Source organism: Aromatoleum sp. (assembly GCF_035254505.1).
GTDB lineage: Bacteria > Pseudomonadota > Gammaproteobacteria > Burkholderiales > Rhodocyclaceae > Aromatoleum.
The window spans coordinates 1-56,315 of the sequence record NZ_DATFAO010000095.1; the positions used below are offsets into that span (position 1 = coordinate 1).

Genomic DNA, 56,315 nt, shown 5'->3' on the forward strand with positions numbered 1-56,315 from the left:
AAGCGCATGGAAAAAGAACTTAGATCCGAGCCCCGCGAACAGATCGCGCTGCCGCTGAGCGGTGCGAACGGTGTCGGGGGGGCAACCGTGAACATCAGCGCCACGGGTTTGTTCTTCGAGATTTGCAGCGAAGAGCAGCTCGGCAGCGAGGTAGACGTCACGGTGGAACTCGACGTCGGGGGCCGCGCGTTCGCGCTGAAGTGTCATGGCCAGGTCGTTCGTGTTGAACGGCATGCGAATCGAATCGGGCTGGCAATAAAAATGCAGGACTCGCAACTCGAATCGGCGTCGTAAGACGTCAAAGAACGCAGGAACAACCGGGGCTCGTTTTCGAGCCCATCAAGGGAGGAAATAAAAATGGCTACCAGCTCCGTGTCTTACACGAACACCCCTCAGGCCACCGACGACGTCTACGGATTCCAGGAAGACAGCCTCGACCCGACCGGTTCGATCTTTCTGGATGTCATGTCGAACGACCTCGGCGGAAAAGCCAAGACGCTGTATTCCGTCGAAGACAGTGACAGTGCACTGAAAGACCTGCTCAGCACCGATGTCGGCAAGTCCATGGTCAGCGCTTGGGAAACCACCGCGGACGGCAATCAGATCCGCATCAACTGCGGCAAGATCGAATTCAAGTTCGCCGACGACTTCAACGTCAATTCCGTTGCCGCAGACGAAACCTATTCCGACTCCTTCGTCTACGCGATTCGGCTCGCCAACGGCACCCTCAGCTACGCGACCGTGACGGTGAACATCGCGGGGGCCAACGACGGGCCCGCGCTCACGGGCACGCAGGCGACACTCATCGACGGCTCCGAAGACACGGCCTACACCGTCAGTGCCGCCGACCTGCTCGCCGGCTTCAGCGACGTCGACGGCGACACGCTCGCCGTCTCGGGCCTCACTGCCGATTACGGCACTGTCAGCGCCAACGCCGACGGCAGCTTCACGATCACCCCGGCGGCCGACTACAACGGCACGCTGAAGCTTACCTACGAGGTCGTCGACGGCAACGGTGGCAGCGTCGCTGCCACGCAGAGCTTCACGCTCGCGGCGGTCAACGATGCGCCCACCGGCACGGCCACCGCCGCACTTGCCAGCGGCACCGAGGACACTGCCTACACCGTCAGCGCTGCCCAACTGCTCGAAGGCTTCAGCGACGTCGATGTCGCCAGTAACGGCCAGGTGCTGAGCGTCTCGGGCCTCTCCGCGAGCGACGGCAGCGTCACCGACAACGGCGACGGCACCTACACCGTCACGCCGAGCGCCAACTTCAACGGCACGATGACGCTGAGCTACAGCGTCATCGACGGCGAGGGCGGTAGCGCCGACGCCACTCAAAGCTATACCGTGGCCGCGGTCAACGATGCGCCCACCGGCACGGCCACCGCCGCACTTGCCGGTGGCACCGAGGACACTGCCTACACCGTCAGCGCCGCCCAGCTGCTCGAAGGCTTCAGCGACGTCGATGTCGCCAGTAACGGCCAGGTGCTGAGCGTCTCGGGCCTCTCCGCCAGCGACGGCAGCGTCACCGACAACGGCGACGGCACCTACACCGTCACGCCGAGCGCCAACTTCAACGGCACGATGACGCTGAGCTACAGCGTCATCGACGGCGAGGGCGGCAGCGCCGACGCCACCCAAAGCTATACCGTGGCCGCGGTCAACGACGCGCCCACCGGCAGCGCGACTGCCGTACTCGACGCCGGCACCGAGGACACCGCCTACACCGTCAGCGCCGCTCAGCTGCTCCAGGGCTTCAGCGACGCCGATGTCGCCAGCAACGGCCAGGTGCTGAGCGTCTCGGGCCTCTCCGCCAGCGACGGCAGCGTCACCGACAACGGCGACGGCACCTACACCGTCACGCCGAGCGCCAACTTCAACGGCACGATGACGTTGAACTACAGGGTCATCGACGGCGAGGGCGGCAGCGCCGACGCCACCCAAAGCTATACCGTGGCCGCGGTCAACGACGCGCCCACCGGCAGCGCGACTGCCGTGCTCGACGCCGGCACCGAGGACACTGCCTACACCGTCTCCGCCGCTCAGCTGCTTCAGGGCTTCAGCGACGTCGATGGAGACACGCTTGCCGTGTCCGGCCTCACCGCCGACCATGGCGCCGTCGCCGCCAACTCCGACGGTAGCTTCACGATCACCCCCGCCGCCGACTACAACGGCCTGCTGAAACTGAGCTACATCGTCGTCGATGGCCACGGCGGCAGCATCGCCGCCGCCCAGAGCACCACGCTTGCTGCGGTAGATGATGGCGTCGCTGCAACCGATCTCAAGCTCGTTGTCGAATCGGCGCCTACCGGTAACAGCCTACCGGGAGCCAGCAGCCCTATCGGACACTTCGCCTACACAGATCCTGATGGTGGCTCCGCCGCTCACACATTCACACTGAGCGGCGTCAATGCCAGCGCTTTCACCCTGTCCTCAAGCGGCTCCCTTAGCGCTGGCGCTAGCGGTCTTGCAGCCTCGACAACCTATACCTTCGGGGTCACGGTCGCCCAAGCCGGGCAGCAGGACTATTCCGAGGACTTCACGATCATTACCGGCAGCAATGGCGGGGAAACGCTGGTGGCGACGGCTGGGGACGCTGCTTACTATGCCGGCGGGAACAGCGACACAATTCTAGCGGGCGCCGGCGATGACATCGTATTCGGCCAAAATAGCAACGACTCCATCCATGGAGGTGAAGGCAATGACGTGCTTTATGGGAACCTCGGAAACGACTTCTTCGTCTTCGACACGGCCCTGAATGCATCGACCAACGTTGATGCCCTCAAGGATTTCACTCACGCCATCGACAAGATCCAGCTCGACGACACCGTTTTCAGCGGCGGACAAGGGTTCGGCGCCAACGTTCTGTACGACGCATCAACCGGCACGCTGTCATATGATGCCAACGGAGGTAGTCATACCGACGCAGTGCAATTCGCGACCGTCGCGATCGGGACCACTATCGACCAGAACGATTTCCAGTTCATCTGAAATCTGCTTCTGAAGCACGAAGCAAAACAAAAGCCCAGCGGTGACGCTGGGCTTTTTTCTTCCCCCTGCAGCCCGATTAGCGAAAGCCTCAGCTCACCCCCAGATGCTTGTGCAACACTTCCGGCTGCGCCCGCAACTCCTCACTCGTCGCCTCGCACGCAACCTTGCCCTTCACCAAAATCACATTCCGATCCGAAATCGACGTCACCGCCGCATGATTCTTATCGATGACGATCGTCGCAATACCGGTCGCCCGGATCTGTCTGACGATGTACCAAATCTCCTTCGCGATCAGCGGCGCCAAGCCCTCGGTCGCCTCGTCGAGAATCAGCAGATCCGGGTTCGTCATCAGTGCGCGCCCGATCGTGAGCATCTGCTGCTCGCCACCGGATAGCTGGCCGCCTCCATTCGTCAGCCGCTCGCCCAGCCGCGGGAAGGTGTCGAGCACGCGCTCGTAGGTCCAGTCGCGCCGACCATCGACGCCGGGCTTCGCCGCCATGATCAGGTTCTCGCGCACCGACAGGTTCGGGAAGATGCCGCGCCCCTCCGGCACGTAGGCGATGCCCTTGCGCGCGACGAGGTAGGGTGCGGCGCCGGTCATCGTCTTGCCGCGCACGACGACGCGGCCGTGCCTGGGGCGGACGTGACCGAGCAGGCTGCGGATCAGCGTGGTCTTGCCCATGCCGTTGCGGCCCATCAGGCCGAGCGTCTCGCCGCGGCGCACGGAGAAGTCGATGCCGTGCAGGATGTGGCTGCTGCCGTAGAAGGTATGCAGCCCTTCGGCTTCCAGAAGCACTTCACTCATCATCGCCCTCCCCCGCGCCCAAATAGGCTTCCTGCACCGCGATGCTTTCGCGGATCTGCTCCGGCGGACCGCTTTCGAGTACCTGTCCGGTCACCATCACGGTGATCACGTCGGCAACCGCGAACACCGCATCCATGTCGTGCTCGACGAGCAGGATCGCGTGATCCGGCGCAAGCTTCTTCAGCAGCGCGACCATCGCCTGCGATTCCTCCGGGCCCATGCCGGCGAGCGGTTCGTCCAGCAGCAACACTGAGGGCGCGGTCGCGAGCACCATCGCGATCTCGAGCTGACGCTGCTCGCCGTGGCTCAGCGTGCCGGCGACGACGTCGCGCCGTTCGGCGAGCCCCGCTTGCTGCAGCGCCCGGTCCGCCGTGTCGCGCAGGTCCACGTACGACACGGCCTTCGACAGGATTCGCAGTGCCCGTGGCGCACGCGACTGCGCGGCGAGGCGGCAGTTCTCGAACACGGTGAAGCCCGGGAAGATGTTGGTCCGCTGGTAGCTGCGGCCGATGCCGGCACGCGAGCGCTTGTCGGGACTCCAGCCGGAAATATCCTGGCCACGGTACTCGATCTGCCCTTCGGAAGGCGGCAGGTCGCCGGAAAGCAGGTTGATGAGCGTCGACTTGCCGGCCCCGTTCGGACCAAGCACGGCATGTAGCTTGCCGCGATGCAGATCGAGCGAGACGTCCTTGTTGGCGAAGAGTCCGCCGAAACGGCGCGACAGGCCGCGTGCCGATAGTACGAGATCCGCCGATTCAGCCATTCTGGTTCCCTCCGCCGATCAACAGACCCTTCAGGCGGCGCGGCAAGCTGGACAACCCGCCGGGCAGCGCCATCACCACCGTGACGATCACCGCGCCCATCAGGAATTGCCAGTGCTTGGTCACCGCCGAGAACACTTCCTGCAGCACGACGAAGGCAAACGCACCGATCGCCGCGCCATTGAGCGTCCCGAGGCCCCCGAGGATCACCATCAGCAAGACGTTGCCGGACTGGTGCCAGGACATGATCTCAGGCGTCACGAAGCCGAACTGGCAGGCCGACAGGAATCCGGCCAGCCCCGCCAGCCCGCCCGCGGTGACGAAGCCCGCGAGCTTGTAGAGGAACACCGGAAAACCCAGCGACAACATGCGGTGCTCGTTGCTCTTGATGCCCGCCAGCGCATGCCCCAGCGGCGAGCGCAGCAGCACGCGCAGGAACACGTAGCAGACGACGAGCGCCGCGAGCACGACGTAGTAGAAGTGCATCGGCGAACCGAGATCGAGCAGCAGCGTCTCGCCGATCCGCAGTTCCGGCTTCACGTTGAGGAACACCCCGTCCGAGCCGCCGCCGAGCGGCGAATCGTGGAAGACGAAGTAGATCATCTGCGCGAAGGCGAGCGTCACCATGATGAAGTAGATGCCCTTCGTCCTCAGTACGAAGAGCCCCACGACGAAGGCGACCGCGGCGCCGGTGAGCACCGCAGCAGGCAGCACCAGCCACAGGCTCGCCGGATCGTACTTCGGCGACAGCAGCACGACGCTGTAGGCGGCAACACCGAAGAAGGCGGCGTGCCCGAAGCTCACGAGCCCAGTGAAGCCGACGAGCAGGTCCAGGCTCATCGCGAAGATCGTCATGATCATGATCTTCGCAAGCAACTCGTTGTAGTAGCTCGAGCCGAACACCGGGAACAGCGCCAGCACGAGCAGAATCAGCGGAAGGTAGTTCCGCGCTTTCTTTGCAGCAGCAGGTGTAATGCGGGGCATCGTCAGATCCTCCGGAAGATGCCTTCGGGCCGCCATAGCAGCACCGCAGCCATCAGCACATAGACGGAAAGGCCCGCGTAGTCGGGCACGATCACCTTGCCGAAAGTGTCCGCGAGTCCGATCAGGATGGCGGCGACGAGCGCGCCCCACACCGATCCGACGCCGCCGATCACGACGACGACGAAGCAGATGATCAGCACCTGGTTGCCCATCCCCGGATAGACCGAGGACACCGGCGCCGCGAGCATTCCTGCGAAAGCCGCGAGCGTGACGCCGAGGCCGAACACGATGCGATAGATCAGATCGATGTTGATGCCTAGCGCCTGCACCATCTCGCGGTTGGAACTCCCCGCGCGGATCATCATGCCGAGCCGCGTGAAGCGGATCAGCCAGTACATCAGCAGCGCCAGCGCGATGCACACGCCGGAGATGAAGAGCCGATACACGGGATAGCTCAGCGTGTCGTTGAGCGGGATCGACGCCGACAGCAGCTCGGGGATGCCGACGCCGTGCACCTCGTCGCCGACGATCATGCTGCGGACTTCCTCGAACATCAGGATCAGGCCGTAGGTCAGCAGCACCTGGTCGAGATGGTCACGCTTGTAGAGCCTGCTGAAGAGCGCCCATTCGAGCAGGAAGCCGATCAGCGCGCTCAACGCCACGCCGAGTACGACGGCGATCAAGAGGTTATCGGTGAGCGCGGTCAGCGAGAACGCCATGTAGGCGCCCATCATGTAGAAGCTACCGTGCGCGAGGTTGATGATGCCCATGATGCCGAAGATCAGCGTCAGTCCGCTTGCGACGAGAAACAACAGCAAGCCGTACTGCAGCGCGTTCAGCAGCTGGATCAGGAATGTTTCCATGGCGATGTCCTTGGAGCGCAGGCGCGCCCCGGTGCGAGTGCAGCCGCGGACGACGCGCGCGAACGCACGCGCCGCTACCGCGCCGTGTAGGGTGCCGACGGGGCCGGACCCGCGTGAACGCGCCCACCCCCTGTGTAATGGACGCGGCGAACGCGCCCCGCCGTTTCCCTGACCCTTACATTCGGCAGCCGCGCGCCGGATCTGCGAGTGCCTTCGCAGCGACAGTCACCACTTTGTTCTGCTTCGCCTCGACCTTTCTCAGGTAGATGTCCTGCACCGGGTTGTGGGCCTTCGACAAGGTGAAACGCCCGCGCGGGCTGTCGATCGTCGCCGATTCCATGGCCTTGACGAGTTCGCCGCGCTTGCCCACATCGCCCCCTACCGCCGCCAGACCCGCCGCGAACAGCTGCGCTGCGTCATAGCCTTGCACCGCGTACACGTCGGGCTGGCTCTTGAAGGCCATCGCATACGCGGTGCGGAAGGCCTTGTCCTTCGCGATATCCAGCCCGTCCGCGTAATGCAGCGTCGTCATGATGCCGTCGGCCGACTCCCCTTGAGCCTCGAGCGTGCCGTCGGTGAGGAAGCCCGAGCCGTACAGCGGAATGCTCTTCTTCAATCCCGCCGCGTCATAGTCCTTCACGAACTTGACCGCCCCGCCGCCTGCGAAGAACACGAACACGGCATCGGGCTTCAGCGCGGCGATTTCGGTGAGATAAGGCTGGAACTCGACGTTCGGGAAGGGCAAATACATCTCCTTCACGACCTTGCCCCCTGCCTTCTCGAAGGCCTCCTTGAAGCCCGCGACCGACTGTTCGCCGAAGGCGTACTTCCAGCTCAAGGTGACGACGTTCTTGTGCTTGCGATCCGCCATCACCTGCCCCATCGCGTAGGCGGGCTGCCACGCGGAGAAAGACGTGCGAAAGATGTTCGGCGCACAGAGCGGTCCCGTGATCTCATCTGCGCCGGCGTTCGGCACGATCAGCAAGGTATTGTTTTCACGGGCGACGCGCGTCATGGCGAGCGCGACGCCGGAGTGGACGGTGCCGATCAGGAGGTCGACATTGTCGCGCTTGACGAGCTTGTTCGCGTTTTCCGGCGCCTTGGCCGGATCGGACTCGTCGTCCACGGTGAAATACTCGATCTCCCGTCCGCCCAGCTTGCCCCCCGCCTGATCGACGGCAAGCTTGAAGCCGTTGGTGATGGCGGTCCCCAACGAGGCATAAGTCCCCGTGTAAGGCAGCATCAGCCCGACGCGGATCTTCTTCGCGGACTGCGCGAAGAGCGGCGCCGAAGGCAGGGCAAGACCTCCAACAAGGCCCGCGCTGGACAGCAGGAAATCACGGCGATTGAAACCTTGCTTCATCTTCACTCCTCCAGTGAACGGCCGCTTGTGCGGCTCTGGTTCTGGTTGTGCTACGGGTTCTACGCCATCGACAAGGACCTCAGTTTGAATCGCTGGATCTTGCCGGTCGCCGTCTTCGGCAACTCGTCGACGAATTCGAGCCAGCGCGGGTACTTGTACGGCGCGAGCTTCGATTTCACATGCAGCTTCAATTCCGCCGCGAGGCTTTCCGACGGCCCCTGGCCCGGCTTGAGCACGACGAAAGCGAGCGGCTTGATCAGTCCGTCGTCATCGGCCTTGCCCACCACCGCGGCCTCGAGCACGGCCGGATGAGTAATCAACGCCGACTCGACCTCGATCGGTGAGACATAGATGCCGCCGACCTTGAGCATGTCGTCGTTGCGGCCGGCATAAACGTAGTTGCCCTCCGCGTCCTGCGTATACTTGTCGCCGCTGCGCGTCCACTGTCCGACGAAGGTCTCGCGACTCTTCGGACGGTTGTTCCAGTACAGGGCTGCGCTCGTCGGCCCGCGCACCTGCAGCTCGCCCGGCTCGCCCGGCGCAACTTCCTCGCCGTCGTCACCGATCAGGCGCAGTTCGTAGCCCGGCACCGGCTTGCCACTCGTGCCGTAATGCACCTCGCCAGCGCGGTTAGACAGGAAGATATGCAGCATCTCGGTTGATCCGAGCCCGTCGAGGATCTCAACGCCGAAATGCTCGGTCCAGCGCTTACCCACCTCTGCCGGCAAGGCCTCGCCTGCCGAGGCACAGCGACGGATGGAGAGCTCCTCGCGCGCTGGCAGCTCCGGACTCGCCAGCATCGAAGCGTATAGCGTCGGCACACCGCAGTAGATGGTCGGCTGATGCTCGCGCAGCACGCGGAAGACCGCCTGCGGCGTCGGACGCTCGGCCATCAGCACCGCGGTCGCACCGACCGAGAACGGAAAGGTCAAACCGTTGCCCAGTCCATACGCGAAGAAGAGCTTTGCCGCGGAGAACACCACATCGTCCTCGCGTACGCCGAGAATCGGCTGCGCGTAGAGTTCAGCCGTGGTGATCAGGCTCGAATGCAGATGCACGGTCCCTTTCGGTGCGCCGGTCGAGCCCGAGGAGTACAGCCAGAAGCACGGATCGTCCGCACAGGTCGGCGCAGGCTCGAAAGGCGGACGCGGCGACGCGACGAGCTCGGCGAAGTCGAGGTGGCCGCCGCGGGTCCCCGCGTCACCGCCCGACACGACGACATTCTTGACGAATGGGCTCCCCTCGATGCCAGCCGCGAACGCGGGCAACAACGCCGACGATATGATCAGCGCCCGCGCGCGACTGTCGCGCAGCATGTACGCATAGTCGGACGCCGTGAGCAGCGTATTGACGGGAATCGGCACAACGCCGGCCTTGATGCAGCCGAGGAATGCGGTCGGGAAATCGACCGTATCGAGCAGGCACAGCAGCACCCGCTCCTCCATCCGGATGCCGAGTTCGCCAAGCGCATGAGCGAAGCGATCGACGCGTTCCGCAAGCTGCGCATAGGTGTAGCTGCCCGACTGGTCGATCACCGCCGTCTTGCCACCCCGCCCCGCGCGCAGGTTGCGCTCCATCAGGTCATACGCCGCGTTGTATTCGCGCGGGATGGTGATTCGCGGAGGACTGACACTTTGATCCGCTACGCTGAGTTCTGCCATTTTCTCCTCCCTCTACCTATGGTTCTATCTGGCGCGGCGCTGCGGAAATATCAGTGGATCGTCATCCCGCCATCGGCCGCCAGTACCTGCCCCGTGACGTAGCTCGACGCGTCCGACGCGAAGAACACGAACACCGGCGTGATCTCCTCGGGCTCCGCCCAGCGTCCGAGCGGAATGCGGTCGAGGTATTTCTCCTTGAAGCGATCATCGGTGCGGATCGTCTCGGTCATCGGCGTCGCCGCCCCTGGCGCGATCGCGTTCGCCGTGATGTTGTAGCGCGCGAGCTCCTTGGCGGTGCTCTTCGTCATCCCGAGGATGCCGGCCTTGGCCGCGCTGTAATTGATCTGCCCGATCGTGCCCAGCACGCCGGCAGTGGAAGTCACATAGATGATGCGGCCGTACTGGCGCTCGATCATCCCGCCGACCACGGCCTGCACGCAGTTGAATGCGCCGGTCAGATGGACCGCGAGCACCTGTTGCCATTGGTCGGACGTCATCTTGTTGAGCATCGCCGTGCGCGTGATGCCGGCGTTATTGACGAGGATGTCGATGCGTCCCCATTCGGCATTGACCTTCGCGGCCATCGCGTCGACCTGAGCGCGATCCGCGACGTTGCACGCCACACCGATCGCCTGCCCGCCGGCCTCGACGATCTGCCCGGCCACGCGGTCCGCGGTCGCCTGGTCCAGATCGATCACCGCAACCTTCGCTCCCTCGCGCGCGTAGGCCTTCGCAACCGCTGCGCCGATGCCCTGCCCTGCCCCGGTTACGACTGCAACCTTGTCCTTCAACTGCATGTCAGTCCCCTTCTGCTGCATGGCGGCCATTGCGCCGCCGCTGAACTGCAAATTGCCCCCTCTTCAGAAAAGGCCGGGGTGGGAGGAAAACGGCCAACGCCGCATCCGCCACCCCGGGAAGGGAGAGACTTTATGAAACTGAATGCACCGCGGCGTCAGGCCTTCGGCTTGCCCAGCACTTGCTCGGCGAAGTTCTCGTCGAACATCGCGCCTTCAGCGATCAGCTGGCGATACTTGATGAAGTCGATGACGTCCTTGCCCGTCTGCTTCTTGCTGTCGAACGCCGTGAAGCCCAGGTAAGCCTCGTGGTTCATGTTCGCGGCCAGCCAGTGACGGTTGGCGACCTTGAGCTGGTCCCAGAAGAACTTCTTCTTGCCGCGGATGCCTTCGATCGTCTTGACGAGGCAGTGCGGGAACAGGTTGGTGAATTTCCACACCAGCGCATTGACCGCTTCGTCGAGCTTCGAGAAGTCGGTCGTGCATTGGGCGATGAGCTCCTTCGCGGCCTTGACCTGCTCCGGGGAGACCGGCTCGCCATACACCAGCTCGCCGTCATCGACGTAGGCATCGGTGCGCACCAGCGGGTTGCGGACCCACTGGCCGTCCTTCTTCAGCACCGGGACGACCTTCGTGACCAGGTTCTTCGCCTTCATCTTGTACGCGCTCCACGGCTCGCACGAGATGCAGTTGTACATCGCGTCTTCCATGTTCAGCATCCACGGCAGGAAGTCCGTCGAGCCGCCATCCGGCGCGCTGCCGTGCTTCGGGCCGGCCTGGCCGAACACCGCCATGTCCGACGTGATCGTCAGGTCCGTCGCCATGCCGATTTCCTGGCCGCCGCCGACGCGCATGCCATTCACGCGGCAGATCACCGGCTTCTTGCAGCCCAGGATGCCATCGACCATGGCATTGAACAGGTCCATGTACTCGCCGTACTCGTTCGGGCGCTTCGAGTAGTACGCGGCGTATTCTGAAGTGTTGCCGCCGGTGCAGAAGGCCTTGTCGCCGACTGCGGTGAAGACCGCCGCGACGACCGAGCGGTCCGACGACGCCCGCTGGAAGCCGGCGATCACGGCCTTCACCATCTCGGTGGTGTAGGAGTTGTACTGCGTCGGGTTGTTCAGGGTGATCCATGCCGAGTACAGACCGGGAACCTGATTCCCCTGCGGGTCGGTCACCGGGCGCTTCTCGAAGATCACCGAAGGCGCTTCGGTTCCGAAATGCTCTTCTCCGAGCAGGGCGTGATCCTTGATGCCGTTATCGCGGCGCAGCCAGTCGAGTGCCATGAGATGTCTCCTGTATCTTCTAATGAGAGGTGCTTAATCAGAAATCCGGCGTCAGGATGACGCGGCGCTTGAGTTTTCCGTGGTGCGCCTCGTCGAACACCTGTTCGATCTGGCTCATCGGGCGCGTTTCGACGAAAGGCCCGAGCTTGATGCGGCCATCCAGGCACATGTCGCGCACGGCCGCATAGCGGTCCGGCGGGCAGCCCCAGGTGCCGATGATCTCGGCATCGAAGGCCATCAGCTTCGACAGCATGTAGCTCGTCTCAGCCGTGCCGTAGCCGACGATCACGAGCTTGCCGGTGAAGGACAACAGCGACAGCGCCAGCTCCTGGCCGGGCTTGCTCCCCGTAACCTCGAAGATCTTCCAGCCGTAGTTCGACGGCAGGCCGCGCTCCTTGCAGAAGCCCTTGAAGAGCTCCTTGACGTCCTTCGCGCTCTTGTCCTTCGGGTTGATGACGAAGTCAGCCCCGAAGTCCTGCATCATCACGAGCTTTTCCTCGTTGATGTCGATGCCGATCACCGCCTTCGCGCCCATGCCCTTCGCGGTCTGCACCATGAAGCTGCCGACCCCGCCCGCGGCGCCGATGACGATCACCAGATCGTCCTTCTTCAGGTCGGCACGCACCGCGGCCTGGTAAGGCGTCGTCACCGCATCGGCGACCACCGCGAGGTGCTCCAGCGGCGTGCTGCCGCGATTCTCGACCACGCACAGATACTTCGACTGCGCGACGATGTGGCTCGAGTAGCCGCCGTAGATGCCCATCGAATTGCCCGGCATCTTCTGCGAAAGACAGCGGTTGCCGCGGCCGGTCTTGCACAGCTCGCACTCCCCGCAGGGGATGACGGCCGGCACGATCACTTCCTTACCGATCATCGACGCTTCGCCGCCGATCACGACCCCGGAGATCTCATGTCCCAGCGACAGCGGGGGCTTCTGAACCGTCGGCACGCCCATGTAGAAATACGACAGGTCGGTATGGCAGACGCCGCAGCCGGCGATCTTCACCACGACGTCGCCCGGTTGCAGCTCGGGCATCGGAACGCGGGTCTTCTGCAACTTGCCCGGCTCGGTCATTTGCCAGGTATCGATGAATTCAGGAATCACGCTTCGTCTCCCACTGTTCTATTAATTCGCACAACAACAAGGTCATTTTCCGCACGATTCACGAGAAGCCGCGCGGCAGCTCCCGTCGAGGCGTGTTTCGTGCCGAGGCGTCCGCTTGCGCCAACGAGGCGCGGAACACGCCTCGGCGGGAGCGGGCCACCGCCACGGGCCTCAAATCAACTGTTCCGCCAAACCGGCTTCCGCTTCTCCAGAAAGGCAGCCAGCCCCTCCTTCGCGTCATCGGTATTCATCAGTTCCTTCAGGTAGATGTTCTCCGCGGTATCGAGCGCAGCCCCAAACGGCTTGTCCGCCACCGCACGAATCGTCTTCCGAGTACTCGCCAGCGCCGCACGGCTCAGCCCCAGGAACGGAGCAACAAACCCCTGCACATCTGCCGCAAAGGTCTCCTTCGCAAACACCCGATTCACCAACCCGATCGCCTTCGCCTCGTCCGCACCGATGTTCTCGCCACCGAGCAGCAGCTCCAGCGCACGAGCCGGCGGCACCAGCCGCGGCAACAACACCGCCGCGATCGGCGGAAACACCGCCAACTTAATCTCCGGCTGACCGAACTTCGCATTCGCCGCCGCAACGAGCATGTCGCACGCGATTGCCACTTCCATCCCGCCCCCCAACGCCACGCCATTCACCGCGGCCAGCGTCGGAATCTGCAGCTGCTGCATGCGCCGGAAGATCCCGTGGAACACCTCGATCATCCGATCGACCTTGTCCGGCGTGTGATCCGCCACCTCGACCCCAGCCGAAAAGGCCTTCTCACCCGCGCCGGTGATCATCAGCAGCTTCACGCTGTTGTCCGCAAGACACTGATCCAGCGCGACGTTCATCTCCTCCATCGTCGGGATGTCGAGGACGTTGAACGGCGGGCGGTTGATCGTCAGCGTCGCCAGGCCGTCGGCCACGCCGTAAGTGATGAACTGGAATTGCGCACTACTCATCTCGTATCTCCCCTCGTTCTCGTTCGCTCAGCGCGTTTTCGGCTACTTCAGCTTTCGTTCTTCATCTGCAACCGGTACGGACACACCGCGTCGCAGTCCGCACAGCACACTTCGCCGTCGCAGCGGATATGCCACAGGTCCGCGCCGCAGTTCGTGCACCGGCACTTCGCCTCGGGTTTCACGGCCGGGCGGATCTCCTCGGCCGACCAGAAATCGATCACCTGTCCCATGTCAGCCTCCGATCAGAACAAGTCGTCGAGTTCGTCCGACCCGCCGCCCGGCATCTTCCCGAACTGCTGCAGGTAGGCCTGGATCATCTGACTCTCACGCGAGGTGAAGAGAGCCGCTTCCTCGAACACGAAGTTCGTCGCGTCACCGCCGCGTTCGAGCTGCTCCATCAACCCGGCGCGCAGGTTCTCCACACCCTTGATCATCAGCACGTTCTTGTCCCCGTCGAGGAGCTGGAACACACCCGACTCGGTCGGCACCGCCGCGATCGTCGCCTCGTCGAACTTCAGCGAGGACTCTGGCGGCAGCACCGCTTCGGCGATCTTCGGCGCGAGGTTGCACTTGAAGCAGCGTGCCGCCTCCGCCCGTGCCGTCGCGTCATCGAAGCCCAGCTCAACCTCGTCCCAGCCCGTGCGCTGCTCGGGCGCCAGCATGATCGGGTGGAACTTGCGAATCTTATTGAAGCCTTCCTTGCGGCCGATGTAGGGGCTGGTCTCCCAGCCGTCACGCAACAGCACTTCAGAGATGTCGCCGTCGCCACCGAGCACGATATCCATCGCCGAAGCCGCCACACGTCCCTGAGCGACCGACTCGATCAGCGTCGAAGGTCCGAGCACACAGTCGCCGCCCGCATAGACCTTGGGCCGGCTCGTCAGCATCGAATCCTCGCGCACCGTGATGCGCCCCTTTCGATCCGTTTCGACCCCGAAGCCTTCGAAACGGCTCGGGAACTGGCCGATCGCGGCAATCACCAGATCCACGCCCTCGACGACTTCCTCGCCCGTCTCGACCGGCTTGCGGCGACCCGAAGCATCCGCCTCGCCCAACGCCATCTTCGCGTAGGTGATCTGCAGCCGATAACCATTGGTGCCCGGCTCGATCTTCTTTGGCGCGAGCAGGTAGCGGATATTCACGCCCTCCTCCACACAGCCTTCGAATTCCTCCAGGCGTGCCGGCATCTCCTCGCGAGTGCGGCGATACACCATGTCGACCTCGGCCCCGAAACGGCGCGAACTGCGCGCGTTGTCGGTTGCGACGTTGCCGCCGCCGATCACCGCGACCTTCTTGCCGGTCTGGATGCCCTCGGGCGCATTCACGAGGCCCATCGTCACAGCCTTTAAGTAGGTCGGACTGTCGACCACGCCCGGCAGGTCGTCACCAGGGATGCCAAGCCTGTCGCCACCCTGAGCGCCGATACCGACAAACACCGCACCGTAGCCGTCACTGAAGAGCGTATCGACGCTTTCCACTTTGGCGCCGTAGCGGAACTCGACGCCGAGAGCGGACACTTCCGCGACCTCGTTGTCGATCACTTCCGCCGGTACGCGGTAGGACGGAATACCGTAGCGCGCCATGCCACCCGCGGCCGGCTGCGCGTCGAAGATGGTCACCCCGTGGCCCTGCTTCGCGAGGTAGTACGCCACCGTCAGACCTGCGGGACCCGCGCCGATCACCGCCGCCTTCTTGCCGGTCGCGGGCAGCTTCTTCGCATGCTCGCGCCACAGGCCGGTGTCGTTATCCGCGGCGATGCGCTTCAGATTGCGGATCGACAGCGGATCATCGAGATCCTTGCGGCGGCAGGCCGATTCGCACATCGCGAAACAGGCGCGACCGAGGATGCCGGGGAACGGCAGCTTCTCGCGCACCACCGCGATCGCCTCACCATACTTGCCTTCGGCGGCGAGCTGCACGTAGCGCGGCACGTCGATGCCCGCCGGACATGCGTTCTTGCATGGCACCATCGACTCCTCGCGCTTGGCGGGGTCGAGCGTGCGGTCCATCAGCGCGCCAGTCGGACATACGGTCACACAGGCCTGACAGAAGGTACAGCCCGATTCGATGAGCGTCGGCGCAATCGTACCGACATATGTCCGCTTGCCCTGCGGCGTCTCGACTTCCTTCACCTCCAGACAGCCCACGCCACGCACGTCATTACAGGCGACGAGACAGCGGCGGCAGTCGATGCAGAGGTTGTAGTCGCGATCGAAGAAGGGCTCGTTCTTGATGATCGGGAGCTGAACGGGCTTGTACGGCGGCGTCGTGTTCGGGATGCCGATGTAATCGGAGATCTTGCGCAGCTCACAGGACGAGAAGATCGTGCAGCAGCGCGTCTCCTGCGGGTTGCCGTAGGAACACTGCGAGCGCGAACAGCCGTCGCGCTGCGGACAGGTCAGACAGACATGCGGATGCGGGCCGAGGACCTTTGCGAGGTTGGCCTGGCGCACTTCCTGGATCGCGGCGGATTTCGTCGTCACCGTCATGCCAGCCGTGACGGGGGTCGAACAGGCCTTCACGGCCCCGTCGATGCCATCGATCTCGACCATGCACAGGTTGCAGCCGCCATCTCCCGCGCCGCGCTGGCCGGCAGGAGGAAGGTCAGGGTGCGCGCACAGCGCCGGAATATAAAGGCCCGCGGCCGTCGCGGCGTTGAGTACCGAAGCTCCCGCGGGTGCTTCGACCTCGACCCCGTCGATCGTCAGCGTCACCGGCGCCCCGAACTCGGCCAATCCGGCCGGTTTCGCGGCCTTCCACCACCTGATTTCCGATGTCTGTACGGCTTCCATGTCTCTCTCGTCCCTTTCTTATGCTCTCTGCCCGAAACCCACGGGGCTGCGCCTCAAGCGGCCTGCGCAAGCTGCCCGTAGCCCGGGTAATAGCTTCCCCGGCAAGCTCCGGCGCGCACCGCCGCGATGAAACTCGCCATGTCCGTCACCGGCTGAGAAAACCAGGTCGCACACCGCCCGACCGCAGCCGTCTTGTGGCAATCGCTGCCGCCCAGCGCGGGCAATCGCATGTGCTGCGCGGCAGAGATCGCAAGTTCGTTATCGCTGTCAATATTCCCGCCGTTGTGTGTTTCCACCGCGGCGATCCCGCTGAGGTCCAGCAAGCCGTGCAGCAGGCTCGCCACGCCGACCTCGCGGAACGGATGGGCCGGCACGCAGATTCCGCCAATACTGTTGATGTGCTCGATGACGTCATTCATCGGGAGGTAGTTGTCGCGCCCCCAGATGTTCCAGCCGTCGTCCTCGACGCCATACGCCAGCATGTGTCCCCGGTCGGTCGCGATCTCCACCCCCCGCAGCACCAGCAGCCCCTCATCGCGCCCTACCTGCTCCACGGGGAACGAGGCTTCATAGGAGTAATGCTCGGTGATGCACACCCCGTCGAGCCCCAGCGCCTTCGCGCGACGGACGAGGTCCACCGGCTCCAGCCAGTTGTCGTAGGAGTGCTTGGTATGGCAATGGCAATCGATCCACATGGGACGGACTCCGCGCGCCGGTTGATCAGGCAACCGTGAATTCGAGATTGATGCGCTTGGACGGCGAGAAGCGCTGGCGGGAGAAGAATTTCTCCAGCGCGAAGTCGTCCCAGTTCACCAGCGTGTACACCTTTTTCACGCCCGCGGCCTTCATGTTCATCATGAACTGGTCGAGCAGTTCGCTCGCGATGCCACGGTTCTGAAAGCGCGGATCGACCCCGATCGTGTCGATCGTCGCGGTCGATTCGGGAATGCCGAACTCGCCGAAATACACGTCGCCCATCACGAAGCCGGCCACCTTGCCGTCGATCTCACAGACGAGCGACGAATTGATGTTGTGCTTCGGGTTCAGGATCCCTTCCAGCTTGCGCTCGTAGTAGTCGCGACGGTCCTGCTTCGAACCCGCGGCATCGATCTCGACGATCGCGTTCAGGTCATTCTTGTTCAGCACCCGCATTACGCGCTTCTGATCCGCCATTTGTCATTCTCCTGTGATGTCTTCTGTCCGGCGCAGCACCCGACGCGCGCACCGGATGCCATTCGATTCAGAACAACTCGTCGTCCTTCTGCACGACGGCCGCACGCCGCGTATAGACCGTGCCGATCACCTTCCCCATCTCCTGGTCGGCGTCGAGGCAACTCGTACAGCCGTCGCCCTCGGTCTTGTAGCTCTCGACGTGCACCTCGAAACCCATGCCGCGATACGCCTCGGCGATTTCCGACAGGCGCGGCTCACCGATCGTCGTCAGACGCTTCCAGCCATCGCGGAGCAGCCGATCCTCGACGTCCTCTTCGCGTGAAGTTGCGCCCGCGAGCTTGATCGGAATCATCTTCTTCGCACCCATCGCCGAATCCTTCGTCGTTGCGTATTGCATGGCGGGTCTCCTACCAGGAATGCTTGATCGCGCCCGGAGTACAGGCGCTCGTACAGGGCAGGCTCGTGTAACCGGCCGCCGGCTTGCACCCGGCACAGTCGTATGCGAGCGCACGTGTGCATTCCTTCTTCACCCACGCCACCTCGTCGTCGTAGTCGTCGGTGATGATTTCGAACATGTTCTTCGGACACGCCGTCAGACAGGCGCGCTCCGCAGCACAGTCAATGCACTTGTCCGTGTCGATGCTGATGTAGTACTCGCCGGAACCATCCTTGTAGCCGTAGTTCGCGATCATCTCGGTGCTCCTTGGTTTGCGTCCGGAGCCGGGAAGCAGCGCTCATCGCCACTCCCGGCAACCGGTTCCGGATCAGGCCGCCTTCGCGCCCTGCTTCTGCATCAGCGTGTAGCCGAAGAGCGCGGCGCCCAGCGCGCCGGCGATCTGGCTGTCGATCTTGGTATCGACGGCCTTAATGCCGAGCAGACGCTCGATCCGCTTCACGACGCCGGGGTTCTTCGCGATACCGCCGGTGATGAAGAAACCCTCTTCCACACCGATCCGCTCCAGCAGGCTCACGACGCGCTCGGCCATCGCCTGGCAATACGCCGCGATCACCTTGTTCTTCGTGTAGCCGGCCTTCAGCAGGCCCAGCGCCTCGGACTTCGCGAACACCACGCAGATCGACGACACCGCTTCCGGCTCGACATCGACGTCGAAGGAGCGCGGGCCTAGTTCGGCGATCGGGATCTGCATCAGGTCGGAGATGACTTCCATGCCGCGCCCGGTACCGGCCGCGCACTTGTCGTTCATCAGGAAGTTCGTGACCTTGCCCTTCTCGTCGCAGTGGATGGCCTTGCAATCCTGGCCGCCCATGTCGAGGATGGTGCGCACCTTCGAGCCGCCCATGTAGTTCGCGCCGCGAGCGTGGCATGCGATCTCGGTAATCGCCTTGTGGGCGAAGGGCACGTTCACCCGGCCGTAACCGGTGCCGACGACATAGTGAATGTCCTCGAGCTTCATGCCGATCTTGTCCATGATGCCCTGCAGCGCATTCTTGGCCGAATCCGGCGAGTTGTTGCCGGTGCGCATGCTGTTGTAGCCGTACAGCTCGCCATCACAGACCAGTACCGCCTGCGACGACACCGAGCCGACGTCGATGCCGCAGGTGATGATCTTCGCGTCCTTCCAGTTCTTGGTCTCGTCGAACCAGGTGTTTTCCTGCCAGCGCCAGAATTCCTTCTTCTCGGGGGTGGCGGTAGCGGCAGCAACTTCTGCATTCATTTGATCGCTCCTTTATCCGTATTGGTCGCTTGTCGGCTCAGTGCACACGCTCGGCGGCGATCAGCGCGCAACCCAGCGCGCTGACGTACTCCGGCAGTTCGGGCAGCAGCACCTCATCGACGTCCATCGCGTTCTTCAGCGACGCGACGAAGCCCGGGTTGTGACCCATGCCGCCGATCAGCACCACGTTGCCCTCGATGCCGACGCGCCGCACCATCGCGCACACCCGGCTCGCCACCGCGTCCAACACCGCCTTCGCGATGTCTTCCTTCGGCGTCGCGGAGTGGATCAGCGACACCACTTCGGATTCCGCGAACACAGTACATTGCGCGTTCATCGGGATGCTCTTGTCCGACTTCAGGCTCGCCTCGCCGAACTCCTTCAGCGACAGCTGCAGCGCGCGGCTCATCGCCTCAGCGAAGGAACCCGCCCCTGCAGCGCATTTCTCGTTGCCGGCGAAGTCGATCGCCTTGCCCGCAGCATCGGTCTTGATGCCGCGGCCTTCCTCGGCACCCACGTCGACCACCGTGCGAGCCTGCGGATACATGAACACCGCGCCCTTCGCACCGGCCGTCATTTCGGTCACGCCCTCGGTCGCGAAAGCGACCTGCGTGCGTCCGGCGCCAGTCGCGAACACCGCCTTGACCTGATCACGCGTCACGCCGGCTGCCGTGAGCGTCTCATCGAAGGCCTTGTCGGCCGCCTGATCGGCATCCAGATCCCCCGGCATCATCAGATGCGTCTTCCTCACCGAGTACTGCTTGCCCGGCACGCCTTCCACAGTCACCTCTTCCAGCAGCACCACCTTCACGCTGCGGGAGCCCATATCGATTCCAGCGGTAAACATTTTTCGTCTCCTCCTGATCAAGCTGCCTGACGGCGCAGACCCAGCTGCTCCATGAACGCGTCGACCCGTGCCTGTGTGCGGACCTCGTCGAATTCGCGCTCGTCGCCCATGTTTCCTTCGTACGTCATCACGGGCACGCCGGCCTTGGCGATGCCCAGGCGGTTTTCCATGATCCCCAGCGACAGCCCTTCGCAACCGCGGTTCAAGTGCAGCATCACGCCATCGACGCCCCACTCTTTGACGATGCGCAGCATCATCTCGGTCTTCAGGCGCGGGTCGTAGAAGTGCTGCCACTGCGGCTTCGACAGATTCCAATCGGCATACAGGCGGACTGCGGTATCGCGGTCGTTGATCTCGATACCCTTGTCCCACGGCAGCGTGCGGCCGCCCCACGAACCGTCCGGCTTGTCTTCCCAGATGCCTTCCAGCGCAAAGGTGTAGAGCGAACCGATCGACACCGCACCGTAGGTCTCGAGATAACGGAAGATCTTCAGGAAGGACCAGGGCGGCTGCGTGTCGGACATCATGCGAACCGTCTCATTGGGCACGGCGGCGATGCCGCGCGCCACACGATCCTTCACTTCCTCGTACAGCTCGTCCATGAAGTCCGCGCACCATTGCGACGACTTCTGCAGCGTGCAGAGCACGTACAGCGAATACATCGTCTTCTCGTCCAGCGGCGCCGGCTTGGCCTTGTTCAGCGCGCAGATGTCCGCCCAACGCGAGGTCGAACGCATCTCGTTCTTCACCGCCTTGATGAACAGCTCGTCGTCGAACTTGCGGCCACTCGCCTTCTCGACGAACTCGATACCGTCGTGCAGCTGATTCGCCACGTAGTCGAGGCGTGCATCCGTCATGTCCTTGTACGGGCCGACGCCGACGTCCAGATAGAACTGCGGAACCTGCTCTTCCTTGGCGACGTGCTGATACCACTTCGAGTGCGAGCAGCAGATCTGCGTCTGGAAGATGAAGTCGGGCTTCGGAAACTCGCCGCCGAACAGGTACTTGTTCAGATGCATGCCGCCCCAGTAGATCCGCATGTAGGAGCACAGGTCGCGGGCGAAGCCGTAGGCTTCCGCGGCGTCCATGCATTCCTTGGCGAACTTGCGGTCATGCGACACAGCAGCCGCGTACGGCTCGCCGGTCAGTGAATACACGTCGTCACCCAAGCCGGCGGGGATCGCGTCCAGCGCCCAGGCGGAGCCGGACCAGCGGATGCCGCCCTTCTCTTTCGCACGGGCGTAGTTCATGTAGTACTGCTCGCGAAGCTCCTTCGCCTTCTTCCAGAGCTTCAGCTGCTCGGTCGGATACAGATTTGCCATGGCGTTTATCCCTCTTTCCCGTCAGTTCAGAACAGCTCTTCTTCGGTCAGCGTCTCGAGGAATGCCTCGATACGGATCCGGAAGGGGCCGATCGGATTGGTGATGTCGAATTCCAGGAACAGCGTCGGAATCCCGTTGGTCTCGAGATGACGCTTCAGATCCGGGTAATCGCCCTCGTGCGGGTCGCAGAATTTCTGCTGCAGGAAGATCGCGCCCTGAACGCCGTAGTCCTTCGCCAGGCCGAGCACATGATCGAAGCGGGTGTGGTTCGGGTAGTCCTTGGTCGGACAGGCCGGCCGGTCGCAGTAGCGCTCGGCGATCGCCTTGACGACGTCGGCTTCAGGCTTCGATGCGTTCCAGAAGTACCGGGTACCGGAGCACTGGTCGTCGACCACGATCGTTGCGCCGACCGACTCCACCATCGCCATGAATGCGACGTCGTCGTTCTCAGAACCGATCGTCATGAAGCGGATGCCTTCCGGACGATTCAGGTTGCGGGTCTTGACCGCGGCCAGCACCTTCTTCAGCTGCTCGTTGTGCTCGCGCTTATCGACGAACTGAGCCGTGATCGACGCATACAGGGCTTCGACGCCGGTCACCTGCGGGTTGCTCTGCTTGCGCAGGTCGAACAGTTCGCGCAGCAGGCGGCGGTTTTCGTCGACAATTTCCAGCGCTTCCCGCAAGCGCGCATCGGTCAGTTCGCGGCCAGTCAGCGTCTGCAAGAACACGCGGAAGGACTGCACTTCCTCGTAATGTGCCTTGCGTGCATGGGGCGACTGCACGTCGTTGGGCATCGGCACGTAGTAGTCCCACTTCACGGTCGGGACATGCATGCGCCACGAGTTGAACGTCTGACGATACTGGATGCACGACTGGGTCAGCGTCACGCCGTCGGCGTAATCGAAGCGGCCCAGCAGGCCTTGCGCCAGCGAGTCGCGGCAGAACGGACAGAACATGCCGAAGATGTGCGGCTCGGTCACGTTTTGCGGCTCATGCGCTCCGAGGACGCGCACCGGCAACATCCCGGCGGCGATCAGCAGCTCCTCCGGCGTGTAAGTACACATCGTAGCCACCACCTGGCCACCGGTCCGCGCCTTCCAGTCCCGTGCATAATCGTGGCGCTTCTCGTACCAGGTCTTGAACTGGTCGAACAAACCATCGCTCATCGAACTATCTCCTCTGATGTATCGGCAGAAGCAATCCTGCGTCTGCGACTTACTGCATTATTTTTCCGTTAATGCATGATTACGCATACTACGCACCGGAGTGCAGTCGATGTTGACCTACGTCAACTGTCCTGCACATCAAAGTGCAATTTGGTGCACTTTTAAGGAGCCAAAGCCAGTTCTCGGGCGAACCCGCGCCACGCAAGTGCAATTTTGTGCACTGCGCAACGGAAACCGATGATCACGGAAAAAAAGAAAACCCCGCAGAAGCGGGGTTCGGGGGGAGCGGCCGCGGCTAGAGCCGCCGCGAAAGACCGAATATTCGGTCGGACGACCGTTTGTTCAGCGCGCGATGGCTTCGAGCACCTCGGAGAAGCTCTCGTCCAGCGACTTGCCGGACGTATCGACAATCGCGTCGGCCTTGCCGTACATCGCCGACCGGCCCGCGAGGATGCGCTTCAAATCCTCCATCGCCTCCTGATTGCCCTTCATCGGCCGGTAATCGCCCTGGGCCATCACCCGCGCCATATGCTCCTCGGGCGACGCACGCAGCCAGATGGTAAAGCACGAGGACAGCAGCAGATCGAAGGTCGCCGGCTCTGACACGATGCTTCCGCCGGCCACTAGCACGAAGGCCTCATGCTGCTCGGCCACCGCCTCCAGCGCCCGGCGCTCATACCGGCGATACGCCGACTGCCCGTACAGCGAAAAAATCTCCGACAGCTCCGCCCCCGCCTCCTGCTCGATCACCTTCGCGAGCTCCAGGAAGGGGACGCCCCGCTGCTCCGCGAGCATCGTGCCCAATGTCGTCTTGCCCGCACCACGCAGGCCGATGAACGCTACGCGTTGCCGTCGTGCATCGCGTGCCGACGATTCGAGCTCTCCCTGCAACACGCGCCGCGCCCATTCATGCGTCTTGGGGGGAAACCTGCTCAAATATTGGACGAGCAGCGTCAGCTCGGGCGACTGCTCCGGCTCTTCACGCACGATATCCACGAGTGGGAACCCCAGGCCCTCCGCGATCTGCCGCAGCAGAATGATGGAAATGTTCCCGTGTCCGGTCTCGAGCTGGGCCAGGTAACGCTCGGACACCCCGGATTGTTGCGCCAGCATCTTCCGCGTCATGCCGCGTCGCGCACGCAATTCACGGATCCGCTCGCCCAGCATCAACAGGTAGTTGTTTTCCTCGAGCGACAGATCCGGCCGTTTCAGCCGGGCAGTATTCTCGTCATGCGACATCTCGCCCCCTTATTCCAACGGCGCTTGTTTGATGCACTATAGTGCTAAACCCTGAGTGCGAACGCAAGATTTTAGACGGTCCCACGACCACTGAAATATCGTCATGCCTTTGCGGGCGACACTTCCGCGCAGCAAAACATACGCATGGCATAATGCGAATTTTTCAGCTAGCCATGCCACCTTCGTTCCGATGCTCTGCCACGCTGACGTTCGCTCTGCTGAGCCTCGGTCCCGCCCAGGCGGCGACCGACATCTACCGCTGCGGAAGCGAGGCCGCTCCGACCTATCAGGCGACGCAATGTCCACAGTCGGGCGCGAAGCTCGCACTGCCAACGGCGGAGCCTGCGGAAGCCGACCGCAAACTCTCCGAACTTACGCGCCAGCGCGAACGCGACTTCGTTCGGCAAACAGATGCGGAACGGGCTAAGCGGACACAAATGGCGGAACGCGAACGTGCTGAACGCACGCTCGCGGAGCAACGCCACGCTGCACGTTGCAGCCGCTACGTACGCCAGGCCGACAGGCTCGAAGACGAAAGCGGGATGTTTCGCCGCGCGACACGCCGCAAACGCGTCAAGGATGTCCGGGCAAGGGAACTCCGCGACCAATACTTCACCGAGTGCCTCGCAACCCGGTGATTGGCTGCGCGACCTGCACGCGCGTCCGACTACTAGCGCGAGGTCTTCTCCTCGGCGATACGCCAGTCGCTCCCCTCGGGAACCAGCACCAGGATCTTGTGATCGAGCGACTTGAAACTGTCGCTACGGTAATCCTGCTTGAACTGCGCAACCGCGTGCGCGCCGTCGACCTTCACCTGCAGGTCGGAGACCGTGACCTGGATCGAGTGTGCAGCTCCCAGTCGGGCGCGACGCTGCCCCCGCCACGCATCAACGCTTGACCCGTCGGCCGGACGGAAGCTGGCGGCGTAGTGACCGATATACGCCTCTGCGTCACGCGCTGACCAAGCGGCCAACCACGAATCGAGCGCAGAGCGCACCGCATCTTCCTTGGGCGCAGCACCCTGCGTCGACGCTCCCGCATTTCCCTGAGCCGGCGCCGTCACCGCCGGCGCGATCGCGACCGCCGCCACCGGCTTGTCCTCCACTGCGACGACGCGGACGGGATCGACCGGCACCGCGGCGACAGCCCCGCGAATAGGAATCGGCCCGGTCGCCTCCGCCTCGTCAAGCAACACGGCGAGCGGAATGCGGCTCAGCCGCAATGGATCGATATCGTGACGTGCAAAGTGAAGAAGTTCGCCCAGCGGCGTGCGCCCGGCTGCGTTACGCACTCGCGCGTCGACCCCGACGTTGATCAGCGCGCGTGCAATCGCGCTCTCCTCCGCCGACCGCGGCCGCGTACCCAGCAGGTGCAGCGGCGTGTTGCCTTGCGAATCGACCGCATCCCCGCGTGCGCCGGCCGCCAGCATCAGCCCGACGATCTCGGCGTTCCCCAGCTGTACTGCGTGATGCAGGGCTGTGCGGCCCTTGAACCGCGGCCGAGAGTCGGTCACCGACACGTCGGCGCCTTCGGCAAGACGGGCGCGGACGCGAAAGACGTCGCCGCACGCTGCCGCTGCGATCAAGGACCGGGGCAACTCCGCCGACTGAGGGCAGCTCACCCGCGGAGTCGGATGAAGATCCGGCTGGTACTTTTCTTCGAACGCGGGAAAACCGACGGCCGACAAGGCCGTGCCGCACACGCCCGCCAAGACCAGCCCGGCGAGCCCCCTGACAGCGCCGATTCCGGCGCGCCGCGAGAAAAGAATGGCTTGCATTTCGTTACCAATGACGTGAGGAGGGGATTTTATCAGCTTCCCCCACCGCCATTGCATCCCGACATCTACGGAGGATCTGCGGACTTTTCCCACTGTTCGCCGGAGATGCGACTCTGTGTCGCAGCATCCGTAAAAAATGACACGAAAATTCTCAGCCCCAACTTGCAACGACAGCACAGATATCTATATTGCATTAGTGCTGCAGCGCAATCAGCGACTGTGGCGACGCGGGCGCTCGATCTAGGTTAGCGGGCGCACCGAGGGCATGCAGAGCATTGCTTGCTCGGAAAAGGGACACGGAGTTCGATGTCATGCGGAAACCCCTTCTGATCGCGCAATTCGCGCTGGCGTCGCTCCTGATGGACCTCTCGTCCCCCATTCCAATCGCAGGCGCAGCCGGCGAGAACCCGATACAGAGCGCATCCTTCGCGGAAACAGTGGCTTGGACGTGCTGGACAGCCCGGAGCCGCATCTTGTGTGAACTCGACGCCGCGGCGGGGTCGGATTCCACCTCCGCCGCCGCCGACGAGTCCTCGGATTTCCAGCCTCCTCGACCTGCAGCGCCGGCCGTCGGTCGTGTCAGGAGTTATCAACTCCCTCCGATTGCGAGGCAGCTTCGAGATCATCCGGAGCAGCTTGCCGGGCATCGGATTTCGATCCCGGCCTTCGGCGAGCCGCGCAATCAACTCGCTGCCGAGGAACTGGCAACCTCGGTCATCTGTTCGACTCGCGTGGACTGCCGCGTCACCTTCCTGCGGTCGCTGGCCGAGACCGTCCTGTACCAGGACCTGCGTGGAGACCCCGCTCTACGCTGACTAAGCAGTCAGAGGTAGCGCCCGACGCGCTGCAGCACCCGCTCGCGGCCCATCACTTCCAGCACCGCGTCGATGGCCGGGGTTTGGGCGACGCCGAGCACCGCGACGCGCAGCGGAATCGCCACCTGGGGCATCTTGAGAGCATGCTCGGCCATGGTGTCCTTGATCGCCTGGTTCAACGAGACCTTGTCCCAGTTGGCGGAAGCAAGGCGATTCTTCAGGCTCGCCAAAGCCGCGCGCGCGGCCTCGGTCAGGTGCTGAGCGAGGAGTTCGGGCGCAGGATGGATCTCGACGCAGAAGAGCTCAGCCGCGTCGGCCAACTCATTCAGATTCGACACACGTTCCTTGTAGAGACCGACCACCGCCTCGAGCACCGGGCCCGCTTCCGGATCGACACCACGCAATGCGAGGCGATGCGCGACGTCGGCCGCGAGCCGGACGTTGTCGGTCTGCTTGATGTAATGGGCGTTCAGCCAGTTCAGCTTTTCGGTATTGAACTGGGCCGCGGACGGCGTGATGTGATCCAGATCGAACCACTCGACGAATTGCTCGCGCGAGAAGATCTCGTCGTCTCCGTGGCTCCAGCCGAGGCGAGCCAGATAATTGATCACGGCCTCCGGCAGATAGCCGTCGTCGGCATACTGCATCACGCTCACCGCGCCGTGGCGCTTCGAAAGCTTGGTGCCGTCGTCGCCCAGGATCATCGACAGGTGTGCATACACCGGCACCTCGCCCCCCAACGCCTTCAGGATATTGATCTGGCGCGGCGTGTTGTTGACATGGTCGTCGCCGCGGATCACGTGGGTGATTCGCATGTCCATGTCGTCGACGACGACGCAGAAGTTGTAGGTCGGCGTGCCGTCCGGGCGCGCGATGATCAAGTCATCGAGCTCCGTATTCGCGAACTCGACCCTTCCCTTCACGAGATCGTCCCACGCGACGACACCGTCCTGCGGATTGCGGAAACGCACGACCGGCTTCACGCCTTCAGGCGGCGTCGGAAGGCTCTTGCCTGTCTCCGGACGCCAGCGGCCGTCATAACGCGGCTTCTCGCCCCGTGCGCGCTGCTCCTCGCGGATCCGATCCAGCTCCTCCGGGGAGGTATAGCAGTAGTAGGCCGTTCCGGCGGCCAGCATCTCCTGCACGACCTCCTTGTACCGGTCCATCCGCCTCATCTGGTAGAACGGGCCTTCGTCGGCTTCCAGCCCAAGCCAGTTCATGCCGTCGATGATCGCCTGCACCGCCTCGGGCGTCGAACGCGCGACGTCGGTGTCCTCGATGCGCAGGACGAAAGTACCGGCGTGGCGCCGCGCAAAGGCCCACGAGAAAAGGGCGGTACGTGCGCCGCCAATGTGCAGGAAACCGGTGGGACTCGGTGCGAATCGGGTACGAACAGTGGAAGCCATCGAAATATCGACTCAGAAGCGTTTTGGAAGACGCGGATTCTACGCCATCGTAGCGAATGCCCCCACCTCGGGCCGAGGCGGGACATTGACGGATCCGCGACAAAAAGCAAAAAGCCCTGAAACCGAAGCTTCAGGGCTCTTACTCTGGTGGGCGGTACTGGGATCGAACCAGTGACCCCTGCCGTGTGAAGGCAGTGCTCTACCGCTGAGCTAACCGCCCGGAAATCCGTGCGTCTTCGCCTATGACTGGTGGGCGGTACTGGGATCGAACCAGTGACCCCTGCCGTGTGAAGGCAGTGCTCTACCGCTGAGCTAACCGCCCAGTTTGGCGAAGAGGCGCGATTGTAGTGGGAGGCCCATTCATACGTCAAGCGTCGGTTGCGTCGACAACATACCGGGTCCTCCAAATCCGCCAGAAAGTTCCTTTCCGATCGTCGAACGGCGATCTAGTCTTTGAATCAGGCCTTCACCAACGTCTCGGACCGGCATACCGGCGCCATCCCGGACAGCGTGCGATCCGCATGAACATCGGCTCCGTTACATCGGCGGCAACCGCTTCGTTGATCCCGACCTCGACCGGGAATGGACGCACAGCTACGCCTGCAACCGGCTCGCCGACCTCTGCTCACCAGTTGAGTCCCGATGACCAGCGCGTACTGGCGCAACTTCAGCAAACCGATCGCGACGTTCGCGCTCACGAGATGAGCCACCTCGCAGCCGGGGCCGGTCTCGTTCGGGGCGGCCCCAGCTATACTTATCAGCGCGGGCCGGACGGACAGCTCTATGCGGTCGGTGGCGAGGTCTCCATCGACACCTCGCCGGGCCGCACGCCCGAAGAAACGATCCGGCGCGCGCAACAGATCCGCGCGGCCGCCCTCGCCCCCGCAGACCCTTCGGCACAGGACCGGCAAGTCGCAGCCGCGGCGAGCCGTATGGAGCTCGAGGCACACATCCAGGCCGCACAGGACACTCGACCGAATGACACCGCGACCGTGGGTCAGGCGGCGGGACGCGAACTCAGCTTGCGGCGAACGCTCGAACCACAGCGCGTCGGCGGCTTGATAGATACCTACGCGTAGCGGAAGAAAGCCGCCCTCAGGCAGGCTCGGGCAGCGGATCGGGGTCGTGGCTGAAGTAGCGCCAGACGCCGCGACCCGCAAATTTCGCCTGGTACATTGCGAGATCCGCTCGATGCAGCAAGGTCTCCATGTCGTCGCCATGCTCGGGGAACAGGGCAACGCCAATGCTCGCCGACAGCGCTAACGGCAGGTCGTCCATCGCCCTCGCCTTCTTGAACTCTCCGGACAGACGAAGCAGCAGGGCCTCCACCGTCCGCTCGTCGGCATGCTCGACCAGCACGGCAAACTCGTCGCCCGCGATGCGTGCGGCGGTATCGCTTTCACGCACATTGTCCAAGAGGATGCTGGCCGTCCGTTTCAGCATCCTGTCGCCTGCCTCGTGCCCGTAGGTATCGTTCACTGCCTTGAATCGATCGAGGTCGATAAAGAGTAACGCCAGCCGGGTACGGTGCCGCCGGGCATTGGCCAGCGCATGATGAAACCGGTCGAGGAACAGCGTGCGGTTAGCGATGCCGGTGAGGGCGTCGTGATGGGCCAGATAGCGGTAGTGCCCATGGCTGGCCCGCAGCTCTTCCTCGATGAGCAGCCGCTGGTCGATTTCCTCTCTGAGCCGACGCGTATGGTCGCGCTCCGCGCTCAGCGCCGCACGATAGGAGCGGAAGACCGTAACCGAGAAGATGGCAAGGAGACCGACCAGCAGCGATGCAACGCCGAGGTTGATCTTTCCGACACGCCGGTCGAACTCGATCCGGCGCTCGGTGATGTCGTAATAAACCTCGAAAGCACCGGCGAAGCGCTCCCCCACCATCACCGGGACATAGGTTTCGACGACATCGCGCGCTTCGCGCTCGCCGTCCACGGTCAACTCTTCATGGTCGACGATGTGCGAAAAGATCGAGCCCTGGGCGACGACATCGCGAAAGTGTTCGCCCGTGTTCTTCGCGCCGACGCCTCGCCCGTTACTCGAGTACAGGAGCACGCCATCGCGATCGAATATCTTGAACGTGAGCACGCCCAGCGCCTGCCGTACCCTTTCGATCGAATTGCTCCGTCGCTCGTCCAGTGGCACCCACTGGGCACCTTCGCCCAGCACCAGATGCTGTAGCACCTTGGCGGCTCGTAGCGCATCGAGTTCGGACTCCTCGACGAGCATGCGTACCAGAGACGGATAGGCGTAGATGTAGAAGTGAGCCCCGAGCGCCAGGATGATCACGAGGGCCAGAACGACCACCGACCGCAGTTCGGCAACCCGGCGCCCAGCACCTCCCAGGCCTGCACGCAGTCTTGCGGCGAGGTATTCGAGCTGACTCATTCCGCGTATTCCGCATCAACCGGACGGAGCGCTGTTCGCAACAACCCTCTCCTTTAATCCACCGACATTTCGTCGAAAGTTGAATATGGAAAGTCCAATGATTTTTTAGTTTACCATTTTTAAAAAAATTTAAAAGTCATAATCCGACCCGTATTCGCTACCCCGCCTGCAACAGCTCTCCCACGGCGCACGACAAACGTGCAAGAATCGCCGGCCGGCGTCCCTCGATGGACACGGCGTCATAACAAAGGAGACATTCGATGGGCGTGGTTTTCACCAAGACCCCGCAGGGGCTGGCGGAGATGACAAACCGCAGCGGGGAACTCTCGCCGCGAATACGGCGCGTCCTGATCCTGATCGATGGCCGGCGCACGGTCGACGATCTGCGCGACCTCGTCTCGGCCGACGACCTGACGCACACGCTCGGCACGCTCGAGGAGCTTGCCCTGATCGAGGTGAAGGGGATCCGGCAGGACAACAAACCCGATCAGGCAGTCCCCGCCGGACCCATGCCGTCCATCACAGCATTCCGCGAGCTCCCGCAGACTCCCGACCCGCGCGACCTGGAGAAGGCGCGCAACTTCATGATCAATACGCTGAAGTCGTTCTGCAGCCTTTACGGTCCCATCTCGCTGATGAGCCAGATCAATTCGGCGGCAACCCACGAAGAGCTGCGCGTCCATTTCCCGGGCTGGTACCGCATGATCGTCGACAGCCGCTCGGGAAGACGGCGCGCCGAAGAACTGAGGAACGACCTCCTACAGGTCCTTTGACCTGACTGGACGAAGGCGCTTCAGGCGACCCAGTCGGAAGGCAGCGCGGCAATCTCGGGCTTGGGAAGCCCGACCAATCCGATCCACATCGGAAGTTCCACCAAGGCGTCGTTCGCGAGCGAACGCGTCTCTTCGGGTGAAAGGTCGAGAATGGCGGCACGCAGATACACCGTCGCAACGCTTTCGACGTCCGCGTTGCCGCTCAGACAGACCTCCGCCAAGCGGGTAGCAAGCTGCAGCGCGCAGGCGAGACGGTAGGACCGCGAGTCGGGCTGGAAGCCGCCGCCTTCCGGGTCCCGCTGCCAATACACGACGTCGGCGAGCGCCGTCGGGATGCCCCAGTCGACGAGCAGCACGGCGGAGAGCTCGTGCCGATCGAAACCGAAAGCCTGCTGCTCGACCTCTTCCACCGGCCCGTCGGACTGGGCTGCACGGTCGAGTGCAAGGTCATAGCGACCGGGGGCTGCGGTCGCGAACGCCAGCATACCGATATCGCTAAGCAGGCCGAGCGTGAAGGCTTCGGATGCGGGGAGATCGCCGCAATGACGGGCCAGCGCCTCCATGACTGAAGCGTTGAGCAGCGACGAAGTCCAGAACGCGTTGTAGTTGAATCGCTTGGAGACCACTTTCGGCCGGTTCGCCACGAGCGACAACGCGACAGCATGTGCGCGCACGATGTTCATCCCCAGCCGGACGACGGACTGACGCAGATCGAGCGGTCGCTCGGTTCTACCGAAGCGGGCGGCCGATGCGGCGCGCAGGACGAAACCGGACAAAGCCGGATCGGAACGGATCACACGCACGACCGCGTCGATGTTGACGTTGGGATCGCGCGCCAGCTCGATGAGCTGCAAGGCTGCGCCACGGGGGCTTGGCAGCTCGTCCGCCGCCAGCAGGAAATCACGGATGTTGCCGACGACCTGTCCACGATCGCGCGGGCTTGCAGTGGTGCTCATGCTTCGTTCCTTGAAGTCCGGTTCAACCCCGCAGCTCGTCGAGCACATCGTCGACGACACGGTCCAGCAGCGGTTCCTGATCGGCGGTGCGCGCCTCGCCGCTTGCGAAGCGGCGCTTCAGTTCATCGCGCGTCAATGCCAGCGCACGCACGCCCTGACGATTGGCGAAGAGGTACATCGTCCGGGCAGGACTGATCCACGTCAGGCGCATGCGCCGGATGTCGCCCGATTCATCCTTGAGTTCGACCCAACTGCCACGGCTCAGAAGATCGAGCTCGAGCAGCTCGGGCGTGGGTTCCTCATCGGGCGGACGGAAAGTCGACGCGCGCCCGGTCGGCCTCGGCGCCGCCGTCGCTGCGCCGGTCGTCGCGGCCGGCCCTGCCGGAGCCGCTTTCATCGCCGCGGCGTGACACTGCACGAGCTCCGCAAAGAACGCCTTCTGCGCGGCCTCGTCCATCGAGACGCGCTGCATGCCGGCCTTCACGTTGTGCAGAATGCCGGGCAGGCGCTTGACCAGCAATTGACGCGACTCCGGGCCCTGCATCGGCAAGACGCTCCACACGAGCTCGTCGAGCGTCGCCATGGCTTCGCGCCAACGCTCTCCTTCCTTTGCCGGCTCGCTGCCGCCTGCAGCTTCGAGCGACGCGGCGGCGAGTACCTTGATCCACGTCCCTTCGATGAAGCTGCGAACGACCTGCGGAATCGCTTCGTTCGCGAGCAGTCCGGCGACGCTGTCGCGGGCAACCTGGCGGGCGAGTTCCTGACGTTCGCGCTCCTTGAGCCGGTCGGTCAGCGTCGCGGCGCGGGCGTCGGCATTGCGCTCCTGGTCCACGAGGTAGGTTTCGAACTGCTGGAGGCAGCTCGCGAAGACTTCGGCGTCCTCGGAAAATTCGTTCTGGATACGGACGACGATCGCTTCGGCGGTGCGGTACAGCGTACTGTCGGGTTCGAGGGGACCGTCCCACGTCACGCCAGCCTGCGCCAGCGCGTTGATCAGGCGCCGCGCAGGATGACTTCGGTTGGCGAAGAAGCCGTGATCCATCATCGCGAGCTTGAGCACCGGGATCTGGAGCCGGCCGATCAAGCCCTTCATCGCGTCGGGAATGCGCGAATCGTCGAAGATATAGTCAAACAGCGTCGCAACGACGTCGATGATGATGCCGTCCAGCGTTCCGACGTGTTTGCCGAGTCCGGCTTCGACCAGACGCGTGATCACGTTGCCCGACGCGGCGGCCTCGGGTTCGATCGAGAACGTCTGTCCGCCCAGCCCCAGGTCGGGCTGGCCCCGCTGCAGACCGCTGAGCAATTGCATGAGGTCGGCGGCGCCGGTGCGGCGCTTCCAGTCCGGCAGCTCGGCGGCCGCGCGGGCCGAAAACAGCTGCTTGACGATGTCGGTCGCATCGTCCTCCTGACCGGGGCCGCCATTGCGGCGCGCGGCGATTCGCTGGACAGCTTTTCCGCGCTTGGCGCGGGCACGTACGTTCGGCATCACTTTACGGGAAACAAGCAGGGCATTGACGTCGTGGTAGACCGTGGATATGTCGCTGGCGAGCCTTGAGACGAGCATTTCGAGCACCGCGGCGCGCAGCTCGCCGCCGGCATCCTGCGACCAGCAGATGCTCTTGAGCGTCTCGCAAATCGCCATAGGGCCGATCGGGTTGTCCGTGTGGTCGATGTCGTTCTCGCCCAACATGAATGCAACGCGGGTCTGCAGGTCATGGCTTTCGGCCTCGCAATTGCGCTCCAGGCGCGCGGACAGGTTTCGGACCATCAGCGACTCGTCGATGACCGATTCTTCGACGAGGCTGAGTTCGGGCAGGAAGCCGTTGTGCTTTTGATAGAAGTCGCTGGCCGGACTGGATGCGCCAGCGCGCTCCTGGAATTGCTTGTCGAAGCCGGTACTGAACGCCCGGTCGAGGTCCGCCCCGACGCGGCGGATGAGGACCTGCAATTCGATCAGGCGTTGCGACTCGTCGCCCGAGGAGGCGTCGCCGCGTCGTCCCTGCAGTTCGGTGTCCACCTCACCAACCGCACGCGCCAAGGCCTCGCGCACGCGCTGACTGACAAAATCGCGGCATTCGAGCAGCACCCCCTTGTGCGGGCGGAACGGCTCGGACGGCTCCGGATTTCGCGATGTCTGTTCGATTGTCACGTAGTGCTCCGCATCGGTTGCGAGCTGCTTCGTTGTTTTACCCGTAGCGGCATTCCCGTCAATCCTTGCCTATGCAGTGTGACACAAAGCGCCATGCCGCGTGTCGCCCCGGTCAAATTCCGTCAAGGCCAGCCGACAGCCGGCATTACAGCGGGTACGAAAGGTCGTGGACCGGATCGGCAACGGTATGATGTACGAAATACGCTCCCCCTGAAAACCGGTTGTCGCACCATGGCCCGCATCCGCATCGATCTTCCCGAACATCTTCCCTTTTCCACCGAGCTTCCAATCCATTCGAGCCACATCAATGATGCTGGGCACCTCGACAATGCACAGATGCTGGCACTCGTCTCCGAAGCCCGCCAGCGCTTCTTCAAGGCGCTCGGCTACACGCAGACCAACGTGGAAGGCGTCGGCACCGTCGTCGCGGATGCCGCAATCCAGTACCTCTCGGAAGCCTTCGAAGGCGAAACACTGGTCTTCGACATGGCCGCTTCCGACTTCAACAAATACGGCTGCGACCTCGTCTACCGCGTGCGCGACAAGCTGAGCGGACGTGACGTTGCACGCGGCAAGGTCGGCATCGTGTTCTTCGATTACGGTCAGCGAAAAGTTACGGCCGCCCCACCTGCCTTTATCGGTAAGCTGGCGGCGACCTGAAGTCCTTTTCCGTAAGCTGATATTGCGGACGTTCAGGCGGGATCGAGACGCAGGATGCGTCCGTGGGTCTCGTCCAGCAAGTAGAGCTTCCCGTCCGGCCCCTGTCTGACATCGCGAATCCTGCTGTTCAACGCCCCCAACAAACGCTCTTCGCGGACCACCCGGTTGTCCTTCAGCTCGAGGCGCACGAGCGTCTGCGCCTTCAGGGCGCCGACGAACAGGTTCCCCTTCCACTTCGGGAAGACATCCGCCGTGTAGAAGGCCATGCCGGACGGCGCGATCGACGGCACCCAGTAGTGCACAGGCGGCTCGACGTCGGGCCGCTCGGTGCCTTCGCCGATGCGGGCGCCCGTACCGTATTCGCGACCGTAGGTGATCACCGGCCAGCCGTAGTTTCGCCCGGCTTTGTCGACGTTCACCTCGTCTCCACCTTGAGGGCCGTGCTCGTGCGTCCACAGCTCTCCGGTCTGCGGATGCAGCGCGGCTCCCTGCATGTTGCGATGGCCATAGGACCAGATCTCAGGTGCAGCGCCGGGACGTTTGACGAAGGGGTTGTCGGGCGGAACGCTGCCGTCGGGGCGAATGCGCACGACCTTTCCGAGATGGCTGCCCAGATCCTGGGCTCGGTCGCGCAGGAAGAACCGCTCGCCGAGCGTGATGAACAGCGTGCCGTCGCGCCCGAAGATGAGGCGCGAGCCCCAATGGTGCTGCCCCGGCGGATCCTCGTTCTGCGCGAAGATCACACGCACGTCCCGTAGTGCGAGCCCGTCCACATCAAGGGTTGCCCGGGCGACTGCCGTGCGCGCTCCGTGCTCGGTCGGCTGCGAGAAGGAAAGATAGACGAGATGGTCGGAGGCGAAGGTCGGGCTGAGGGCCACGTCCAGCAGTCCGCCCTGGCCCGCCGCGTGCACGGGCGGTACGTCGCGCAGCGGTGCGGAGAGGGTGCCGTCGGGTGCGACGATCCGTAGCCTGCCGGGACGCTCGCTGACCAGCATCCGCCCATCGGGCAGGAACGCGAGGGACCAGGGGATCTCGAGGCCGGAGGCCACCGGCGTCACGCGCACGCTGGCAAGTTCGGTGCGGATGGTTTCCTGCGCGGACGCGGCGCCGCCCCATAGCGTAAGTAAGGCAATTGCGGCGATGCGCGCCGCGCGGCGCTGCTTGGCTATTACATGCTCATTCATTTTTCATCTCCCGCAGGCAAAGCTCCAGGAGCTTTGACTGCCCCGGCGTGGATTGAGTCCCCGACCGATTTTGATGGCCATCAAGGTCACGCCGCGGCTTCGTTGAGACTCTGTGCGCCTACCCCCGGAGCCTCCATATGCGCAACGAACGACAACCCGACTTCCTCGCCGATGTCCGAAGACTCATCGTCCGCGATCCGCTCGCCGAATTTCTCGGTGCCGCCGACAAGGGCCAGTTCGAATATCGCTACGACGATGCCGTGCGGCTTGCGGGACATTCCTGCCCGACCGTCGCCTCGGCCTACATGCTCACTTGCCACGCGCTCGCGGCGCTCTACCCCGGCAGCATTCCCGAGCGGGGCGGCGTACAGGTCAGCTTTCGCGACGCCATCGACAGCGGCGTGACCGGGGTGATCGCGGGCGTCGTGACGCTACTCACCGGTGCTGCGCACGAGGGTGGATTCAAAGGACTGGCGGCGCGCTTTGTCCGCCGCAATCTGCTCGACTTTGCCACGGAACAGCCGTTGGCGGTCCGCTTCTCTCGCCTAGACAACGGCGCTGTCGCGGACGCACAGGTGGACCTGGCGTCGATTCCCGCCGATCCCGCGATGCCGGAGCTAATGGCTCGCAGCCTCCATCCCGGCTGTGATCCCGAAATCCGCGCACGCTTCGCCGAGCTCTGGCAGGAACGGGTCAGGAAGGTGCTGGTCGAATTCGCGGATGACCCGAAGGTATATCGAATCCAGCATCATCCCGGCTGAGCCCGGAGCAATTTGGGCGAGATGTCGGAGTGTGTTAGCCTCGTCGGGCGCCCCTCCGACGTCCTGCCGATGAAAACGACGCCTCTTCCCGATCTCCTCGTGATCTGCCTGTGTGCCGAATGGTGCGGCACCTGCCGCGAGTACCGTGCGGGCTTCGAAGCGCTGGCGGCGCAGCGGCCGGATGCAGGCTTCTACTGGATCGATGTCGAGGACGAAGCGGAGTGGATCACGGACCTCGACGTCGAGAATTTCCCGACGCTGTTGATCCAGCGCGGCGACCGGGTGATGTTCTTCGGCACGATGCTGCCCCAGCACGCGATCCTGCAGCGCACGCTGGAAACCCTGACCGCCCTGACTGACGCCGAGGCACAGGCCTACGTGTCGGCCAACGAGGAGCGGGCCCGGTGGCAGAGCGAACGCAACGTCCGCAGCGCACTCGCCACCCATATGGCGGCCGATCGGGTCTGACGACTCGCCCAGCGCACCGCGATGGCAACCCAGGTCCTCGACCGCAGACGCTGCGTCTCCTGCAATCGCTGGGGCGGCAAGCGCAGGCCGGGCGTCGCTCCCGGCGAGGTCGAATACGACGAGCACGACGACAAGGGCGAATGCGTCGAAGGCCCCTGGCACGGTACGCTGCGCAGTCCGCGCAACGCGTGCGGGCAATGGGTGCTCTGGGTGGAACTGAAGGCACCCGGGAGCTGATCCGACCATGGCCCCATCCCGACGCCCTCGACTGCTACGGTCGGCTTTCGTAGCCGTGATCGTCGCCGTCTTTATCGTCGCGCTGCTGCCGACGACGTACGAGCCCAAGATCGTTTCGTGGCAGGACAAGGTCGAGCATGTACTGACCTTCTTCACCATTACCCTGCTCGGTGCCGCCGCGTGGCCACATCGATTCCACGCCGTCGTTGTCGGAATCCTCGCCTACGGCGCGGCCATCGAAGTCGCGCAGTCCTTCACCACGTGGCGCAGTTGCGACGTGCGCGACTGGATCGCCGACGCCGCTGGAGTCGCTGCAGCGGCAGTCGTGGCGCGGCTCTGGAACCGCTCGCGGCGCGCCTGATCTTTCGCGCCCATTCAGAGCGCGTATCTCCCTGTTTTCTATGCTGCACTGCAGCTTGTAATCCTTTTTGAGGATCGGTAATGTGCGGCTTCTACGTATAACGTATACGATCTTAAAGAATACTTTTTGATGGCTTCTGCACTCGACCAACTCGAAGTTCCGCGCGTGATGCGTCTGTCGGCGTCGGACCAAATCGCCGAAGCACTGCGTGACGCGATCGTCGAGGGCCAGCTCGCCACCGGAGAAGTCCTCCGCCAGGACGAGATCGCGTCGCGCTTTCACGTCAGCAAGATTCCCGTGCGCGAAGCGCTCAAGCGGCTCGAGGCGGAAGGACTGGTCAGCTTTTCGAAAAACCGTGGTGCCGTTGTCGCCGGCTTGTCGTCGGCGGAAATTTCGGAATACATGGACATCCGCGCGCTGCTCGAGGCCCGTGCAGCCGGCCTCGCCGCGGCGCGCATCACCGATGAACGACTCGCCGAGGCCCGCCAAAAGCTGGCCGAATTCGTAGCGTCCCAAAATACCGGACGCTGGGGCGAGTTGAACTGGCAGTTCCACTCGACGCTGTATGCAGACGCCGACCGCCCCATCCTGCTGGCGGAAATCCGTGCGCTCTATGACAAGGTCGAGCGCTACGTCCGCGCCCTGCTGGCGATGACGACGCAGACCGAGATGCCCAAGACGCAGCGCGAACATCAGGCGATCCTCGATGCCTTCGCGCGGCGCGACCCCGACGCTGCGGCGTCCCTGACCCGAGCCCACGTGCTCGATGCGGGGGCGACGCTCGTGCAATACCTGAACGACCATCGACACCACGGAGGAAACACATGAAGAAGACGCTCATCGCCACCGCATTCCTCGCGCTCGGCGCCCAGACCCAACTTGCGCACGCCGACCTGGCAGTGGCGATCGCCGGCCCGATGACGGGCGAATACGCCTCCGCCGGCGAGCAGATCCGCAAGGGTGCCGAGATGGCGATCGCCGACATCAACGCCAAGGGCGGCGTGCTCGGCCAGAAACTGAAGCTGGAAGTCGGCGACGACGCCTGCGATCCGAAGCAGGCCGTGTCGGTTGCCAACTCCATGGTCAACAAGAAGATCGTCTTCATGCACGGCCACTGGTGCTCGAGCTCGACGATCCCCGCGTCCGAAGTCTACTCGGAAGCCGACATTCCGATGGCGACGGTGTCGACCAACCCGAAGGTCACCGAGCGCGGCCTGAAGAACGTCTTCCGCATCATGGGTCGTGACGACCAGCAGGGCATGGTCGCCGGCAACTACATCGCCGAGAAGTTCAAGGGCAAGAAGGTCGCCGTGCTCGACGACAAGAGCGCCTACGGCAAGGGCCTCGCCGACGAGATGGCGAAGGCGATGGAAGCCAAGGGCGTGAAGCCGACGCTGCGCGAATCGATCACCGCGGGCGAGAAGGACTACTCCGGCATCGTCACCAAGCTCAAGCAGGCTGGCGTCGAAGTGCTGGCCTACGGCGGCTACCACACTGAAGTCGCGCTGATCCTGCGTCAGGCGCAGCAGGCCGGCCTGAAGCTGACCGTGATGGGCGGCGACACGATGACCAACTCCGAGCTCGTCACCGCGGCCGGCGCCAATGCCGACAACGTGATGTTCACGTTCTCGCCCGATCCGCGCAAGAACCCGGACGCGGCTCCGGTCGTCAAGAAGTTCGAAGCTGCGAACGTCAAGCCGGAAGGCTACGTGATGTATGCCTACGCCGCGTTCCAGCTCTTCGCGGAAGCTGCGACCCAGGCCAAGAGCACGAAGTTCGCCGACCTCGAGAAGACGATCCGCGGCAACACCTTCAAGACCGTCATCGGCGACCTGTCCTTCGACGCCAAGGGCGACCAGAAGAAGCCGGGCTTCGTCGTGTATCAGTGGAAGGGCGGCCAGTACGACTACGCGAAGTAAGCCTCTGTTCTGATTGGCCGGGTGACCCACCCGGCTACCGCGCCGCCGGCCCACGAGGCCGGCGGCGCACTCTCTCCGCATGAGATCGCGCGGCCATCTCGCCGAGCCCTCGGGGCAAGCGCGGCGCATTCTGCAACACGACAAAGGAGACTGCTGTGGCATATGCATTGCAACAGCTCATCAACGGCTTGTCGCTGGGGGCCGTCTACGGCCTGATCGCGATCGGCTACACGATGGTGTACGGCATCATCGGCATGATCAACTTCGCCCACGGCGATATCTTCATGGTGAGCGCGTTCATCGCGGTCACCGCCTTCACGCTGCTCGCGGCCCTCGGCGTCACGTCGCTGCCGCTGGCGCTCATCGCGGTGCTGATCACCGCGATCTTCTTCACCTCGGCCTACGGCTGGGCGGTCGAGCGCATGGCCTACCGGCCGCTGCGCGGCTCGACCCGCCTCGCGCCGCTGATCTCGGCGATCGGCATGTCGATCTTCCTGCAGAACATGGTGCAGCTCACCCAGGGCGCGCGCGTGAAGCCGATTCCGCCCGTCATCGAAGGCGGCATCGAGCTGTGGACGTCGGGTGGCTTCACGGTGCAGGTGTCCTGGACGCAGATCATGATCGTGCTCGTGACGATCGTACTGATGGTGGCCTTCACCTACCTCATCACGCAGACCGCGTTCGGCCGTCAGCAGCGCGCCTGCGAGCAGGACAGCACGATGACGGCGCTGCTCGGCATCAACGTCGACCGCACGATTTCGGCAACCTTCATGCTGGGCGCGGCCCTCGCCGCAGTCGCCGGTGTGATGGTGACGGTGTACTACGGCGTCGTGGATTTCTTCATCGGCTTCGTCGCCGGCATCAAGGCCTTCACGGCGGCGGTGCTGGGCGGCATCGGCTCGCTGCCGGGCGCGATGCTCGGCGGGCTGATCATCGGCCTGATCGAATCGTTCTGGGCCGCATATCTGTCGCCTGAATACAAGGACGTCGCGACCTTCGCGATCCTGATCCTCGTGCTGATGTTCCGCCCCAGCGGACTCCTCGGTCGTCCGGAAGTGGAGAAGGTTTGATGAGCACCGTGATCATCGCGCGCCACGCGCGCACCCCCTCCGAACGCTTCAAGGACGCCGCCTGGGTGGCCTTCGTCGCGCTGCTGCTGGGCATTCCGATGGTGGGTCTGACGACGGTCGATCAAGGCGGCGCCCTGACGGTGCAGAGCCGCTTCGGCATGCTTGCCCTGTTCGTCGGCGCCTCTTTCGCCGGACGCTTCGTCTTCCGCTGGATCGTGGACCAGTTCCGCAATCGGCGCGCTGCCAAGGCGGGCGCTGTCAAGATCGATCGGACGCCCGTGGCGATCAAGCTGATCGGCTGGGTGGTGCTCGGCGCGGCAGTCGCGATGCCGATCGCGTTCTCGGACAACCGCTACGTGATCGACACGGCAACGACCGTGCTGATCTACGTGATGCTCGGCTGGGGCCTGAACGTCGTCGTCGGCCTCGCCGGTCTGCTCGATCTGGGCTACGTCGCCTTCTACGCAGTCGGTGCCTACACCTACGCCCTGCTCTTCTCGCACTTCGGCTGGACTTTCTGGGAAGCGCTGCCGGTGGCGGGTATGGCCGCGGCGACTTTCGGCATCCTGCTCGGCTATCCGACGCTGCGCCTGCGTGGCGACTACCTTGCGATCGTGACGCTGGGCTTCGGCGAGATCATCCGCGTGATCCTCGTGAACTGGACCGAGCTGTCGAACGGCCCCAACGGCATCGGCTCGATCCCGCGTCCGACGCTCTTCGGCCTGCCCTTCGAGCGCAACCCGGCTGAAGGCACGCAGAGCTTCGCGAACTTCTTCGGCATCGAGTTCTCGGGCATGCACCGGATCATCTTCCTGTACTACCTGATCCTGGTGCTCGCGCTACTGACCAACGTGTTCGTGTCGCGGCTGCGTAAACTGCCGGTCGGACGCGCGTGGGAGGCGCTGCGCGAGGACGAGATCGCGTGCAAGGCGATGGGCATGAACGTGACCAACGTGAAGCTCTCGGCCTTCACCATCGGCGCGATGCTGGGCGGTTTTGCGGGCGTGTTCTTCGCCGCGCGCCAGGGCTTCATCTCGCCTGAGAGCTTCACCTTCACCGAGTCGGCGACGATTCTCGCGATCGTGGTGCTGGGCGGCATGGGCAGCCAGTTGGGCGTCGTGCTCGCGGCCCTCGTGCTGGTGCTGTTGCCGGAACTGGGCCGTAACTTCTCTGAGTACCGGATGCTGATGTTCGGCACGGCGATGGTGCTGATCATGGTGTGGCGGCCGGGCGGTCTGCTCTCGATGCGCGAACCGACGATCCGTCTCAACAAGGCTGCTGCCGCGGGAGGTAAAGCATGAGCGCGACCCTGCTCTCCGTCGAGAACCTGACGATGCGTTTTGGTGGCCTGACCGCCATCGACGACCTGTCGGTGTCGGTGCCCGCGGGCAAGATCACCGCGATCATCGGCCCGAACGGCGCCGGCAAGACGACCTTCTTCAACTGCCTGACGGGCTTCTACAAGCCGACCGTCGGCAGCGTGCGCCTCGCGCATCCGAAGAAGGGCGAGATGCGTCTGGAGACGATGACCGGCCACCGCGTCGCCCGCGATGCGCAGGTCGTGCGCACCTTCCAGAACATCCGCCTCTTTCCGAAGATGACGGTGCTCGAGAACCTGATCGTCGCGCAGCACAACTTCCTGCAGAAGGCCTCGGGCTTCTCGATCGCGGGGATCTTCAAGCTGCCCGCTTACCGCAAGGCGGAAGCCGAGGCGCTCAGGATCGCCGTGCATTGGCTCGAACGCCTGGGCCTGAAGGACATCGCCGATGTGGCCGCGGGCGACCTGCCCTACGGGACGCAGCGGCGCATCGAGATCGGGCGCGCGCTGTGCGTGGATCCGGTGCTGTTGTGCCTCGACGAGCCCGCGGCGGGGCTAAACCCGCGCGAGTCGGCCGAGCTCAATACGCTGCTGCTGTCGCTGTGCCAGCAGGAAGGCATCGCGATCCTGCTGATCGAGCACGACATGAGCGTCGTGATGAAGGTCTCGGACCACATCTGCGTGCTGAACTATGGCCGCAAGATCGCCGAGGGCACGCCCGAGGAAATCCGCAACAACCCCGACGTCATCAAGGCTTATCTCGGCGAGGATGACGAGGACGAGTCCGCCACGGTGGAGGTGGCCGCATGATGCTGCATATGGAGGGCGTACACGCCCATTACGGCCACATCCACGCGCTGCGCGGGATTGACGTCAAGGTGCAGGTCGGCGAGATCGTGACGCTGATCGGCGCGAACGGCGCCGGCAAGTCGACGCTGATGATGAGCCTCTTTGGCAAGCCCGGCGCGTCGATGGGCCGCATCGTCTTCGACGGCGAGGACATCACGCGCGTGCCGAGCCATCAGATCTCGCGCCGCGGGATCGCGATCGTGCCGGAAGGCCGGCGCATCTTCTCGCGCATGACGGTGATGGAGAACCTCTTGATGGGCACGACTTTCGCCGATCCGGCGAACTTCAATGCCGACATCAAGCGGATCTACGCGATGTTCCCGATCCTCGAGCAGCGTGCCGCGCAACGCGCCGGGACGCTCTCGGGTGGCGAACAGCAGATGCTCGCAATCGGCCGCGCGCTGATGAGCCGGCCGAAGCTGTTGCTGCTCGATGAGCCGTCGCTGGGCCTCGCGCCGATCTACATCAAGCGCATCTTCCAGATCATCCGCGAGCTCAACACTGAGCACGGCATGACGGTGCTGCTCGTCGAGCAGAACGCGCACCACGCGCTGCGCGTCGCGCACCGCGGCTACGTGCTGCAGCACGGCGAGATCGTGCTCGCGGGCAGCGGGCAGGAGCTGCTCGCAAGCCCCGAGGTGCGTGCGGCCTATCTGGAAGGCGGGCACTGACCCGAAGCATCGCGGTTTTCGATCGCACCGGGCGCTCACGCGCCTGAGCCGCCGCCAGTGCCTCCTCGCGCTGGCGGCGGGTTTCTTTCTGGCCTTGCATTTCGCCGCATCGCGCTCGCCCGCGGCGAGAAGTCCTGACGTCGATCAACAAACCGTCTGGCCGGCATGGGATCGATCCCATCGCTGATTCAATCCGTCGTAACATCCGCGCTTCCGAATTTCAGGACGGGCAATCGTGGCGGACGAACAGCAAGCACTCACGATCCTCATCGCCGAGGATGACCGGGCCTCGCGCCACCTGCTCGCGACCTGCCTGAAGCGCGGCGGTTACGAGTTGCTGGAGGCCATGACCGGCAACGAGGCCGTGCAGCTCGCGCTCGAACATCAGCCCGACCTCGCGATCCTCGACATCATGCTGCCCGGGCTGAGCGGCACCGAGGTGGCGGCGGCGCTGCGGCAGGAAACCGACGTGCCCTTCATGTTCCTGTCGGCGCTCGATGAGGCGCAGGTGGTGCAGAAGGCGATCGACGAAGGGGCGCTCGGCTATCTCGTCAAGCCGCTCAACGTGCCCCAGCTGATCCCGACGGTGCAGGCGGCGCTCGCCCGCGCCCAGGATCTCGCGCGCCTGCGTACAGCGGAGCGGAATCTGTCGACGGCGCTGTCGATCGGACGCGAGACGAGCATTGCGATCGGCATTCTGATGGAGCGCCACAAGCTGAGCCAGGCGGCCGCGTTCGAACTCCTGCGCGTCGAGGCGCGGTCGCAGCGCCGACGAGTCGCGGATCTGGCGGAGATGATCGTCGGCGCGACGGAAACCTTGAATACGATCGTCGCCAGCGCGCCGCGTTGATCGACTTGCGTTTCCGCCACAAATCGCGAAATGTGTAACGGAAGATTTGTATCATTTTATTGACAAGCTTCCGCCGCGGCCCTAAATTGCGGCCGTTGGCTATTACTTTCGCCCTATCCCCGCGAAGTCCGTAACTGCCAGTCCTTCGATCACTGGCGTACCTCCCAGCCCCTGGGGTGCGTCGAACTACCGGCCTGATCCCTGCCGTAAATCCCTTCGTCGCGCCTGGTGCGCGGGAGAGCTTTTGCGGTGAAGACCTCGATCAGGCCGTCCCTTGCTTCACCATGCACGCTGCCGCGTGAACCTTTCGCCCGCACGAGCCGACAGCGAGCGGCGCGATGAGCGGCCGCCTCTGCGCGTCTCCGATGTACAGCGTTGTGCTGCCATTTGCCGCACTCGGCCTTGCGGTCGCCGTCGCCGCCTGGGCGCTCGGGCTGCTGTTGGGCCTCGCAGAATGGCTCCTGCTGATCGGAACGGTGGCTGCGTCGGGGCTTATCGCCCTGCTCGCCCTGCAGCGCCAGGCCAAAGTCAATCTGCGCAGCCAGAAAGAGCTCGACGCCGCGATGGCAGGGCTCGAAGGCGAAACCCACGCGATGCTCGAACAGTTTTCGCTCGCGTTCAACGACCAATTCCACGCCATCCGCGACGAGCTCGAACAGGTGCGCAGCCTCGTCGCCGACGCGGGCGGAAAGCTGCTGTCGAGCTTTTCCGGCATGAACGACCACCTCTCCCAGCAACAGGCACTCGCAGTGCGGCTGACCGTTCCGGCTCACTCGTCCGAAGACGACGAGGCCGGCGGGGTCGAGAGTTTCGAATCCTTCGTCGGGAAGACGTCGGAAACGATGAGCATGTTCGTCGATACGACGATCGAGACGAGCAAGATCGGTATTTCGCTGGTCGAGAAGATGCAGGACATCTCGATGCAGGTCGAGAAGATGCATTCGGTACTCGGCGAGATGACGGGCATCTCCGACCAGACCAACCTCCTCGCGCTGAATGCGGCGATCGAGGCCGCGCGGGCCGGAGCGGAAGGCCGCGGTTTCGCGGTCGTGGCGGACGAAGTGCGCCGGCTGTCCGATCGCTCGAAGGAATTCTCGAACCAGATCGTCGCGTACATGCACGAGGTGAAAGCCTCGATTCGCGGCGCCGAGGCCGAAATCAACCACATGGCGGCGCGCGACATGAACTTCGCGCTCGAATCGAAGGCCGGCATCCAGGGGATGCTCGCCACGCTGACCGGGATGAACGCCGAAAGCTCGCGCACCGTCGATGAACTCGCGCATATCGCGAGCCGCGTCGAACAGGACGTCAGCCTCGCGGTGACCTCGCTGCAGTTCCAGGACCTGACCACCCAGTTGGTCGGCCACATCGCTCAGCGCATCGAGGCGCTCGGCGGCGCGCTGCACGACATCGCTGCGATCCGCACGGATACGGGTGCCATGGAAGGCGCGCTCGGCAATCGCCTGAGTGCGCTGAAGGGCGCGATCCATCAGGCGGCCGAGCACATCGCGGCCTCGAATCGCAGCCCCGTCAGACAACAGCAAATGGCGGCGGGCGACATCGAGCTTTTCTGATGTCCCGCACGCAATGAACAGGAGAAACGCATGAGCAAGACGATTCTGACCGTGGACGACTCCCCTTCCGTCCGCGGCATGGTGGCCTTCACGCTGAAGGGCGCGGGCTACACGGTGGTCGAGGCCGGCGACGGCGCGGACGGGCTCGCGAAGGCGCGTACGCAATCGTTCTCGCTGGTCCTGACCGACCAGAACATGCCGAAGATGGACGGCCTCACGCTGATCAAGTCGCTGCGCGGGCTGCCCCAGTACCGCAGCACGCCGATCCTGATGCTGACGACCGAAGCGAGCGATGCGATGAAGACGCAGGGCCGCGCGGCCGGCGCGACGGGCTGGCTGGTGAAGCCCTTCGATCCGCAGAAGCTGCTCGAAGTCGTCCGCAAGGTCATCGGCTGATTCCGACCCCAATCGCGAGCGCGCATGCAAACCGATCTCTCGCACTTCCACCAGGTCTTCTTCGAGGAGGCCGGCGAGCATCTGGCGACGATGGAGAGCCTGCTGCTCGCGCTCGACGTCGCCGCGCCGGATGCCGATGACCTGAATGCGATCTTCCGCGCGGCCCATTCGATCAAGGGCGGCGCGGGGACTTTCGGCTTCGGCGATCTGACCGAAGTCACGCACGTCCTCGAAAGTCTGCTCGATCGGCTCCGCAATCGCGAGCTCGGTCCCACCTCCGAGATGATCGACGTGTTCCTGAAGGCGGGCGACGTGCTGAGCGCGCAGCTTGCGGGGCATCGCGACGCGGCGCATGTCGATCCCTCGGCGGCCGAGGCGATCATCCGGCGGCTGCGGGAACTGGCGAGCACGACGCAAACGACTGCCGCTGACGCTGCGCCGGCATCGGAAGCGATCAGCGCCGCCGCGGGCCGCTTCAGCATCACCTACACGCCTAACGCCACCGGCGTCGGCACGAGCGGCGAGACCGCCACCAACCTGCTCGCCGAACTCGCCGGGCTGGGCGAGGCGACGCTGCTGACCGAAGAGTTCGAGCCGGGGCGCTTCCGCTACGTCTTCACGGTCGCGACGGGCGCGGATGAGGCACGTATCCGCGAGATCTTCGACTTCGTCGCCCTGCCCGAGGAACTGCACCTCGAACACGGCGGCGCAGCGGGTATCGAGGCTTGCGCTGCAGCGGCGGCGGACGACGACGGCTTCGGCTTCTTCGACGACGCCCCCGGTTGTCCGGCCGAACCCGATCCGGGATACGGCTTCTTCACCGCCCTCCCGGTGGTGGAAGACCCGGATCCGGGGTACGGGTTCTTCGAGCCGCTGCCCCAACCCCCCGCAGAAATCGCGCAGTCAGCGCCCGCCCCCGCGCCGGAACCCCGCAAGCCCACAGTGAAGGCGGCGGACAAGGCGGCCGCCGACTCGTCGATCCGCGTCAGCGTCGAAAAGGTCGATCACATGATCAACCTCGTCGGCGAACTGGTGATCACGCAGGCGATGCTCGCGCAGACGGTCGGCGGACTCGCCCCGGAGATCGCCGAGCGCCTCTTCAACGGCATGGCACAGCTGGAGCGCAACACGCGCGACCTGCAGGACACGGTGATGTCGATCCGCATGATGCCGATGTCCTTCGTGTTCAGCCGCTATCCCCGCGTCGTGCGCGACCTCGCGAACCAGCTCGGCAAGGACGTGGCGCTCGTGACTGAGGGCGAGGCGACCGAACTCGACAAGGGCCTGATCGAGAAGATCGTCGATCCCCTGACCCACCTCGTACGGAACAGTCTCGATCACGGCATCGAGCTGCCCGAACGCCGCATCGCCGCCGGCAAGAGCCCGCGCGGCACGGTGACCCTGCGCGCCGCGCACCAGGGCGGCAACATCGTGATCGAGGTCCAGGACGACGGCGCCGGCCTGCGGCGCGAGAAGCTCCTCGCGAAAGCTCGCGAGCGCGGCATGGCGGTCCCGGACGCGATGAGTGACCAGGACGTGTGGATGCTGATCTTCGCGCCGGGCTTCTCGACGGCCGAGACGGTGACCGACGTCTCCGGGCGCGGCGTCGGCATGGACGTCGTCAAGCGCAACATCGATGCGCTCAACGGTCGCGTCGAGATCGCCTCCGCGCCGGGGATCGGCACCAAGGTCACAATCCGCCTGCCGCTGACGCTGGCGATCCTCGACGGGATGTCGGTGGGCGTGGGCAGCGAAGTCTTCATCGTGCCGCTGACCTACATCGTCGAATCCTTCCAACCGGTTGGGAGCGACATCCGCACGATCTCCGGCACCGGGCAGGTGGTGCATGTGCGCGGCGAATACCTGCCACTCGTCCCGCTTTACCAGAGTTTCAACCTGGAGCCGGAAACGCGCGATCCGACGCGCGGCATCGTCGTGATCGTCGAGAGCGCCAGCGGGCGGCTCGCGCTCTTCGTCGATCGCCTGCTCGGCCAGCACCAGGTCGTCATCAAGAGCATGGAAACGAACTACCGCAAGGTGCTCGGCTTTGCGGGCGCCACGATCATGGGCGACGGTCGCGTCGCGCTGATCCTCGATATCGCAGCCCTCGCGCCGCGGCCCTGAACGCAGCCAAGGAAGACTCATGACCGCAAACCCATCGTCCGACCTGTCGCCGCATGCCGGGAACGAACTGCTGACCTTCACGCTAGGCAGCGAGGAGTACGGCATCGACATCCTCAAGGTGCAGGAGATCCGCGGCTACGACGCGGTGACCCGCATCGTCAATGCACCCGACTTCATCAAGGGCGTGATCAACCTGCGCGGCGTGATCGTGCCGATCGTCGACATGCGGATCAAGTTCCGCCTGAGCGAACCGACCTACGACGCCTTCACGGTCGTGATCATTCTCAACGTCGCCGGGCGCGTCGTCGGCATGGTCGTCGATGGCGTCTCGGATGTGATCACGCTCGCCGAGGACCAGTTGCGGGCCGCGCCCGAGTTCGGCGCGACGGTCGACACCCGCTTCGTGCTCGGCCTCGCGACCATCGACGAACGGATGATCATCGTCGTCGACATCGAGCGCCTGATGACGAGCGAGGACATGGAACTCGTGGAAGCCGCAGCCGCCTAGGCGCCTTCCGATCGGATGACAAGAACCCAGGATTCGCAATTTTCCGGAGACACACAGTGAAGAAACTTCAGTCCCTCAAGGTCAGCACGCGCCTCGCCTGGCTCACCGGCGTCGCGGTCATCGGCCTGCTCCTCGCCGTGGGCGTCTTCCTCGTGCAGGGCAAGGCCCAGGCGCTCAAGGACAAGCAGGACAAGACCCGCAACGTCGTGGAGTCGGCCTACTCGGTGCTGGTGCACTTCAACCAGCTCGAAAAGGACGGGGTGATGACGCGCGAGGAGGCGCAGAAGGCCGCTGGCGAGACGATCCGCCAGATGCGCTATGACGGCGACGAGTATTTCTGGATCAACGACACGACGCCGCGGACCCTCTACCACGGCGCCAAGGCGGAGCTTGAAGGCAAGGACATGTCGGGATTGAAGGACCCGAACGGCAAGCAGCTCTTCGTCGAGTTCGTCCGTGTCGTGAAGGAACAGGGCTCGGGCTTCGTAGACTATTACTGGCCCAAGGCGGGCTCTCAGGTGCCTGTGCCGAAGATTTCCTACGTGCGCGGCTTCACGCCATGGGACTGGATCATCGGCTCGGGCATCTACATCGACGACCTGGAGGCCGAATTCCACCAGCAGGTCATCAAGCTCGCGATGATGATCGTGCCGATCCTGCTCGTGCTCGGCGTGCTGTCGCTGATGATCTCGCGCAGCATCGCCCGCCAGCTGGGGGGCGAGCCGATCTACGCCGCGGAAGCCGTTCACCGCATCGCCAACGGCGACCTGTCGATGGAGCTGCAGGTCAGGAAGGGCGACACGACGAGTCTGCTCGCGTCGCTGAAGACGATGCAGGACAGCCTGCGCACGACCGTCGACGAGGTGCAGATCCTGGTCGAAGCGGCTGCGACACGCGGCGAGTTCGACGTGACGGTCACGACCGAAGGCCGTAAGGGCTTCATGCTGACGCTGGCCGAGCAGCTCAACCTGCTCTCCGAGATCACCGACAAGGGGCTGCGCGACGTGATGCAGGTGGCCGACGCGCTGGCCCACGGCGATCTGACCCAGACCGTCGACAACGACTACCCTGGTCTCTTCGCCCAGACGCGCGAAGGGATCAACACGACGGTGGAGAACCTGCGCAAGCTCGTCGACGAGATCAAGAGCTCGGTCGACTCGATCAACATCGCGTCGAAGGAGATCGCGCAGGGCAACCAGGACCTGTCGCAGCGCACCGAGGAGCAGGCGTCGAGCCTCGAGGAAACCGCGTCCAGCATGGAAGAGCTGACCTCGACTGTGAAGCAGAACGCGGAGAATGCGCGTCACGCGAACCAGCTCGCCAATGGCGCGAGTGAAGCCGCGGGCAAGGGAGGCGTGGTGGTCGGCGAAGTGGTCGGCACGATGCGTTCGATCAATGACTCGTCGCGCAAGATCGTCGACATCATCTCGGTGATCGACGGCATCGCCTTCCAGACCAACATCCTCGCGCTGAACGCGGCGGTCGAAGCGGCCCGTGCCGGCGAACAGGGCCGTGGCTTCGCGGTCGTGGCCTCCGAAGTGCGCAGCCTCGCGCAGCGTAGCGCGGGTGCGGCGAAGGAGATCAAGGCGCTGATCGACGACTCGGTCGAGAAGGTCGAGAAGGGCTCGCGTCTCGTCGAGCAGGCGGGCACCTCGATGGACGAGATCGTCGGATCGATCCGCCGTGTCACCGACGTGATGGGCGAAATCTCGGCGGCGTCGATCGAGCAGAGCTCGGGCATCGAGCAGGTGAACCAGGCCGTGACGCAGATGGACGAGGTGACGCAGCAGAACGCGGCGCTGGTGGAGGAAGCCGCAGCGGCCGCCGAGGCGCTGGAAGAGCAGGCGCAGAACCTCGCGCAGGCTGTGAGCGTCTTCAAGCTCGACGGCAGGGCTGCCGCCGGCATGAACGTGGCGAAAGCCGCGACGGATGCGGTGCTGCGCCGCGCCGCAGCACCGGCCGCCCCCCGTGCCCCCGCCCGCCCGGCGCCCCTGCTGGCTCGGTCGACCCGCAAGCCCGTCCCGGCACTCCCAGCCGGCGGACCGGAAGACGAGTGGGACGAGTTCTGATTCCGCAGATATCCGAAGCTGAATCGAGGTGCACCGACCGATGCTGGAAGTGATCGACAAAGAGCGGGAGTTCGACTATACGGATCGCGATTTCGCGCGCATCCGCCAGCTCATTTACGATCACGCCGGCATCTCGCTGTCGGAGAAGAAGCGCGACATGGTCTATAGCCGCATCGCGCGACGATTGCGCGCGACCGGGACGACGCGCTTCGCCGACTACCTCGCGCTACTGGAGCGGGACGACGGGCGCGAGTGGGAGCAGTTCGTCAATGCGCTGACGACGAACCTGACCTCCTTCTTCCGCGAGCCGCACCATTTCCCTGTGCTTGCCGAGATCGCACGCAAGCGGCCGAAGGGCCTGCGGGTCTGGTGCGCGGCGGCGTCGACCGGCGAGGAGCCCTACTCGCTCGCGATCACGCTCGCGGACGCTTACGGCTCTGCGACGCCCCCGGTGCGCATCCTCGCGACCGACCTCGACACGCAGGTGCTGACGCGCGCGCGGGCCGGCATCTATCCACTGGACCGCGTCGAAAAGCTCCCTGCGGCGATGCTGAAGCGCCATTTTCACCGCGGCACCGGGCGCAACGAAGGCCTCGCCCGCGTGCGGCCCGAACTGCAGAGCCTGATCGAATTCGATCAGATCAACCTGCTCGACCCGCGTTGGCCGGTCGAAGGGCCGCTGGATGCGATCTTCTGCCGCAACGTGATGATTTATTTCGACAAGCCGACGCAGCGGCGCATCCTCGAACGCTTCGTCCCGCTGCTCGCCCCCCACGGCCTGCTGTTCGCCGGCCACTCGGAGAACTTCCACAATGCCCACGATCTCTTCCGGCTGCGCGGCAAGACCATCTACGAGCCCATCCGGCACTGAGCGATCATGAAGCGCGACTTTGAGACTCCGCCCGGCCTCAACGAGTATTTCGACCCGATCTTCAACATCGATGCGGTCAAGATCCTCCCCGGCGACTACCACACGACGGACCGCGAAATCGTCATCGTGACCGTTTTGGGTTCCTGCGTATCCGCCTGCATTCGCGACCCGCTGCTCGGCATCGGCGGCATGAACCACTTCATGCTGCCGCACGAACGCAACGACGGCCCGACGCCGGTATCGTCCGCCGCCCGCTATGGCACTTATGCGATGGAGGTGCTGATCAACGATCTCGTCAAGCGGGGTGGGAGACGCGAGCGCTTCGAGGTAAAGCTCTTCGGTGGCGGCAGGGTGATCAAGGGCTTCAATGTGACCAACGTCGGTGAGCGCAACGCGCGCTTCGCGACCGAGTACATGAAGCTCGAAGGGCTGAAGGTCGCGGCGAGCGACCTCCTCGACGACTGCCCGCGCAAGGTGTACTTCTTCCCGCGCACCGGACGGGTGCTCGTGAAGAAACTGCGCCGCCTCAACAACGACACGATTGCGCGGCGCGAAGAGGATTACGAGACGCGCCTCGCCCGTACGCGCTTCGGCGGCGACGTGGAACTCTTCAGCTGATCGGGCCGCGATGAGCATCAAAGTCCTGATCGTCGACGACTCCGCGCTGGTGCGCCAGGTGCTGCGCGAGATCCTCTCCGCGCAGGCCGGGATCGAAGTCGTCGGCGCGGCGGCCGACCCAATCTACGCGCGCGACCTGATCAAGCGCCTGAACCCCGATGTGATCTCGCTCGACATCGAGATGCCGCGCATGGACGGCCTGGAATTCCTCGGCCGCCTGATGCGGCTGCGACCGATGCCCGTGGTGATGGTCTCGTCGCTGACCGAACGCGGGTCCGAGGTGACGCTGCGGGCGCTGGAACTGGGCGCCGTCGATTACATCGCGAAGCCGCGCATGGATATCGAGCGCGGCTTGGCAGCCCACGGCGACGAACTCGGCGACAAGATCCGCGCTGCCGCGTCCGCCCGTCTGCGCCGTACCGCACTCGCCGTCCCTGCCAGCCACACCGCCGACGCGATCCTGCCCGCCATCGCCGATCCGATCACCTCGACCGAAAAGCTGTTGATCCTCGGCGCCTCCACCGGCGGCACCGAAGCCTTGCGCGAGGTTCTCGTCCGCATGCCGGCGGATGCACCCGCGATCCTCGTCGCCCAGCACATGCCGCCTGGCTTCACGCAGACCTTCGCGCGGCGGCTCGATTCGATGTGCGGCATCCACGTGAAGGAAGCCGAACACGGCGAGCGCGTGCTGCCCGGCCACTGCTACATCGCCCCGGGGCACTCGCACTTGCTGCTCGCCCGCAGCGGCGCGAACTACACCGTCGAGCTGAACGCCGGCTTGCCAGTCAATCGCCATCGGCCGTCGGTCGATGCCCTCTTCCGCTCTGCAGCTAACTGCGCGGGCGGCAACGCGGTCGGCGCGATCCTGACCGGGATGGGCAAGGACGGCGCCGCGGGCCTGCTCGAAATGCGCAACCGCGGCGCGCACACGATCGCGCAGGACGAAGCGAGCTGCGTCGTCTTCGGCATGCCGCGCGAAGCCATCGCTTTGAATGCCGCGGCTGAAGTCGCGCCCCTCGAAGAAATCGCCGGTCGGATGCTGTCGCGCTTCGCACGCGGGGCGCAGCGGGCCATCCGCCTATAAGAAGAAGCCCCACCGAGACCCGCCAGGAGAGAGACAACATGACGGTAAAACTGACGCACCAGGACAATCAGGCCATCCTTACGATCCACGGACGCTTCGATTTCAGCCTGCACGCCGAATTCCGCAAGCGCTCGGAAGAAGCGCTCGAGCTCGAAGGCGCGCGCGAAATCGTTGTGAACCTCAGCCGGGTCGACTATCTCGACAGCTCCGCGCTCGGGATGCTGCTCCTGCTGCGTGAAAAGGCGGCCGGCAATGCGCGCAGCCAGGTTCTTCTGTCCGGCGCCCACGGCATGGTGAAGCAGGTGCTGGACGTGGCCAACTTCGAGCGCATGTTCAGGATGGCATGATCATGGGTTCCAGACTGCGCATCCTCGTGGTCGATGACATCGAGGCCAACCGGAGCCTGATCACCCGTTTCGTGAGCACGCTCGGGCACGAAACGGTCTGTGCGACGAACGGCCGCGAAGCGGTCGATGCCTGTCGCGAACGGCTGCCCGACGTGGTGCTGATGGACGTCATGATGCCGGTGATGGACGGCTACGCGGCGGCGACGGAGATCCGCGCGCTATGTGGCACGCGCTGGCTGCCGATCATCTTCCTGTCGGCGAAGAGCAGCGAAACGGAACAGCTCGAAGGGCTCGACATCGGCGACGACTATCTGACCAAGCCCGTCAGCCTCGCGATGCTCAGGGCCAAGATCGGCGTGATGCGTCGCATCGCCGACATGCAGGCGCACCTCGCGGACAACGCTGCAAGCCTCGCCGCCTACCACGACAATAACGAGCAGGAACAGCAATTCACGCGGCACATCCTGGACCACATCGTCGGCTACAGCGACTGCCTCACCGGCCCATTGAAACGCTGGATCAAGCCGGCGCGCCACCTCTCCGGCGACGTAGTCGCGCAGGCCTGCTCGCCGACCGGCACGCTCCACGCGCTGATCGCCGACAGTACCGGTCATGGGCTCGCCGCCGCGATCAGCGTCGTGCCGGCGATCGACACCTTCTACACGATGACACGCCGCGGCTACGACATCGGCAGCATCGTGCGCGAGATCAACAGCAAACTGCACGGTCTGCTCCCCGCGAACCGATTCGTCGCGGCGGCCGCAGTGAGCATCGACCGTTATCGCCAGCAGATCGAGGTCTGGAACGGCGGCATCCCGACGGTGATGTTCGTGAACGCCGACCGCAACGTCGCGTACGAATGGCCCTCCCGCCATCCGCCGCTCGGAATTCTCTCCGATGCCGAGTTCGATCCCTCCCTCGAACGCTGGCAGTGGAGCGAGCAAGGTGAAATGCTGCTGTGCTCGGACGGCCTCATCGAGGCCGAAAACGCCGCCTGCGAGCCTTTCGGTCGCGCGCGCCTGCTCGACGCGATCGCGCGGGATTCCGGCGACGACAGCTTCGCGGCGGTCGTCGACGCCATCACCGCCCATCTCGGCGGGCGTGACAACCACGACGACCTGTCGCTCGCCGCGATCGCCTGCACCGGCGCGCTGCATCAGCCCTGCAACGACTCGCATCCGTCGATCGAGACACCGCAGTTCAACGCCAGCAACTGGAGCCTGCACCTGCACTTCGGCGTCGCCGAAATCCGCGAGCAGGCGGTCCAGCCGCTGCTGACACGCTGGCTGAACCAGTTGAGCCTTGGCGCAACCGAATTCGGCGAGCTGCTGCTGATCCTCAACGAGCTCTGCACGAACGCCGTCGACCACGGCCTGCTGCGGCTCGACTCCGCGCTCAAGCAGCACCCCGAAGGCTACGAGCTCTTCCATCGCGAACGCTTGCAGCGCCTCGCGCAACTGCCGCAAGGCGCCATCGACGTCCAGTTCTCGCAGTTCATCGAGGGCGGCAAGCGCCTGCTCCAGATCCGCATCACCGACAGCGGCAAGGGTTTCGAGCATGCCCGCCACACTGCCCGCGGCGGCCAGACGAGCGAACTGCCGCACGGCCGGGGCATCGCGCTCGTGAGCCGGCTTGCCACTTCGCTCCGCTACGCGGGATGCGGCAACGAAGCCATCGTCGACTACGCCTTGCAGGACTAGATCATGAAAGCCTGGGCTCCCGAACTGACCAATGCCAGGATCCTCATCGTCGATGACGAACCGGCCAACATCCTGCTGCTCGAAAAACTCCTCAAGACACAAGGCTGCACCCGCGTCACCTCGACGACCGATCCGCGCGACGCGCTGGCGATCCAGTGCCGCGAGCCGCAGGACCTGATCCTGCTCGATCTGCGGATGCCGCATATGGACGGCTTCGACGTGATGCGCGCGCTGTGCGACATGGACCCCGAGAACCATCCGCCGGTGCTGATCCTCACCGCCCAGCCCGACATGCCGACCAAGCTGCGCGCACTCGACTCGGGCGCGCGCGACTTCATCACCAAGCCCTTCGAATGCCTCGAAGTGCTCTCCCGCATCCGCAACATGCTGCAGATGCGCCTGCTCGAAAACCGGCTCAAGCAGCAGAAGGAAGCGCTCGAGGAGACCGTACGCGCGCGCACCTGCGAAGTCACCGAGACGCGCCTCGAAGTCGTGCGACGGCTCGGACGCGCCGCCGAATACCGCGACAACGAAACGGGCCTCCACATCCTGCGCATGAGCAAGATCTCGGCGAACCTTGCTCGTCACGCGGGGCTCCCCGCGTCCGACTGCGAAC

56 protein-coding genes and 2 tRNA genes (1 of these 58 running past the window's edge) are annotated in these 56,315 nt (G+C 64.2%); 29 read left to right on the plus strand and 29 right to left on the minus strand.

The window, feature by feature from the left end:
- Together VJ673_RS20405 and VJ673_RS20410 are read left to right on the plus strand one after the other, a co-directional pair.
- Positions 1–294, plus strand: a 294-nt coding sequence (locus tag VJ673_RS20405; RefSeq protein ID WP_324128004.1) for a PilZ domain-containing protein, incomplete at its 5' end; no start/stop codon positions are given.
- 63 nt (positions 295–357) lie between these two features.
- Positions 358–2,994 (plus strand): cadherin-like domain-containing protein, encoded by a 2,637-nt coding sequence (locus VJ673_RS20410; protein ID WP_324128005.1) that lies wholly within the window; start codon positions 358–360, stop codon positions 2,992–2,994.
- A gap of 88 nt (positions 2,995–3,082) precedes the next feature.
- Here VJ673_RS20410 and VJ673_RS20415 read toward each other — a convergent pair whose 3' ends face one another.
- The 21 genes from VJ673_RS20415 to VJ673_RS20515 form a co-directional block, all read right to left on the minus strand.
- Positions 3,083–3,799, minus strand: a complete 717-nt coding sequence (locus VJ673_RS20415; RefSeq protein WP_324128006.1) for an ABC transporter ATP-binding protein — start codon at positions 3,797–3,799, stop codon at positions 3,083–3,085.
- Positions 3,792–4,562 (minus strand): ABC transporter ATP-binding protein, encoded by a 771-nt coding sequence (locus tag VJ673_RS20420; protein ID WP_324128007.1) that lies wholly within the window; start codon positions 4,560–4,562, stop codon positions 3,792–3,794. Before VJ673_RS20420 ends, VJ673_RS20415 begins: the two co-directional genes overlap by 8 nt.
- A complete protein-coding gene (locus VJ673_RS20425) occupies positions 4,555–5,544 on the minus strand; it encodes a branched-chain amino acid ABC transporter permease (RefSeq protein WP_324128008.1) in 990 nt (329 codons plus the stop codon). The genes VJ673_RS20420 and VJ673_RS20425 overlap by 8 nt, the downstream gene beginning before the upstream one ends.
- A gap of 2 nt (positions 5,545–5,546) precedes the next feature.
- The gene (locus VJ673_RS20430) at positions 5,547–6,407 is read right to left on the minus strand and encodes a branched-chain amino acid ABC transporter permease (protein WP_414635677.1); all 861 of its coding nucleotides are present in this window, start codon (positions 6,405–6,407) and stop codon (positions 5,547–5,549) included.
- A 175-nt stretch (positions 6,408–6,582) separates the two neighbouring features.
- Entirely contained in the window at positions 6,583–7,770 is a 1,188-nt protein-coding gene (locus VJ673_RS20435) for an ABC transporter substrate-binding protein (RefSeq protein WP_324128009.1), read from the minus strand.
- A 59-nt stretch (positions 7,771–7,829) separates the two neighbouring features.
- The gene (locus VJ673_RS20440; RefSeq protein ID WP_324128010.1) at positions 7,830–9,431 is read right to left on the minus strand and encodes a benzoate-CoA ligase family protein; all 1,602 of its coding nucleotides are present in this window, start codon (positions 9,429–9,431) and stop codon (positions 7,830–7,832) included.
- Between the two features lie 50 nt (positions 9,432–9,481).
- Positions 9,482–10,258: an SDR family NAD(P)-dependent oxidoreductase gene (locus tag VJ673_RS20445; RefSeq protein ID WP_324128011.1), complete on the minus strand. Its 777-nt coding sequence runs from the start codon at positions 10,256–10,258 to the stop codon at positions 9,482–9,484.
- Between the two features lie 125 nt (positions 10,259–10,383).
- Positions 10,384–11,514, minus strand: coding sequence for a 6-oxocyclohex-1-ene-1-carbonyl-CoA hydratase (gene oah / locus VJ673_RS20450; protein WP_324128012.1), 1,131 nt, complete (start codon positions 11,512–11,514; stop codon positions 10,384–10,386).
- A 37-nt stretch (positions 11,515–11,551) separates the two neighbouring features.
- Positions 11,552–12,619 carry a 6-hydroxycyclohex-1-ene-1-carbonyl-CoA dehydrogenase gene (had, locus tag VJ673_RS20455; protein ID WP_324128013.1) on the minus strand — a complete coding sequence of 356 codons (1,068 nt, stop codon included), beginning with the start codon at positions 12,617–12,619 and terminating at the stop codon, positions 11,552–11,554.
- Positions 12,620–12,795: 176 nt separating this feature from the next.
- Positions 12,796–13,575 (minus strand): enoyl-CoA hydratase/isomerase family protein, encoded by a 780-nt coding sequence (locus tag VJ673_RS20460; protein ID WP_324128014.1) that lies wholly within the window; start codon positions 13,573–13,575, stop codon positions 12,796–12,798.
- Positions 13,576–13,622: 47 nt separating this feature from the next.
- Positions 13,623–13,805 carry a hypothetical protein gene (locus tag VJ673_RS20465; RefSeq protein ID WP_324128015.1) on the minus strand — a complete coding sequence of 61 codons (183 nt, stop codon included), beginning with the start codon at positions 13,803–13,805 and terminating at the stop codon, positions 13,623–13,625.
- A 12-nt stretch (positions 13,806–13,817) separates the two neighbouring features.
- A complete protein-coding gene (locus tag VJ673_RS20470; RefSeq protein WP_324128016.1) occupies positions 13,818–16,367 on the minus strand; it encodes an FAD-dependent oxidoreductase in 2,550 nt (849 codons plus the stop codon).
- Between the two features lie 53 nt (positions 16,368–16,420).
- Positions 16,421–17,062, minus strand: coding sequence for a PHP domain-containing protein (locus VJ673_RS20475; protein ID WP_324128017.1), 642 nt, complete (start codon positions 17,060–17,062; stop codon positions 16,421–16,423).
- Positions 17,063–17,087: 25 nt separating this feature from the next.
- The gene (locus tag VJ673_RS20480; protein WP_324128018.1) at positions 17,088–17,540 is read right to left on the minus strand and encodes a GNAT family N-acetyltransferase; all 453 of its coding nucleotides are present in this window, start codon (positions 17,538–17,540) and stop codon (positions 17,088–17,090) included.
- A gap of 67 nt (positions 17,541–17,607) precedes the next feature.
- Positions 17,608–17,937, minus strand: a complete 330-nt coding sequence (locus tag VJ673_RS20485; protein ID WP_324128019.1) for a hypothetical protein — start codon at positions 17,935–17,937, stop codon at positions 17,608–17,610.
- A 10-nt stretch (positions 17,938–17,947) separates the two neighbouring features.
- Positions 17,948–18,232 (minus strand): ferredoxin, encoded by a 285-nt coding sequence (locus VJ673_RS20490; protein WP_324128020.1) that lies wholly within the window; start codon positions 18,230–18,232, stop codon positions 17,948–17,950.
- Between the two features lie 72 nt (positions 18,233–18,304).
- The gene (bzdQ, locus tag VJ673_RS20495) at positions 18,305–19,216 is read right to left on the minus strand and encodes a benzoyl-CoA reductase, bzd-type, subunit Q (RefSeq protein WP_324128021.1); all 912 of its coding nucleotides are present in this window, start codon (positions 19,214–19,216) and stop codon (positions 18,305–18,307) included.
- Between the two features lie 37 nt (positions 19,217–19,253).
- Positions 19,254–20,063, minus strand: coding sequence for an acyl-CoA dehydratase activase (locus tag VJ673_RS20500; protein WP_324128022.1), 810 nt, complete (start codon positions 20,061–20,063; stop codon positions 19,254–19,256).
- Positions 20,064–20,080: 17 nt separating this feature from the next.
- The gene (gene bzdO / locus VJ673_RS20505; RefSeq protein ID WP_324128023.1) at positions 20,081–21,385 is read right to left on the minus strand and encodes a benzoyl-CoA reductase, bzd-type, subunit O; all 1,305 of its coding nucleotides are present in this window, start codon (positions 21,383–21,385) and stop codon (positions 20,081–20,083) included.
- Between the two features lie 26 nt (positions 21,386–21,411).
- Positions 21,412–22,551, minus strand: a complete 1,140-nt coding sequence (bzdN, locus tag VJ673_RS20510) for a benzoyl-CoA reductase, bzd-type, subunit N (protein ID WP_324128024.1) — start codon at positions 22,549–22,551, stop codon at positions 21,412–21,414.
- A gap of 342 nt (positions 22,552–22,893) precedes the next feature.
- Entirely contained in the window at positions 22,894–23,790 is an 897-nt protein-coding gene (locus VJ673_RS20515) for a helix-turn-helix transcriptional regulator (RefSeq protein ID WP_324128025.1), read from the minus strand.
- A gap of 437 nt (positions 23,791–24,227) precedes the next feature.
- Here VJ673_RS20515 and VJ673_RS20520 point away from each other — a divergent pair, with 437 nt between their 5' ends.
- Entirely contained in the window at positions 24,228–24,428 is a 201-nt protein-coding gene (locus VJ673_RS20520; protein ID WP_324128026.1) for a hypothetical protein, read from the plus strand.
- Between the two features lie 32 nt (positions 24,429–24,460).
- On the opposite strand, the gene VJ673_RS20525 is transcribed toward VJ673_RS20520, so the two are convergent.
- Complete coding sequence (locus VJ673_RS20525) at positions 24,461–25,567, minus strand: L,D-transpeptidase Cds6 family protein (RefSeq protein WP_324128027.1); 1,107 nt, start codon at positions 25,565–25,567, stop codon at positions 24,461–24,463.
- 473 nt (positions 25,568–26,040) lie between these two features.
- Between VJ673_RS20525 and VJ673_RS20530 the strand changes: the two genes are divergently transcribed.
- On the plus strand, positions 26,041–26,382 hold the full coding sequence (locus VJ673_RS20530) for a hypothetical protein (protein ID WP_324128028.1): 342 nt from the start codon (positions 26,041–26,043) through the stop codon (positions 26,380–26,382).
- 8 nt (positions 26,383–26,390) lie between these two features.
- Here the strand turns inward: VJ673_RS20530 and gltX are convergent, their stop codons facing one another.
- The 3 genes from gltX to VJ673_RS20545 form a co-directional block, all read right to left on the minus strand.
- On the minus strand, positions 26,391–27,788 hold the full coding sequence (gltX, locus tag VJ673_RS20535; protein ID WP_324128029.1) for a glutamate--tRNA ligase: 1,398 nt from the start codon (positions 27,786–27,788) through the stop codon (positions 26,391–26,393).
- Between the two features lie 145 nt (positions 27,789–27,933).
- A tRNA-Val gene (locus VJ673_RS20540) sits at positions 27,934–28,008 on the minus strand.
- A gap of 27 nt (positions 28,009–28,035) precedes the next feature.
- Positions 28,036–28,110, minus strand: a tRNA-Val gene (locus VJ673_RS20545).
- 199 nt (positions 28,111–28,309) lie between these two features.
- On the opposite strand from VJ673_RS20545, the gene VJ673_RS20550 reads away from it, so the two are divergent.
- Positions 28,310–28,867 carry a putative metalloprotease CJM1_0395 family protein gene (locus VJ673_RS20550; protein WP_324128030.1) on the plus strand — a complete coding sequence of 186 codons (558 nt, stop codon included), beginning with the start codon at positions 28,310–28,312 and terminating at the stop codon, positions 28,865–28,867.
- 16 nt (positions 28,868–28,883) lie between these two features.
- On the opposite strand, the gene VJ673_RS20555 is transcribed toward VJ673_RS20550, so the two are convergent.
- Positions 28,884–30,179 carry a GGDEF domain-containing protein gene (locus VJ673_RS20555; RefSeq protein ID WP_324128031.1) on the minus strand — a complete coding sequence of 432 codons (1,296 nt, stop codon included), beginning with the start codon at positions 30,177–30,179 and terminating at the stop codon, positions 28,884–28,886.
- Between the two features lie 260 nt (positions 30,180–30,439).
- Between VJ673_RS20555 and VJ673_RS20560 the strand changes: the two genes are divergently transcribed.
- Positions 30,440–30,952 (plus strand): hypothetical protein, encoded by a 513-nt coding sequence (locus VJ673_RS20560; RefSeq protein WP_324128032.1) that lies wholly within the window; start codon positions 30,440–30,442, stop codon positions 30,950–30,952.
- 20 nt (positions 30,953–30,972) lie between these two features.
- Here VJ673_RS20560 and VJ673_RS20565 read toward each other — a convergent pair whose 3' ends face one another.
- Positions 30,973–31,908, minus strand: a complete 936-nt coding sequence (locus tag VJ673_RS20565; RefSeq protein WP_324128033.1) for an HDOD domain-containing protein — start codon at positions 31,906–31,908, stop codon at positions 30,973–30,975.
- Between the two features lie 22 nt (positions 31,909–31,930).
- Entirely contained in the window at positions 31,931–34,060 is a 2,130-nt protein-coding gene (locus tag VJ673_RS20570) for a DUF1631 domain-containing protein (RefSeq protein WP_324128034.1), read from the minus strand.
- Between the two features lie 231 nt (positions 34,061–34,291).
- Between VJ673_RS20570 and VJ673_RS20575 the strand changes: the two genes are divergently transcribed.
- Positions 34,292–34,720 (plus strand): acyl-CoA thioesterase, encoded by a 429-nt coding sequence (locus tag VJ673_RS20575; protein WP_324128035.1) that lies wholly within the window; start codon positions 34,292–34,294, stop codon positions 34,718–34,720.
- A gap of 32 nt (positions 34,721–34,752) precedes the next feature.
- On the opposite strand, the gene VJ673_RS20580 is transcribed toward VJ673_RS20575, so the two are convergent.
- The gene (locus tag VJ673_RS20580) at positions 34,753–35,904 is read right to left on the minus strand and encodes a PQQ-dependent sugar dehydrogenase (RefSeq protein ID WP_324128036.1); all 1,152 of its coding nucleotides are present in this window, start codon (positions 35,902–35,904) and stop codon (positions 34,753–34,755) included.
- A 137-nt stretch (positions 35,905–36,041) separates the two neighbouring features.
- On the opposite strand from VJ673_RS20580, the gene VJ673_RS20585 reads away from it, so the two are divergent.
- The 22 genes from VJ673_RS20585 to VJ673_RS20690 form a co-directional block, all read left to right on the plus strand.
- Complete coding sequence (locus tag VJ673_RS20585; protein WP_324128037.1) at positions 36,042–36,665, plus strand: hypothetical protein; 624 nt, start codon at positions 36,042–36,044, stop codon at positions 36,663–36,665.
- A gap of 69 nt (positions 36,666–36,734) precedes the next feature.
- Positions 36,735–37,133 (plus strand): thioredoxin family protein, encoded by a 399-nt coding sequence (locus VJ673_RS20590; RefSeq protein WP_324128038.1) that lies wholly within the window; start codon positions 36,735–36,737, stop codon positions 37,131–37,133.
- A 21-nt stretch (positions 37,134–37,154) separates the two neighbouring features.
- A complete protein-coding gene (locus VJ673_RS20595) occupies positions 37,155–37,370 on the plus strand; it encodes a hypothetical protein (RefSeq protein ID WP_324128039.1) in 216 nt (71 codons plus the stop codon).
- 7 nt (positions 37,371–37,377) lie between these two features.
- A complete protein-coding gene (locus VJ673_RS20600; protein ID WP_324128040.1) occupies positions 37,378–37,731 on the plus strand; it encodes a VanZ family protein in 354 nt (117 codons plus the stop codon).
- A 129-nt stretch (positions 37,732–37,860) separates the two neighbouring features.
- On the plus strand, positions 37,861–38,559 hold the full coding sequence (locus VJ673_RS20605) for a GntR family transcriptional regulator (protein WP_324128041.1): 699 nt from the start codon (positions 37,861–37,863) through the stop codon (positions 38,557–38,559).
- Complete coding sequence (locus tag VJ673_RS20610) at positions 38,556–39,650, plus strand: branched-chain amino acid ABC transporter substrate-binding protein (RefSeq protein ID WP_324128042.1); 1,095 nt, start codon at positions 38,556–38,558, stop codon at positions 39,648–39,650. Before VJ673_RS20605 ends, VJ673_RS20610 begins: the two co-directional genes overlap by 4 nt.
- 155 nt (positions 39,651–39,805) lie before the next feature.
- On the plus strand, positions 39,806–40,720 hold the full coding sequence (locus VJ673_RS20615) for an ABC transporter permease subunit (protein ID WP_324128043.1): 915 nt from the start codon (positions 39,806–39,808) through the stop codon (positions 40,718–40,720).
- Entirely contained in the window at positions 40,720–42,021 is a 1,302-nt protein-coding gene (gene livM, locus VJ673_RS20620) for a high-affinity branched-chain amino acid ABC transporter permease LivM (RefSeq protein WP_324128044.1), read from the plus strand. Before VJ673_RS20615 ends, livM begins: the two co-directional genes overlap by 1 nt.
- Positions 42,018–42,848, plus strand: a complete 831-nt coding sequence (locus VJ673_RS20625) for an ABC transporter ATP-binding protein (protein WP_324128045.1) — start codon at positions 42,018–42,020, stop codon at positions 42,846–42,848. Before livM ends, VJ673_RS20625 begins: the two co-directional genes overlap by 4 nt.
- Positions 42,848–43,558, plus strand: coding sequence for an ABC transporter ATP-binding protein (locus tag VJ673_RS20630; RefSeq protein WP_041657181.1), 711 nt, complete (start codon positions 42,848–42,850; stop codon positions 43,556–43,558). The genes VJ673_RS20625 and VJ673_RS20630 overlap by 1 nt, the downstream gene beginning before the upstream one ends.
- A gap of 235 nt (positions 43,559–43,793) precedes the next feature.
- The gene (locus tag VJ673_RS20635) at positions 43,794–44,408 is read left to right on the plus strand and encodes an ANTAR domain-containing response regulator (protein ID WP_324128046.1); all 615 of its coding nucleotides are present in this window, start codon (positions 43,794–43,796) and stop codon (positions 44,406–44,408) included.
- Between the two features lie 338 nt (positions 44,409–44,746).
- On the plus strand, positions 44,747–45,982 hold the full coding sequence (locus VJ673_RS20640) for a methyl-accepting chemotaxis protein (protein WP_324128047.1): 1,236 nt from the start codon (positions 44,747–44,749) through the stop codon (positions 45,980–45,982).
- Positions 45,983–46,012: 30 nt separating this feature from the next.
- Entirely contained in the window at positions 46,013–46,378 is a 366-nt protein-coding gene (locus tag VJ673_RS20645; RefSeq protein ID WP_324128048.1) for a response regulator, read from the plus strand.
- 24 nt (positions 46,379–46,402) lie between these two features.
- Positions 46,403–48,502, plus strand: a complete 2,100-nt coding sequence (locus tag VJ673_RS20650) for a chemotaxis protein CheW (RefSeq protein ID WP_324128049.1) — start codon at positions 46,403–46,405, stop codon at positions 48,500–48,502.
- 19 nt (positions 48,503–48,521) lie between these two features.
- Positions 48,522–49,010 carry a chemotaxis protein CheW gene (locus tag VJ673_RS20655; protein ID WP_324128050.1) on the plus strand — a complete coding sequence of 163 codons (489 nt, stop codon included), beginning with the start codon at positions 48,522–48,524 and terminating at the stop codon, positions 49,008–49,010.
- A 56-nt stretch (positions 49,011–49,066) separates the two neighbouring features.
- The gene (locus tag VJ673_RS20660) at positions 49,067–51,079 is read left to right on the plus strand and encodes a methyl-accepting chemotaxis protein (protein WP_324128051.1); all 2,013 of its coding nucleotides are present in this window, start codon (positions 49,067–49,069) and stop codon (positions 51,077–51,079) included.
- A 40-nt stretch (positions 51,080–51,119) separates the two neighbouring features.
- On the plus strand, positions 51,120–51,950 hold the full coding sequence (locus VJ673_RS20665; protein WP_324128052.1) for a CheR family methyltransferase: 831 nt from the start codon (positions 51,120–51,122) through the stop codon (positions 51,948–51,950).
- Positions 51,951–51,956: 6 nt separating this feature from the next.
- Positions 51,957–52,568, plus strand: coding sequence for a chemoreceptor glutamine deamidase CheD (cheD, locus tag VJ673_RS20670; RefSeq protein ID WP_324128053.1), 612 nt, complete (start codon positions 51,957–51,959; stop codon positions 52,566–52,568).
- Between the two features lie 10 nt (positions 52,569–52,578).
- Positions 52,579–53,652: a protein-glutamate methylesterase/protein-glutamine glutaminase gene (locus VJ673_RS20675; protein ID WP_324128054.1), complete on the plus strand. Its 1,074-nt coding sequence runs from the start codon at positions 52,579–52,581 to the stop codon at positions 53,650–53,652.
- A gap of 38 nt (positions 53,653–53,690) precedes the next feature.
- Positions 53,691–53,999: an STAS domain-containing protein gene (locus VJ673_RS20680; RefSeq protein ID WP_324128055.1), complete on the plus strand. Its 309-nt coding sequence runs from the start codon at positions 53,691–53,693 to the stop codon at positions 53,997–53,999.
- 2 nt (positions 54,000–54,001) lie between these two features.
- Positions 54,002–55,699 carry a SpoIIE family protein phosphatase gene (locus tag VJ673_RS20685; RefSeq protein ID WP_324128056.1) on the plus strand — a complete coding sequence of 566 codons (1,698 nt, stop codon included), beginning with the start codon at positions 54,002–54,004 and terminating at the stop codon, positions 55,697–55,699.
- Between the two features lie 3 nt (positions 55,700–55,702).
- A protein-coding gene (locus VJ673_RS20690) for an HD domain-containing phosphohydrolase (RefSeq protein WP_324128057.1) crosses the window boundary here: on the plus strand, positions 55,703–56,315 show its 5' portion. Its footprint extends 506 nt past the window's final position; 613 of the gene's 1,119 nt are visible here — the first part of the coding sequence; the start codon lies at positions 55,703–55,705; its stop codon lies beyond the right edge, outside the window.

Bases quoted from the DNA above. Each gene is read 5' to 3' on its own strand.
- VJ673_RS20575 (WP_324128035.1), top strand. From the start codon at position 34,292: ATGGCCCGCATCCGCATCGATCTTCCCGAACATCTTCCCTTTTCCACC.
- VJ673_RS20460 (WP_324128014.1), bottom strand. From the start codon at position 13,575: ATGAGTAGTGCGCAATTCCAGTTCATCACTTACGGCGTGGCCGACGGC.
- VJ673_RS20525 (WP_324128027.1), bottom strand. From the start codon at position 25,567: ATGCAAGCCATTCTTTTCTCGCGGCGCGCCGGAATCGGCGCTGTCAGG.
- VJ673_RS20610 (WP_324128042.1), top strand. From the start codon at position 38,556: ATGAAGAAGACGCTCATCGCCACCGCATTCCTCGCGCTCGGCGCCCAG.
- VJ673_RS20440 (WP_324128010.1), bottom strand. From the start codon at position 9,431: ATGGCAGAACTCAGCGTAGCGGATCAAAGTGTCAGTCCTCCGCGAATC.
- bzdO (WP_324128023.1), bottom strand. From the start codon at position 21,385: ATGGCAAATCTGTATCCGACCGAGCAGCTGAAGCTCTGGAAGAAGGCG.
- VJ673_RS20645 (WP_324128048.1), top strand. From the start codon at position 46,013: ATGAGCAAGACGATTCTGACCGTGGACGACTCCCCTTCCGTCCGCGGC.
- bzdN (WP_324128024.1), bottom strand. From the start codon at position 22,551: ATGAGCGATGGTTTGTTCGACCAGTTCAAGACCTGGTACGAGAAGCGC.
- VJ673_RS20565 (WP_324128033.1), bottom strand. From the start codon at position 31,908: ATGAGCACCACTGCAAGCCCGCGCGATCGTGGACAGGTCGTCGGCAAC.
- VJ673_RS20655 (WP_324128050.1), top strand. From the start codon at position 48,522: ATGACCGCAAACCCATCGTCCGACCTGTCGCCGCATGCCGGGAACGAA.
- VJ673_RS20675 (WP_324128054.1), top strand. From the start codon at position 52,579: ATGAGCATCAAAGTCCTGATCGTCGACGACTCCGCGCTGGTGCGCCAG.
- VJ673_RS20595 (WP_324128039.1), top strand. From the start codon at position 37,155: ATGGCAACCCAGGTCCTCGACCGCAGACGCTGCGTCTCCTGCAATCGC.
- VJ673_RS20435 (WP_324128009.1), bottom strand. From the start codon at position 7,770: ATGAAGCAAGGTTTCAATCGCCGTGATTTCCTGCTGTCCAGCGCGGGC.
- VJ673_RS20485 (WP_324128019.1), bottom strand. From the start codon at position 17,937: ATGCAATACGCAACGACGAAGGATTCGGCGATGGGTGCGAAGAAGATG.
- VJ673_RS20465 (WP_324128015.1), bottom strand. From the start codon at position 13,805: ATGGGACAGGTGATCGATTTCTGGTCGGCCGAGGAGATCCGCCCGGCC.
- VJ673_RS20430 (WP_414635677.1), bottom strand. From the start codon at position 6,407: ATGGAAACATTCCTGATCCAGCTGCTGAACGCGCTGCAGTACGGCTTG.
- VJ673_RS20425 (WP_324128008.1), bottom strand. From the start codon at position 5,544: ATGCCCCGCATTACACCTGCTGCTGCAAAGAAAGCGCGGAACTACCTT.
- VJ673_RS20490 (WP_324128020.1), bottom strand. From the start codon at position 18,232: ATGATCGCGAACTACGGCTACAAGGATGGTTCCGGCGAGTACTACATC.
- VJ673_RS20640 (WP_324128047.1), top strand. From the start codon at position 44,747: ATGAGCGGCCGCCTCTGCGCGTCTCCGATGTACAGCGTTGTGCTGCCA.
- VJ673_RS20650 (WP_324128049.1), top strand. From the start codon at position 46,403: ATGCAAACCGATCTCTCGCACTTCCACCAGGTCTTCTTCGAGGAGGCC.
- VJ673_RS20625 (WP_324128045.1), top strand. From the start codon at position 42,018: ATGAGCGCGACCCTGCTCTCCGTCGAGAACCTGACGATGCGTTTTGGT.
- oah (WP_324128012.1), bottom strand. From the start codon at position 11,514: ATGGCACTCGACTGGCTGCGCCGCGATAACGGCATCAAGGATCACGCC.
- bzdQ (WP_324128021.1), bottom strand. From the start codon at position 19,216: ATGAATGCAGAAGTTGCTGCCGCTACCGCCACCCCCGAGAAGAAGGAA.
- VJ673_RS20420 (WP_324128007.1), bottom strand. From the start codon at position 4,562: ATGGCTGAATCGGCGGATCTCGTACTATCGGCACGCGGCCTGTCGCGC.
- VJ673_RS20415 (WP_324128006.1), bottom strand. From the start codon at position 3,799: ATGAGTGAAGTGCTTCTGGAAGCCGAAGGGCTGCATACCTTCTACGGC.
- VJ673_RS20445 (WP_324128011.1), bottom strand. From the start codon at position 10,258: ATGGCCGCCATGCAGCAGAAGGGGACTGACATGCAGTTGAAGGACAAG.
- VJ673_RS20600 (WP_324128040.1), top strand. From the start codon at position 37,378: ATGGCCCCATCCCGACGCCCTCGACTGCTACGGTCGGCTTTCGTAGCC.
- VJ673_RS20500 (WP_324128022.1), bottom strand. From the start codon at position 20,063: ATGTTTACCGCTGGAATCGATATGGGCTCCCGCAGCGTGAAGGTGGTG.
- VJ673_RS20560 (WP_324128032.1), top strand. From the start codon at position 30,440: ATGGGCGTGGTTTTCACCAAGACCCCGCAGGGGCTGGCGGAGATGACA.
- VJ673_RS20580 (WP_324128036.1), bottom strand. From the start codon at position 35,904: ATGAATGAGCATGTAATAGCCAAGCAGCGCCGCGCGGCGCGCATCGCC.
- VJ673_RS20550 (WP_324128030.1), top strand. From the start codon at position 28,310: ATGAACATCGGCTCCGTTACATCGGCGGCAACCGCTTCGTTGATCCCG.
- VJ673_RS20685 (WP_324128056.1), top strand. From the start codon at position 54,002: ATGGGTTCCAGACTGCGCATCCTCGTGGTCGATGACATCGAGGCCAAC.
- VJ673_RS20630 (WP_041657181.1), top strand. From the start codon at position 42,848: ATGCTGCATATGGAGGGCGTACACGCCCATTACGGCCACATCCACGCG.
- VJ673_RS20515 (WP_324128025.1), bottom strand. From the start codon at position 23,790: ATGTCGCATGACGAGAATACTGCCCGGCTGAAACGGCCGGATCTGTCG.
- VJ673_RS20410 (WP_324128005.1), top strand. From the start codon at position 358: ATGGCTACCAGCTCCGTGTCTTACACGAACACCCCTCAGGCCACCGAC.
- VJ673_RS20605 (WP_324128041.1), top strand. From the start codon at position 37,861: ATGGCTTCTGCACTCGACCAACTCGAAGTTCCGCGCGTGATGCGTCTG.
- VJ673_RS20665 (WP_324128052.1), top strand. From the start codon at position 51,120: ATGCTGGAAGTGATCGACAAAGAGCGGGAGTTCGACTATACGGATCGC.
- cheD (WP_324128053.1), top strand. From the start codon at position 51,957: ATGAAGCGCGACTTTGAGACTCCGCCCGGCCTCAACGAGTATTTCGAC.
- VJ673_RS20480 (WP_324128018.1), bottom strand. From the start codon at position 17,540: ATGGCGGATCAGAAGCGCGTAATGCGGGTGCTGAACAAGAATGACCTG.
- livM (WP_324128044.1), top strand. From the start codon at position 40,720: ATGAGCACCGTGATCATCGCGCGCCACGCGCGCACCCCCTCCGAACGC.
- VJ673_RS20590 (WP_324128038.1), top strand. From the start codon at position 36,735: ATGAAAACGACGCCTCTTCCCGATCTCCTCGTGATCTGCCTGTGTGCC.
- gltX (WP_324128029.1), bottom strand. From the start codon at position 27,788: ATGGCTTCCACTGTTCGTACCCGATTCGCACCGAGTCCCACCGGTTTC.
- VJ673_RS20680 (WP_324128055.1), top strand. From the start codon at position 53,691: ATGACGGTAAAACTGACGCACCAGGACAATCAGGCCATCCTTACGATC.
- VJ673_RS20585 (WP_324128037.1), top strand. From the start codon at position 36,042: ATGCGCAACGAACGACAACCCGACTTCCTCGCCGATGTCCGAAGACTC.
- VJ673_RS20470 (WP_324128016.1), bottom strand. From the start codon at position 16,367: ATGGAAGCCGTACAGACATCGGAAATCAGGTGGTGGAAGGCCGCGAAA.
- VJ673_RS20475 (WP_324128017.1), bottom strand. From the start codon at position 17,062: ATGTGGATCGATTGCCATTGCCATACCAAGCACTCCTACGACAACTGG.
- VJ673_RS20555 (WP_324128031.1), bottom strand. From the start codon at position 30,179: ATGAGTCAGCTCGAATACCTCGCCGCAAGACTGCGTGCAGGCCTGGGA.
- VJ673_RS20520 (WP_324128026.1), top strand. From the start codon at position 24,228: ATGGCGGAACGCGAACGTGCTGAACGCACGCTCGCGGAGCAACGCCAC.